The 57,671-nt window shown below is 65.9% G+C and carries 53 protein-coding genes and 1 riboswitch (2 of these 54 only partly in view); of the genes, 25 read left to right on the top strand and 28 right to left on the bottom strand.

The features are described from left to right. From OG326_RS27850 to OG326_RS27870, 5 genes are all read right to left on the bottom strand, one after another. On the bottom strand, window positions 1-373 hold the 5' end (the start) of the coding sequence (locus OG326_RS27850) for a polyketide synthase (protein WP_327140086.1). The gene continues 6,347 nt to the left of window position 1, outside the view; only the first 373 of its 6,720 coding nucleotides appear in the window; the start codon lies at window positions 371-373; its stop codon lies beyond the left edge, outside the window. 31 nt (window positions 374-404) lie between these two features. Beyond that, window positions 405-1,004, bottom strand: coding sequence for an SGNH/GDSL hydrolase family protein (locus OG326_RS27855; RefSeq protein ID WP_327140087.1), 600 nt, complete (start codon window positions 1,002-1,004; stop codon window positions 405-407). Continuing rightward, entirely contained in the window at window positions 1,001-2,257 is a 1,257-nt protein-coding gene (locus OG326_RS27860) for an NAD(P)/FAD-dependent oxidoreductase (protein ID WP_327140088.1), read from the bottom strand. The genes OG326_RS27855 and OG326_RS27860 overlap by 4 nt, the downstream gene beginning before the upstream one ends. Before the next feature lie 140 nt (window positions 2,258-2,397). After that, on the bottom strand, window positions 2,398-4,050 hold the full coding sequence (locus OG326_RS27865) for an AMP-dependent synthetase/ligase (protein ID WP_327140089.1): 1,653 nt from the start codon (window positions 4,048-4,050) through the stop codon (window positions 2,398-2,400). Between the two features lie 84 nt (window positions 4,051-4,134). After that, on the bottom strand, window positions 4,135-5,079 hold the full coding sequence (locus tag OG326_RS27870; protein WP_297621386.1) for a LysR family transcriptional regulator: 945 nt from the start codon (window positions 5,077-5,079) through the stop codon (window positions 4,135-4,137). A gap of 503 nt (window positions 5,080-5,582) precedes the next feature. Between OG326_RS27870 and OG326_RS27875 the strand changes: the two genes are divergently transcribed. From OG326_RS27875 to OG326_RS27900, 6 genes are all read left to right on the top strand, one after another. Further along, complete coding sequence (locus OG326_RS27875; RefSeq protein ID WP_327140090.1) at window positions 5,583-6,128, top strand: HNH endonuclease; 546 nt, start codon at window positions 5,583-5,585, stop codon at window positions 6,126-6,128. 43 nt (window positions 6,129-6,171) lie between these two features. Continuing rightward, on the top strand, window positions 6,172-6,438 hold the full coding sequence (locus tag OG326_RS27880; protein WP_327140091.1) for a WhiB family transcriptional regulator: 267 nt from the start codon (window positions 6,172-6,174) through the stop codon (window positions 6,436-6,438). A gap of 190 nt (window positions 6,439-6,628) precedes the next feature. Next, window positions 6,629-8,245 carry a VWA domain-containing protein gene (locus OG326_RS27885; protein ID WP_327140092.1) on the top strand — a complete coding sequence of 539 codons (1,617 nt, stop codon included), beginning with the start codon at window positions 6,629-6,631 and terminating at the stop codon, window positions 8,243-8,245. Between the two features lie 182 nt (window positions 8,246-8,427). Beyond that, on the top strand, window positions 8,428-8,841 hold the full coding sequence (locus OG326_RS27890; RefSeq protein ID WP_327140093.1) for a DUF7144 family membrane protein: 414 nt from the start codon (window positions 8,428-8,430) through the stop codon (window positions 8,839-8,841). A gap of 89 nt (window positions 8,842-8,930) precedes the next feature. Beyond that, a complete protein-coding gene (locus tag OG326_RS27895) occupies window positions 8,931-9,635 on the top strand; it encodes a helix-turn-helix transcriptional regulator (protein ID WP_327140094.1) in 705 nt (234 codons plus the stop codon). Between the two features lie 81 nt (window positions 9,636-9,716). Next, complete coding sequence (locus OG326_RS27900; protein WP_327140095.1) at window positions 9,717-10,094, top strand: VOC family protein; 378 nt, start codon at window positions 9,717-9,719, stop codon at window positions 10,092-10,094. Window positions 10,095-10,176: 82 nt separating this feature from the next. On the opposite strand, the gene OG326_RS27905 is transcribed toward OG326_RS27900, so the two are convergent. Beyond that, on the bottom strand, window positions 10,177-11,106 hold the full coding sequence (locus OG326_RS27905; protein WP_327140096.1) for an LLM class flavin-dependent oxidoreductase: 930 nt from the start codon (window positions 11,104-11,106) through the stop codon (window positions 10,177-10,179). Window positions 11,107-11,226: 120 nt separating this feature from the next. On the opposite strand from OG326_RS27905, the gene OG326_RS27910 reads away from it, so the two are divergent. Beyond that, complete coding sequence (locus tag OG326_RS27910) at window positions 11,227-11,778, top strand: PadR family transcriptional regulator (RefSeq protein ID WP_327140097.1); 552 nt, start codon at window positions 11,227-11,229, stop codon at window positions 11,776-11,778. Window positions 11,779-11,805: 27 nt separating this feature from the next. Further along, window positions 11,806-12,591 (top strand): siderophore-interacting protein, encoded by a 786-nt coding sequence (locus OG326_RS27915; protein WP_327140098.1) that lies wholly within the window; start codon window positions 11,806-11,808, stop codon window positions 12,589-12,591. Window positions 12,592-12,730: 139 nt separating this feature from the next. Here the strand turns inward: OG326_RS27915 and gcvP are convergent, their stop codons facing one another. From gcvP to OG326_RS27950, 7 genes are all read right to left on the bottom strand, one after another. After that, on the bottom strand, window positions 12,731-15,568 hold the full coding sequence (gcvP, locus tag OG326_RS27920) for an aminomethyl-transferring glycine dehydrogenase (protein WP_327140099.1): 2,838 nt from the start codon (window positions 15,566-15,568) through the stop codon (window positions 12,731-12,733). A 164-nt stretch (window positions 15,569-15,732) separates the two neighbouring features. After that, window positions 15,733-15,848, bottom strand: a riboswitch (glycine riboswitch). Between the two features lie 137 nt (window positions 15,849-15,985). Continuing rightward, window positions 15,986-16,555, bottom strand: coding sequence for a MerR family transcriptional regulator (locus OG326_RS27925; protein ID WP_327140100.1), 570 nt, complete (start codon window positions 16,553-16,555; stop codon window positions 15,986-15,988). 212 nt (window positions 16,556-16,767) lie between these two features. Beyond that, window positions 16,768-17,241, bottom strand: a complete 474-nt coding sequence (locus OG326_RS27930; RefSeq protein ID WP_067689422.1) for a bifunctional nuclease family protein — start codon at window positions 17,239-17,241, stop codon at window positions 16,768-16,770. A gap of 83 nt (window positions 17,242-17,324) precedes the next feature. Continuing rightward, window positions 17,325-18,110, bottom strand: coding sequence for a transcriptional regulator FtsR (gene ftsR / locus OG326_RS27935; protein WP_442790835.1), 786 nt, complete (start codon window positions 18,108-18,110; stop codon window positions 17,325-17,327). A 10-nt stretch (window positions 18,111-18,120) separates the two neighbouring features. Further along, entirely contained in the window at window positions 18,121-18,591 is a 471-nt protein-coding gene (gene garA, locus OG326_RS27940; protein ID WP_297621409.1) for a glycogen accumulation regulator GarA, read from the bottom strand. 123 nt (window positions 18,592-18,714) lie between these two features. Further along, window positions 18,715-19,113, bottom strand: a complete 399-nt coding sequence (gene gcvH / locus OG326_RS27945; RefSeq protein WP_297621411.1) for a glycine cleavage system protein GcvH — start codon at window positions 19,111-19,113, stop codon at window positions 18,715-18,717. A 70-nt stretch (window positions 19,114-19,183) separates the two neighbouring features. Next, window positions 19,184-19,795 carry a CDP-alcohol phosphatidyltransferase family protein gene (locus tag OG326_RS27950; protein WP_327140102.1) on the bottom strand — a complete coding sequence of 204 codons (612 nt, stop codon included), beginning with the start codon at window positions 19,793-19,795 and terminating at the stop codon, window positions 19,184-19,186. 155 nt (window positions 19,796-19,950) lie between these two features. Here OG326_RS27950 and OG326_RS27955 point away from each other — a divergent pair, with 155 nt between their 5' ends. Beyond that, window positions 19,951-21,633, top strand: coding sequence for a GMC family oxidoreductase (locus tag OG326_RS27955; protein ID WP_327140103.1), 1,683 nt, complete (start codon window positions 19,951-19,953; stop codon window positions 21,631-21,633). Between the two features lie 223 nt (window positions 21,634-21,856). After that, window positions 21,857-22,753 (top strand): nuclease-related domain-containing protein, encoded by an 897-nt coding sequence (locus tag OG326_RS27960; protein ID WP_327140104.1) that lies wholly within the window; start codon window positions 21,857-21,859, stop codon window positions 22,751-22,753. Here OG326_RS27960 and OG326_RS27965 read toward each other — a convergent pair. From OG326_RS27965 to OG326_RS27975, 3 genes are all read right to left on the bottom strand, one after another. Further along, window positions 22,725-23,375, bottom strand: coding sequence for a phosphatase PAP2 family protein (locus tag OG326_RS27965; RefSeq protein WP_327140105.1), 651 nt, complete (start codon window positions 23,373-23,375; stop codon window positions 22,725-22,727). The two genes, OG326_RS27960 and OG326_RS27965, sit on opposite strands and share 29 nt — an antisense overlap. Window positions 23,376-23,423: 48 nt before the next feature. Beyond that, window positions 23,424-25,595: an MMPL family transporter gene (locus OG326_RS27970; protein ID WP_327140106.1), complete on the bottom strand. Its 2,172-nt coding sequence runs from the start codon at window positions 25,593-25,595 to the stop codon at window positions 23,424-23,426. Window positions 25,596-25,698: 103 nt separating this feature from the next. Beyond that, entirely contained in the window at window positions 25,699-27,633 is a 1,935-nt protein-coding gene (locus OG326_RS27975) for an acyl-CoA dehydrogenase family protein (protein WP_327140107.1), read from the bottom strand. A 68-nt stretch (window positions 27,634-27,701) separates the two neighbouring features. Here OG326_RS27975 and OG326_RS27980 point away from each other — a divergent pair, with 68 nt between their 5' ends. After that, on the top strand, window positions 27,702-29,192 hold the full coding sequence (locus OG326_RS27980) for a threonine/serine ThrE exporter family protein (RefSeq protein WP_442790836.1): 1,491 nt from the start codon (window positions 27,702-27,704) through the stop codon (window positions 29,190-29,192). Here OG326_RS27980 and OG326_RS27985 read toward each other — a convergent pair. Genes OG326_RS27985 through OG326_RS27995 form a run of 3 tightly spaced genes read right to left on the bottom strand, consistent with a single transcriptional unit; the run spans window position 29,161 to window position 30,809 of the window. Further along, window positions 29,161-29,994, bottom strand: coding sequence for a helix-turn-helix domain-containing protein (locus tag OG326_RS27985; protein WP_327140108.1), 834 nt, complete (start codon window positions 29,992-29,994; stop codon window positions 29,161-29,163). The genes OG326_RS27980 and OG326_RS27985 overlap by 32 nt on opposite strands. Beyond that, window positions 29,981-30,499: a DUF6879 family protein gene (locus OG326_RS27990; RefSeq protein ID WP_327140109.1), complete on the bottom strand. Its 519-nt coding sequence runs from the start codon at window positions 30,497-30,499 to the stop codon at window positions 29,981-29,983. Before OG326_RS27990 ends, OG326_RS27985 begins: the two co-directional genes overlap by 14 nt. Beyond that, window positions 30,474-30,809 (bottom strand): hypothetical protein, encoded by a 336-nt coding sequence (locus OG326_RS27995; protein WP_327140110.1) that lies wholly within the window; start codon window positions 30,807-30,809, stop codon window positions 30,474-30,476. The genes OG326_RS27990 and OG326_RS27995 overlap by 26 nt, the downstream gene beginning before the upstream one ends. 161 nt (window positions 30,810-30,970) lie before the next feature. Between OG326_RS27995 and OG326_RS28000 the strand changes: the two genes are divergently transcribed. After that, a complete protein-coding gene (locus OG326_RS28000; protein WP_327140111.1) occupies window positions 30,971-31,306 on the top strand; it encodes a hypothetical protein in 336 nt (111 codons plus the stop codon). 62 nt (window positions 31,307-31,368) lie between these two features. Then, window positions 31,369-31,995 carry a Uma2 family endonuclease gene (locus tag OG326_RS28005; RefSeq protein ID WP_327140112.1) on the top strand — a complete coding sequence of 209 codons (627 nt, stop codon included), beginning with the start codon at window positions 31,369-31,371 and terminating at the stop codon, window positions 31,993-31,995. Between the two features lie 37 nt (window positions 31,996-32,032). Here the strand turns inward: OG326_RS28005 and OG326_RS28010 are convergent, their stop codons facing one another. Continuing rightward, a complete protein-coding gene (locus OG326_RS28010; RefSeq protein WP_327140113.1) occupies window positions 32,033-32,692 on the bottom strand; it encodes a TMEM175 family protein in 660 nt (219 codons plus the stop codon). 92 nt (window positions 32,693-32,784) lie between these two features. On the opposite strand from OG326_RS28010, the gene OG326_RS28015 reads away from it, so the two are divergent. From OG326_RS28015 to OG326_RS28025, 3 genes are all read left to right on the top strand, one after another. Next, window positions 32,785-33,762 carry a hypothetical protein gene (locus OG326_RS28015; RefSeq protein ID WP_327140114.1) on the top strand — a complete coding sequence of 326 codons (978 nt, stop codon included), beginning with the start codon at window positions 32,785-32,787 and terminating at the stop codon, window positions 33,760-33,762. Between the two features lie 102 nt (window positions 33,763-33,864). Beyond that, window positions 33,865-36,069 (top strand): MMPL family transporter, encoded by a 2,205-nt coding sequence (locus OG326_RS28020; RefSeq protein ID WP_327146605.1) that lies wholly within the window; start codon window positions 33,865-33,867, stop codon window positions 36,067-36,069. 97 nt (window positions 36,070-36,166) lie between these two features. Continuing rightward, the gene (locus tag OG326_RS28025) at window positions 36,167-39,199 is read left to right on the top strand and encodes an NACHT domain-containing protein (protein WP_327140115.1); all 3,033 of its coding nucleotides are present in this window, start codon (window positions 36,167-36,169) and stop codon (window positions 39,197-39,199) included. A 50-nt stretch (window positions 39,200-39,249) separates the two neighbouring features. Here OG326_RS28025 and OG326_RS28030 read toward each other — a convergent pair whose 3' ends face one another. The 3 genes from OG326_RS28030 to OG326_RS28040 form a co-directional block, all read right to left on the bottom strand. After that, window positions 39,250-39,948 (bottom strand): TetR/AcrR family transcriptional regulator, encoded by a 699-nt coding sequence (locus tag OG326_RS28030; protein ID WP_327140116.1) that lies wholly within the window; start codon window positions 39,946-39,948, stop codon window positions 39,250-39,252. A 23-nt stretch (window positions 39,949-39,971) separates the two neighbouring features. Then, window positions 39,972-41,207, bottom strand: coding sequence for a cytochrome P450 (locus OG326_RS28035; protein ID WP_327140117.1), 1,236 nt, complete (start codon window positions 41,205-41,207; stop codon window positions 39,972-39,974). A 101-nt stretch (window positions 41,208-41,308) separates the two neighbouring features. Beyond that, the gene (locus OG326_RS28040; RefSeq protein WP_327140119.1) at window positions 41,309-42,787 is read right to left on the bottom strand and encodes a sugar transferase; all 1,479 of its coding nucleotides are present in this window, start codon (window positions 42,785-42,787) and stop codon (window positions 41,309-41,311) included. A 549-nt stretch (window positions 42,788-43,336) separates the two neighbouring features. Here OG326_RS28040 and OG326_RS28045 point away from each other — a divergent pair. From OG326_RS28045 to OG326_RS28060, 4 genes are read left to right on the top strand one after another with little or no spacing between them, the layout of a single operon-like run. Next, complete coding sequence (locus tag OG326_RS28045; protein ID WP_327140120.1) at window positions 43,337-44,614, top strand: class I SAM-dependent methyltransferase; 1,278 nt, start codon at window positions 43,337-43,339, stop codon at window positions 44,612-44,614. Then, complete coding sequence (locus tag OG326_RS28050; RefSeq protein WP_327140121.1) at window positions 44,611-45,393, top strand: sugar phosphate nucleotidyltransferase; 783 nt, start codon at window positions 44,611-44,613, stop codon at window positions 45,391-45,393. Before OG326_RS28045 ends, OG326_RS28050 begins: the two co-directional genes overlap by 4 nt. Then, window positions 45,390-46,040, top strand: coding sequence for a PIG-L deacetylase family protein (locus OG326_RS28055; protein ID WP_327140122.1), 651 nt, complete (start codon window positions 45,390-45,392; stop codon window positions 46,038-46,040). Before OG326_RS28050 ends, OG326_RS28055 begins: the two co-directional genes overlap by 4 nt. 2 nt (window positions 46,041-46,042) lie before the next feature. Further along, entirely contained in the window at window positions 46,043-47,071 is a 1,029-nt protein-coding gene (locus tag OG326_RS28060; protein WP_327146606.1) for an NAD-dependent epimerase/dehydratase family protein, read from the top strand. Window positions 47,072-47,077: 6 nt separating this feature from the next. On the opposite strand, the gene rfbC is transcribed toward OG326_RS28060, so the two are convergent. Next, on the bottom strand, window positions 47,078-47,635 hold the full coding sequence (rfbC, locus tag OG326_RS28065) for a dTDP-4-dehydrorhamnose 3,5-epimerase (RefSeq protein ID WP_327140123.1): 558 nt from the start codon (window positions 47,633-47,635) through the stop codon (window positions 47,078-47,080). A 14-nt stretch (window positions 47,636-47,649) separates the two neighbouring features. Between rfbC and OG326_RS28070 the strand changes: the two genes are divergently transcribed. Further along, entirely contained in the window at window positions 47,650-48,771 is a 1,122-nt protein-coding gene (locus OG326_RS28070) for a methyltransferase domain-containing protein (RefSeq protein WP_327140124.1), read from the top strand. A gap of 114 nt (window positions 48,772-48,885) precedes the next feature. Then, the gene (locus OG326_RS28075; protein ID WP_327140125.1) at window positions 48,886-49,512 is read left to right on the top strand and encodes an MspA family porin; all 627 of its coding nucleotides are present in this window, start codon (window positions 48,886-48,888) and stop codon (window positions 49,510-49,512) included. A 33-nt stretch (window positions 49,513-49,545) separates the two neighbouring features. Here OG326_RS28075 and OG326_RS28080 read toward each other — a convergent pair whose 3' ends face one another. Further along, window positions 49,546-50,382 carry a glycosyltransferase family 2 protein gene (locus tag OG326_RS28080; RefSeq protein ID WP_327140126.1) on the bottom strand — a complete coding sequence of 279 codons (837 nt, stop codon included), beginning with the start codon at window positions 50,380-50,382 and terminating at the stop codon, window positions 49,546-49,548. Between the two features lie 29 nt (window positions 50,383-50,411). Further along, window positions 50,412-51,725: a polysaccharide pyruvyl transferase family protein gene (locus tag OG326_RS28085; protein ID WP_327140127.1), complete on the bottom strand. Its 1,314-nt coding sequence runs from the start codon at window positions 51,723-51,725 to the stop codon at window positions 50,412-50,414. Between the two features lie 208 nt (window positions 51,726-51,933). On the opposite strand from OG326_RS28085, the gene OG326_RS28090 reads away from it, so the two are divergent. Both OG326_RS28090 and OG326_RS28095 read left to right on the top strand, forming a co-directional pair. After that, window positions 51,934-52,068 (top strand): hypothetical protein, encoded by a 135-nt coding sequence (locus tag OG326_RS28090; RefSeq protein ID WP_327140128.1) that lies wholly within the window; start codon window positions 51,934-51,936, stop codon window positions 52,066-52,068. 1,025 nt (window positions 52,069-53,093) lie between these two features. Continuing rightward, entirely contained in the window at window positions 53,094-53,315 is a 222-nt protein-coding gene (locus OG326_RS28095) for a hypothetical protein (protein ID WP_327140129.1), read from the top strand. A gap of 738 nt (window positions 53,316-54,053) precedes the next feature. Here OG326_RS28095 and OG326_RS28100 read toward each other — a convergent pair. Both OG326_RS28100 and OG326_RS28105 read right to left on the bottom strand, forming a co-directional pair. Next, window positions 54,054-55,553: an HNH endonuclease signature motif containing protein gene (locus OG326_RS28100; protein ID WP_327140130.1), complete on the bottom strand. Its 1,500-nt coding sequence runs from the start codon at window positions 55,551-55,553 to the stop codon at window positions 54,054-54,056. Between the two features lie 145 nt (window positions 55,554-55,698). Further along, window positions 55,699-57,312: a serine/threonine-protein kinase gene (locus tag OG326_RS28105; RefSeq protein ID WP_327140131.1), complete on the bottom strand. Its 1,614-nt coding sequence runs from the start codon at window positions 57,310-57,312 to the stop codon at window positions 55,699-55,701. A 246-nt stretch (window positions 57,313-57,558) separates the two neighbouring features. Here OG326_RS28105 and OG326_RS28110 point away from each other — a divergent pair, with 246 nt between their 5' ends. Then, a protein-coding gene (locus OG326_RS28110) for a glycosyltransferase family 4 protein (RefSeq protein ID WP_327146607.1) crosses the window boundary here: on the top strand, window positions 57,559-57,671 show its beginning. Its footprint extends 931 nt past the window's final position; 113 of the gene's 1,044 nt are visible here — the first part of the coding sequence; its start codon is at window positions 57,559-57,561; its stop codon lies beyond the right edge, outside the window.

The raw sequence follows: 57,671 nt of genomic DNA on the forward strand, positions 1-57,671 counted from the left end.
CGGTGCGCGACGGGTCGTACCACTCGGAATCGGTGGCGCCCGCATCGACGAGCAGATCGCGGGCCACGCCGAGGCTCAGCGTCTGCATGGTGCTGGTGACCTCGAGCTGATTGGGCGGCAGCCCGAACTCGAGCGGATCGAATTCGACGTCGGGCAGGAAAGCCCCACGGCGCGAATAGGTCTTGTCGGGTGTCGCCCGGTCCTGGTCGTAGTAGTCGTCCAGGCTCCAGCGCGAGGCAGGCACCTCCTCGGTGCAGTCCACACCGTCGACGATGTTCTGCCAGTACTCGCGATGATTGCGTGCCTTGGGCAGCAGGCCCGACATCCCGACAATGGCGATCGGGTCGTGTGCCAGGCGTCTGTCGTCCGTCACGGAAATTCCTCTCGAACCGTCGTTGCGCCGATCAGGCGGCAACGGTGGTGGCGGTGGTCGACGAAATGAGTTCGGCCGCGGCGACGGCGAACAGGCGATGGCCCAGCGGGCTCGGGTGCAGACCGTCCTCGGTCCACATCTCCGGCCGCTCCCATTCGGGACGGGCGGCCAGATCCAGCAGCAGCGCGCCATGATTCGCGGCGACGCGAGCCAGGACCGTATTGGCGAAGTCGAAGCGTTCACGCAGCAGGCCGCGGAAGTTCTCCGGAACCGGCAGCCGCGCGGGGATATCCGGGTAGTCAGCGGTGACCACCGTTGCCCCACCGGCACACAGGGTGCCGAAGATCGTATTCATATTGGCCTCGAACACCTCCGGGGCGAAGGCGCTGACCAGGTCATTGACCCCGACCACCACGCCGTAGACCTCCGCACGCGCCGCCGCGGGCAGCTGCACGCGCACCACATCGGAGGTGGTGGCCCCGTGCGTGCCGTAATTGCGAATCGCGTTGGGCCGCAGCCCCAGCTGGCCGCCCAGCCGCGACACCCAGCCGCGGTAGCCGCCGGACGCGGCCGGGTCGCCGCGGCCTTCGACGAAGCTGTCGCCGAGGGCCGTCAGGCCTAGGCCGATCACCGCACGGCTCCGGCATCGCTCTTGCTGACGTGCCGGTCCGCGACGGGGAAGTCGACCAGCTCGTACAGATCGGCAAGTTCCTGCTCACCGAAGTACTTATCGGGCGAGTACAGGCCGGCGATCAGGCCGAAGAAGTGCTTGGTGTACTGCGGGTCCAGGCTCGTGGCGCGGAAGACCGAGTCGTAGTACGGCGTCAGCGACAGCTCGGAGATGGCCTGCGTCAACTCGTAGGTGCTGGCGCTCTGCGCATCGCGCTCGCGCTGGTACTCCGGCAGGGTCTCCTCGAAAGGCCGCACGCCGGAAAGGCTTTCGTCGACCAGATCCGAGAGCAGCTGCGAGTACTTGAACGAGTCGGTGATGCCCCAGCCGGTGAAGGGATCCTTGTGGTAGCCGGCATCGCCCACCAGCGCCCAGCCCGGGCCGAAGGACTGGCGGCGGTAGTTGTCCGGGTACAGCATGGGACGGAAGGGCTCCACGCGACGGCCCGTATCCGCAAGGCGCGCACCGATTTCCGGATCGATCTGGGACACGATCTCCTGCACGCCCGCATCCGGATCGGTGCGGAAGTCACGGAAGCGATCCCGCTTGCGCATCACTGCCACCAGGGCCAGGCCGTCATTGGTGGGCCAGGACGCGAACTGCTGCTCACCGAAACCGGTGCGGTGCTGCATGCCCCAGTCCACGCCCTCGTAGTACGAGTAGTAGACGAAGCACGCGGCGGGCGAACCGTCGTAGGTCTGCGCACCGACCGACTTGGCGACCGTGGAATTGGCGCCGTCCGCGCCGATGACCAGCTGCGCGCGGAACTCCTGCTCCGGGCCCTCGCCGACCCGGCCGCGAATACCCGCCACCCGGTCACCGTCGCGCACCAGCTCGGTGACGGTGAATCCCTCGATGACCTCCGCACCGGAATTGCCCGCCGCGTCGACCAGGATCTTGTCCAGGATGGTGCGGCGCGGGCAGTACACGGCGTCGATGCCGTCGTCGGCCGGATCGGCCATACCCGTGATGACGATGTCGGTGTAGGTGAAGTTCAACTGCCGGACCGGCGGGCAGCCGGTGGCGATCACCTCGTCGAGCAGGCCCCAGGACTTCAGGAAGCCCAGCCCGGCCTGGTGGATGTAGTGGGTGGAGGGGGTATCACTCGGGAACGTGGCGCGGTCCACCGCGAGCACCCGATATCCCCTGCGAGCCAACAGCATGGCCAGCGGCGCACCGGCCACGCGAGTACCTACAACGATGACGTCATACATGATGTGATCACTTTCGGTGGTCGAATTCCGATTCGAGTCTGTGGCCGCCGGGACACGAGAACGCCGATGAGTCAACGCAATTCATCGGCCGATCGGCCCCGGCTATCGCCGTACAGCAGGCACAGCTATTTCGCGGACGTTTACCCGCGCGACATGTAGAGCTGATCGATATCCGCCGAATACGTTTCCGCAATGGCGGCGCGGCGCAGTTTCAGTGAGGAAGTCAACAATCCATTGGCGGAGGTGAAATCTCCTGCCACAATGGCAAACTCACGAATCGATTCGGCCCGGGAAACCAGCGAATTCGCCTCGTCCACGGCCGACTGAATCGCGGTCGCCGGATCTTCGCCGGGATGTGCGCTCCGCCACTGCTCGGCCTGTGCGGCATCCAGGGTCACCAGCGCGGTCACGAAGGATCTGCCCTCGCCCACCACCATGCAATTGCTGACCAGCGGATGCAGCCGCACCCGATCCTCCAGCGGCGTCGGCGCGACATTCTTACCGCCCGAGGTCACCAGAATCTCCTTCTTGCGACCGGTGATTCGCAGGTGGCCGTCATCGAGCTCACCGATATCGCCGGTGTGCAGCCAGCCGTCCGCGTCCACCGGGCGGTTGTCCGCGGCCGCACCCCAGTAGCCGGGCGAGACGTGCGGACCGCGCACCAGCACTTCACCATCGGCGTCGGCAATGGCCACGGCCGTTCCCGGAATGGGCCGGCCGACAGTGCCGACCCGGTTGGTCTCCGGCGCGCTGACCGTCACCGCCGTCGCGGCCTCGGTCAGGCCGTAGCAATTGAGGATGGTCACACCGAATCCGGCGTAGAACCCGGCCGTCGACTCGTCCAGCGAGGCGCCGCCCGAGATGACGTAGCGCAGGTTGCCGCCCAGCGCGGCGCCGACCGGATGATCGGCGGCGAGCGTCTCACCGGCCGCGAGCGCGCGCAGGCCGTTGACCACGGCCTGGCGTTCGCCCTCCTCGGTCAGCATCGAACGGCAGTGCTTGCGAATCTTCTCCAGCGCATAGGGAATCAGCGCCAGGAACGTCGGCCGCACCCGCGCCAGCGCCGGCACCAACTCCGGAATGCCCGGCAGCAGTACGGTGCTCGCACCGCCCGCCAGGCAGGCGAACAGCATGGTCTGACCGAAGACGTGCGACAGGGGCAGCGCCAGCGCGGTGACGCCCTCGAACAGCGCACCGGTCTGCCGGACCGTATTCGCCGACGACACATACATATTGCGGTGGGTGATCATGCAGCCCTTGGACAATCCCGTGGTGCCGCTGGTGTAGACGATCATCGCCAGGTCATCGGCGGAGACCTGCGCGGTGCGCTCGTCCAGCGCCGCCGAAATCGCACCCTGCGACCACTCGGCGATATCGTCGAAACTCCACACCGCGTCCGCGCCCGCCTCTTTCAAACGGGTCGCGTCCTCGGCCGTTTCGGCGGCGAAATACGTGCTGCCACTATCGCGCAGCATGTGCTCGATCTGCGCGGCGGACGAGGTGGGATATACCGGCACCACCACGGCGCCGACCGCGAGCACGGCGCAATCGAGCAGCGCCCACTCGAGACCGGTCCGCCCGAGCACCACCACTCGGTCACCGGCGGTCACACCGTGCCCGAGCAGGGCCGAAGCCACCGCCCGCACGCGGGTGTCGAATTCCGAACAGGTCAGGGGCGCACCCTCGGCACCACCCAGCGAATCCCGCAGTGGATGGCTGCGGGCCGCATCGGAGATGATCGAATACAAACTCGCGTTCGCGGGCGGATCGAATCCGTTCCCAGTGATCGACACTGTGTTCACAATACGAATTCTGGTACGCAACAATGGTTCCCGTCGCGGCCTGTATCGCTGTTCCTACCGCGCGAAAGTCAACGCCTATCGAAACACCGGAACCGAAACCGGTCGGGCATCATCGAGCTGCGCAGGTTCCTCCAAATCGATGCAATCGAGAAATGCGGACACCGCCGGATTCGTTTCCGACGACCGCCACACCGCATACAAATCCAGAGTGGGAACCGGATCCGACAACTTCACCGCGACCGATTTACTGCCCGGCGTGCACATGCCCATGGATATGGCCCTGGGCAGGGAGGCGAACCCGACCAGCGGGCGCACCGAGACCATATGCGCGGTAGCACCGGGATCATCCGCATGCTGTGCCACCGACAGGGAGATCCGCGTCTGTGCGGCCGCCCGGAAAATGGTGTCGTACATGGACGGACACTGCTCCCGGGAGAACAGCACACACTCCTGATCCTGCAATTCCGCGAACGGCACCCCCGGGCGGTCGGCCCAGCGGTGCTGTCTCCCCACGACCGCGACCAGCGGCACCCGGTGGAGTAGTCGCCGGTATCGGAACTCGGCGGTGCTCGGATGGCCGTAGACGAGTGCGAGATCCAGCGATCCGTCCGAGAGCGCGGACAGCTGGGGGCCGGTCCGCTTCTCCCAGAGCGACACCACGATGTCGGGGTGCCGGTCGGTCATGCGCGCCAGCGCGTCCGGGAGGACATGACGGCTGGCGGGCAGGTTGTACCCGATATTGAGGGTGCCCGAACGCCCTTCGGCCGTGGCCCGCGCCGAGAGCGCCGCGCGCTCGAGTTGCGCCACGATCTGGCGTGCCTGCAGTTCGTACTCCCGGCCCGCGGGGGTGAGACGTACTTCGTGTGAATTCCGGGCAACCAGCTGAACACCCAGAGACTTCTCCAGCTTCTGCAGCTGGGCACTGAGACTTGGCTGCGTGAGGTGAAGGCGCTGCGCTGCGCGGCCGAAGTGCAACTCTTCGGCTATGGCGATGAACGAAAGCAAATGCCGGAACTCCATGACGCCGCTCCTTCTGGGTGCTCATTACGTTAGCCACGGCATATAACCGGCGATGAATCCCAACCACACAGCCGAAACCAACTCGGTTGCCAGCCTGTGAATCTCCTGTGCCGAACGGGTCGGCGTGGTAGGCGAAACCGCTGGCCACAGGGTAATTCGAGGATGCGCGACGGCTCATCCCTGTGATTCGTGTCTCGCAGGAACAATCCTGCGGTCCCGGTCGTTACCACACCAAGGGCGCAAGGGCGAAAAAATCAGCCGACAACGGTATGCACGTTGTGCCACCATAGGTTTCGACGATGATCAACCGGCCCAACCGGCCGCGGCACGCAGGAAGGAGGAGGCGGTAATGAATCCGGTGTTCCCCGAGCAGATTTCGTATCTGGCAGGACGGCGAGCTATGCAGATCGACCGCCTCCCGGTGCTCGCGTAAGCACCCCTTCTCACCTTCCTGTTCTGCTCTTCCCCACGCTGTGCCTTATTCACGAAACATGGTGACCCCCATGCTGTTGCGTCATTCCGAAGACCCGGAGATAACCACCGACAACTGGATACACACCGGTGTACTGCTGCTCAACGCCTCCTACGAGGCGCTGACCGAGATCCGCGCCGACCGCGCCGTGGTGCTGCTGCTCAGCGGCGCCGCCGAGGCCGTCATCGATCGGCAGCCGCACTTTCCGATCCGCTCGAAGCATGTCGAGATCGTGCTGCCGGAGACCATTCGGCTGCATCGCTACGTCTACCTCGAGCACAAGTTGCTGGTGCACGACGACAACAGCCGCGCCACCCTCCCCGCCATCCTGCGTCGTGACCAGTACAAGTGCGGTTACTGCGCCGGGTGGGCCCGCACCGTCGACCACATTCGCCCGCGCTCCCGGGGCGGCCCGAATACCTGGGCCAATCTGGTTGCCGCGTGCGGACCGTGCAATACCTCCAAGGCGGACCGGACTCCCGAGGAAGCGGGCATGCGCCTGCTGTGGGAGCCGAAAGCACCCAACGAACTACAGAAGCGACAGCGGCAGCTCTGGAAGGACCTCGCCGCCTCGTAAGAGCACCACCACGCGTGATCGGGAATGAAAGGAGCAAGATCCGATGACGAAAACAGCACTTCTGGAGCCGACCCTGGCGGATCTGCTCCCCATCTCCGATTCCAAGGACTACTGGCAGCACGCCGCCTGCAAGGGCGACCCGAACCATGAGGCGTGGTTCCCGTTCCCGTCGCAGGACTTCGACTACGCGCGGCAGATCTGCGCGGGCTGCCCGATCCGCCGTGAGTGCGGTGACTTCGCCACCCGAACCGGTCAGTCCGGTGTGTGGGGCGGGCACGAGTACGACCGCGGCAACCTGATTCGCGACTAGCGAATCCGAGTGACGGCCACTCGTTCCACTCAGGGACGAGTGGCCGTCCCCGTTTGTACCGGTGCCGATCGGCTTTGGCTCAACCGCCTGGTGAAAGTAGTTAAAGCCGCGTGAACATACACTGTGCGGCGTGGGTACTCATCGCGCCGATGGCGGGTCACGAGGTGTCAGCAGAGGACCAGTTCTCGCAGTGGTAGCGGTGATCGTGCTGGCCCTGGCCGTCGTCGGCTGGGTCTGGTTACAACAGCGGTCCAAGGATCGCGACAGTGCGGCCGCCTCGTCCTGCGCGGGCGGGTCCGTGACGCTCAATGTGACGGTCGATCCGGATATCGCGGCACCGGTCAAGGCCGCCGCCGACAAGTTCAATCAGGCCAAGCCTCGGGTGCGCGATCACTGCGCTCAGGTCGCGGTCAATCCGCAGGCGTCCGCGGCCATGGTGGCCGCCTTCACCTCGAACGCAGCGTGGAATCCGGCGCTCGGGCCGCAGCCCGCGCTGTGGATTCCGGACTCCTCCCGCTCGATCGAGCTGATGCGGGTGCCCGGGCTCATCGGCGGCACCCCCGCGTCAGTCGCGGAGAGTCCGATCGTGCTCGCGGTACCGGACGAATTGCGGCGTGCGCTCGAGACCGCGCAGGTGCACTGGGCGGATCTGGCCAAGCTGCAACAGGGTTCGCTGGGAGATGCCGGACTCGCGGCCTGGGGCAATCTGCGGCTGGCCATGCCGTCCGGTGATGCCTCGCTCGCCGTGGCGACCGCCGTCGGCTCGGGTGTCTCGGGGACCGATCCGCTCGATGACAAAGCGGTGCATTCGGGTCAGGTGACCTCGGCGATCTCGCTGCTGGCGGCAAATGCGCCCGCCGCGAAGGATCAGCAGAGCGCGCTCACCGATCTGGCGGCGGTGACCGATGCGGCGAAGGCAACTGTGCACGCGGTGCCGGCCAATGAGCAGCAGCTCAAGGCCTATCCCGGTCTGACCGCGTTCCGGCCCAGCGAGAACGGGCCCGTCGACGATTTCCCGGCAGCCACGATCACCGGATCCTGGGTGGATCAGACGCAGAATTCGGTGGCCGGGCTCTTCGCCGACTTCCTGCGCGCGCCCGATCAGGCGAAACTGTTCACCGACAATGGTTTCGGCGCCGCTCCCCCGGTCACCGTGCCGGTCGCCGCCCGCGCGGTGCTCGAGCAGGTGAACCAGGTGCTGGCGCATCCGGTGCTGGGCGTGAGTGCCACGGTGCTGCTCGATATCTCCTCGTCCATGACCACCGCGGACGGCAATACCACACGCCTCGCCAATTCCCTTGCGGCCCTGCAATCCACCATGGGTGTGATGCCGCCGGAGTTCGGGATGGGCGTCTGGGCGTATTCGAAGGATCTCGACGGCGCGAATCCGTATCGCGTCGTCGCCGCGACCGCGCCGCTCACCGACGCCCAGCGCGACAAGATCGGGCAGAACCTGGGCAATGTCACCGCGAGCACCTCGAAAACCGATCGCACCTATCCGACCGTCGAGGCGGCCTACCGCGCTGTACTGAGCAACTATGCTGCGGCACGCACCAACTCGATCCTGCTCATCACCGACGGGCCCGAGGACGATTCCACGGTGACCGGCGATCAACTGCTCGCCGATATCGCCGCGGTCACCGATCCGGCACATCCGGTGCGCGTGGACGTCATCGTCCTCGGCGGCGCCGGGACCCAGACGCTGCAAACCCTCGCGCAGCGCACCGGCGGGGCGTACACCAAGGTCGACACCGGCGGCAGCCTCGCCTTCGGCACCGCGGTCTCGCATGCGCTGACCACACCCTGATCGACGCCGGCTAGGCCCTGACCAGTACCGATCCCCCTCGGTGACGACTGCGCTCCGGCATGTCGTCACCGTATTGCCCGAACCCCGTGGGACATTCGAAACAGACGTGGTTCCGACCGGAAACGGCCGTGACCACGAGTTTCAAGTTTCGTGATGCTTCACCGACCATCGAAGGGGTTCTCATGGCTCACACCACGGACACCGAACATCCGGTCAAGCAGGGCTTCGCGGCAGGCACCTCGTTCGCAGCGGCGGTCATGCTCCTGGTCATCGGCGTGCTGTCGATCCTGCAGGGCATCTCCGCCGCCCGCTCGGACGATCTGCTGGTCGTCGGCACCAACGACTACATCTACAAATTCAACACCTCGGCCTGGGGCTGGATCCACATCGTCATCGGCATCATCGTGGTCCTCACCGCCCTCGGCCTGATGACCGGCGCCACCTGGGCCCGAGCCGCGGCCATCATCATCGCCGCCATCTCCATCGTCGAAAACTTCCTCTGGCTCCCCTACTACCCGGCCTGGTCCCTCCTGATCATCGCCCTCGACATCTTCGTCATCTGGGCAGTCGCCACCTGGAAACCCGTCACCGTCTAACCCCACCCCGAAGCGCCCCACCGGAGTTCCGGTGGGGCGCTTCGCTGTTGTCACCCTGACTTGTCGGTGGGTGGAACTACGGTGGGGCGGTGAATCGCACTGATCGGCTCTATGCGCTGGTGGAGGATTTGCGGGCGGTGGCGCCTCGGGTGCGGACGGCGCGGGAGTTGGCCGGGCGGTACGAGGTGAGTGTTCGGACCATCGAGCGGGATATCAGTGCGCTGCAGCAGTCGGGGGTGCCGATTTATGCGGATGTGGGGCGGCGGGGTGGGTATGCGCTGGATAAGCGGATGTCGTTGCCGCCGTTGAATTTCACTGCGGCGGAGTCGGTGGCGCTGGCCGTGGCGCTGGAGCGGAGTGTGGATACGCCGTTCGCGCATGCGGGGCGGAGTGCGCTGCGGAAGATTCTGGCGGCCATGTCGGACAGTGATGCGGCGTCGGCGCGGGAGCTGGTGGGGCGGGTCGGGCTGATCGAGCGGCATGATCCGGTTGTCGCGCAAGGGATTCCGGCACTTGTCGAGGAGGCGGTGCTGGGCCGCCGGGTGCTCGAGTTCGGGTATCGGGATCGGTTCGGGGCCGGCACGCGGCGGCGGGTCGAGCCGATGCTGCTGCTGCACGGGAAGAGCGGGTGGTGCCTGGTGAGCTGGTGCCGGCTGCGGGAGGCGCCGCGCTGCTTCCGGCTCGATCGGATGGTCGACATCGTGCTCACCGACGAGCCGATGCCGGTGCGCGCGCTGGAGGGCTGCGATCTCGATATTCCGGAGCACAAACTCCGCATTGTCGCCTTCGGATGAGTTCGGAAAGACCGACAGGGGGTTGTCGCCGGGGAGCGAGATCGTTGGTGCACACCGCACCACAACATCCCCGGAGGACGAATGACCGCGCCCGCGCACAACACCGTCGCTTGGTTCCAGATCGGCAGCAATGAGCCCGAGCAGGTTCAGCAGTTCTACGGCGACCTGTTCGGCTGGACCTTCACCTCGGATCCGCAATTCGGCGGAAATTACGACCTGGTCACCTACTCCGGCGGCGACCGCCCCCAGGGTGGCGTGGCCCGCACCCCCGACCCCTCGGCGAACCATGCCATCTTCAGCGTGATCGTCGCCGACGTCGCGGCCACCGTGGCCGCCGCCGAACGCCTCGGCGCCAAGGTCCAGGTCCCGGTGACCACCACGCCCGCAGGCCTGATCTTCGCCGAACTCCTCGACACCTCGGGCAATCACTTCGGCGTCTTCACCCCCGCGCCCGTCTAACCCGGGTCACACCCGATCATCGATCAGGACTGGTCGCGGCCACGCCGGAAAGCGGCCGCCACCAGTTCCTGTCGATGTCGGCCTACCGCGTTGCTCGCAATGCGGGCAGCGTTTCGGCGAGGGCGTCGAGTTGGCGGCGGGCGTCGAGGGAACCGACGCGCAGGATCAGGTGTTCGGCGCCCGCGTCGAGGTAGCGGCCCAGCCAGTCGGCGCACTGGGCGGGGGAACCACCGAAATAGGCTTGGACGGTGGACATTACGTCCAGCGGACGGCGGTAGTACTGGCGGACATAGCCGTCCAGCTCGGCATGCGCTTTCGCCGAATCAGGGTCGAGATTGATCGTCGCGTACATGGCGGCTGTCACCGGGCGGTCCGTGAGATCTCGGATGGTGGCCCAGGCCCGGGCATATGCGCCCGCATCGGGCAGGAACGGCAACCAGCCGTCGTAGTGCCGTGCCACGCGCCGCAATACCCGAGGGGTATCGCCACCGGCGAGCCAGAGGGGCGGCCCGGCGACGCTCGCGGCGGGCAGCGCACCCGAGAGATCCTCGAACTTCCAGTAGCGGCCGTCGAAACGGCCACCGCCGGACCAGCTCTCGCGCCAGATCGCCACCGTCTCGTCCAGTCGGCCTACCCGCTCATCGAACGGAACCCCGATGGCCGCGAATTCCTCCCGGCTCTCCGGCAGCGGGAATCCGGCGCCGACACCCAGTACCAGCCTGCCTGCGCTGAGCTGATCCACAGTGGCCGCGGTGTGCGCACCGAGCAGCGGATGGCGCAGGGTCGCGGTCAATGCGGCCGTACCCACCCGCACCCGGGATGTGGTGGCGGCGACCGCGGCGAGCAGCGGCAGCGGATCGACCCGGGTGCGCGCGAGCGGCGAGTCACCGATCCATACGGAGTCGAAGCCCGCGTCTTCGGCGGCCGCGGCGAATCTCACCAGCCCCGCGGCATCGTGACTACCGGTCATCGCGGTTTCACGGCTCGGTAGCAGTACCCCGATCTGAGTCATACAGATGATCCTCGGCGGCAACCGGCCGAGCGGCAATTACCTTGCAGGTAAAGGCAAGTGCGGCTCGATCCGCGAAAGTGACCCTTGCTTCAGCTATATCTTACGATATAGCTTCAGTACGTGGGACCACGACGTTTCGGCGGCTTCGAGCCGAGCAGCGGGCGCTTCTTCGGCGCCGGCGAATTGCGATGGGCGCTCTTGGCACTCATCGCCGAACAGCCCGGACATGGGTACGAACTGATGTCCCGGCTCGAAAAACGGTGCGGCGGCGCGTATCGCCCCAGCGCCGGTGCGGTGTACCCGACGCTCCAGCAATTGGAGGATGAGGGACTTACCACTCTCGAAATCGACAGTGGCCGTAAGGTTTTCCATATCAGCGCGACTGGGCGCGCCGAGGTGGACCAGCACCTCGGCGAGATCGATCGGATCTGGGCGCGCGCTGACGAACGCGGACAGTGGGGTTTGTTCCGCGATCCCGACGCAGCCGAAATCATCGGGCCCGCACTGCGTTTGTTCAAAACCGCGGTCTCGGCCGTGGTGCATTCGCACGGTGATCCCGCGGTGATCGATCAGGTCCGCGGCATCCTCGCCGATACCACACGCGAACTGCAGCAGGTGAAGATCGACAGCAAGCGAGAACACCGCCGGCGGCGCGGCCGGCAGACCGATTGAACGACTCTTCGAATCGAAGGTATTCCCATGGCGCACACCGACAATCCCGCCCAAGCCGCCGTCGCCGCCCCGCAATCGCGCGGACTGGGCGATCTGCTCCTGGACCAGTTCTTCACCAGCGGCCGCATCCTGGAAACCGAGCGCATCGCCGCCCGCATGACCCGCATCCGCATCGGCGGACCGGCACTGCAGAACCTGGACTGGCTACCCGGCCAGCACGTGCGGGTCGCCACCGGCGACAGCGCATCCGGCAATGTGCTCGCCCGCGTCGGCGATCTGCGCACCTACTCGGTGTGGCATTTCGACCGGGAGAACAGCGAACTGCACCTGTGCGTACTCGACCACGGTGACGGCCCGGGGGCCCGCTGGGGACGCCATGCCGCTGTCGGACAGCAGGTCCGATTCCGCGGCCCCGAGGGGTCGTTCACCCTGCGCACCGACGCGCCGTACCACCTGTTCGCCGGTGAGGAGACCGCCTCGGTCGCCCTCGGCGCCATGCTCCGCGCGGTCCCCGACGATATCCCGGTCCACGGCGCGATCGAAACGGCCACGGCCGAGGATCGTCTCGCGCTACCGCGCGCCGCCGAACTGTCCCATCCCCTGCGCGGCGACGCCTCCGCCGCCCGCTCCGAAATCCTGCTCGACGCGGTCCGCGGCCTCGACCTGCCGCCCACCCCGGGCGTGGCCTACCTCGCCGGTGAGGCCCGCACCATCCAGCAGATCATGAAATACCTGGTCCGCGAACGCCAGTGGCCCCGCCGCGCCATCCTGACCAAGCCCTTCTGGACACCGGGCAAGCGCGGTATGGACTAGTCCGCCCGGCCGGGGAGCCGGATCGGCCCACCATCCTCGGAAACGGCACGGTCGCCACAACCTCTCACATCGAGAGTGCTGCGGCGACCGTGTCGACCTCGGAACTCGCTGGGGCGCTGAGGTGTTCGGTTATCCCATATCAGTCGTTGTAGGAATCCATCGGCGGGCAGGAGCAGACCAGGTTGCGGTCGCCGTACGCGCCGTCGATGCGACGGACCGACGGCCACACCTTGGGCCGGGGGTTGTGCAGCCCCTGCGGGTAGACGGCGGTTTCGCGACTGTACGGGTGATCCCACTCGCCGACCAGGCACTGGGCGGTATGCGGGGCGCCGCGCAGCGGGTTGTCCTCCACCGGCCAGACACCGGCCTCGACCTGGTCGATCTCACCCTTGATGGCGATCATGGCCTCGATGAAGGCGTCGATCTCCTCGAGGTTCTCGCTCTCGGTGGGCTCCACCATGAGCGTGCCCGCGACCGGGAAACTCATGGTCGGCGCGTGGAAACCGTAGTCCGCCAGCCGCTTCGCCACATCGTCGACGGTGACGCCGGTGCGCTTGGTGATCTCCCGCAGATCCAGGATGCACTCGTGCGCGACCATGCCGTTCTCGCCGGTGAACAGCACCGGGAAGTGCGGATCGAGCCGTCGCGCAATGTAATTCGCCGACGCGATGGCCGTCAGCGTCGCGGCGCGCAGGCCGTCCGCACCCATCATGCGAATGTAGGACCAGGTGATCGGCAGAATGGACGCCGAACCGTACTTGGCCGCGGACACCGCATGTGAGCCCGCCTCCAGCGGATCACCCGGCAGGTACTGGGCGAGGTGCTCGCGCACCGCCACCGGACCCACACCCGGACCGCCGCCACCGTGCGGAATGCAGAAGGTCTTGTGCAGGTTCAGATGGCTGACATCACCACCGAACCGACCCGGACGAGCCAGTCCGACAAGGGCATTCAGATTCGCACCGTCCACGTACACCTGACCGCCCGCATCGTGCACCATGGCGCACAGCTCGGCCACCTCGTGCTCGTACACGCCGTGCGTGGACGGGTAGGTGATCATGATGCAGGCCAGTCGATCGGCATGATCGGCGATCTTGGCACGCAGATCGTCCAGATCCACATCGCCGTTTTCGCGGGTCTTCACCACCTCCACCCGCATACCGACCATGGCGGCCGAGGCGGCATTGGTGCCGTGCGCGCTGGAGGGGATCAGGCACGTATCCCGGTGCGTATCACCGCGATCCAGGTGGTAGCGGCGAATGGCCAGCAGTCCGGCGTACTCGCCCTGGCTGCCGGCATTGGGCTGCAGGGAAACCCGGTCGTATCCGGTGACCGCGGACAGCCAGCCCTCGAGATCCTCGACCAGGCGGATCAGGCCGGGCGCATCCTCGACGGGCGCGTACGGGTGCACCCGGTTGAAGCCCGGCCAGGTGATCGATTCCATCTCCGCCGCCGCATTGAGCTTCATGGTGCAGGAACCGAGCGGAATCATGCTGCGGTCCAGCGCAATATCCTTGTCCGACAGCGCGCGCAGGTAGCGCAGCATGGCGGTCTCGGTGCGGTACCGGGTGAAGGCCGGCGCGGTCAGGAACTCCGAGGTGCGGTTCTCGATATGCGGGCGCTGCTTGCCGTGGAAGAGCGCGCCCTCCGGGCCGACCGGAATCTCCGCGCCGAAGCAGTCGAGCACCGCCACCACATGCGCGTCGGTGGTCGCCTCATCGCAGGCGATGCCCACGTGATCGGCATCGACGAGGCGCAGGTTGATGCCCACGCCCTTCGCCTTGGCCACAATGGTCTCCGCGCCGCCCGGCACATTCACCAGCACGGTGTCGAAGAACGACTGGTGCACCACCGCATCGCCGAGCCCGGCGGCCAGCCACTGCGCGTGCCCGTGCACCCGCCGGGCGATCGACTTCAGCCCGTCCGCACCGTGGTACGAGGCGTACATGGCGGCCACAATGGCCAGCAGCACCTGCGCGGTACAGATATTGGAGGTCGCCTTCTCCCGGCGAATGTGCTGCTCACGCGTCTGCAGCGCGAGCCGGTAGGCGGTATTGCCGTCCGCGTCCACGGAGACGCCGACCAAACGGCCGGGCAGCTGCCGCGCATGGGCGGTATGCACCGCGAGATATCCGGCATGCGGCCCGCCGTAGCCGAGCGGTACGCCGAAACGCTGGGTGGTGCCGAAGCAGCAATCCGCGCCCTGCTCCCCCGGCGACGTAATCAGGGTCAGCGCAAGCAGATCCGCGCCCACCGCCACCAATGCCCCACGCGCATGGGCGGACTCGATCACCGGAGCCCAATCCACGATCCGGCCCGAGGCGCCCGGCTGCTGCAGCAGCACACCGAAGAACTCGCCCTCGGGCAGCTCGCCGCCGGACAGATCCGCCTCGACGATCTCGATGCCCAGCGGCTCGGCCCGGGTCAGCAGCACGGTCCGCGTCTGCGGGAACAGATCCGCGTCGATGAGCAGCCGCTGCGACCTACTGCGCCGATTGGCCCGCTGCAGCAGCGTCATGGCCTCAGCGGCCGCGGTCGCCTCGTCCAGCATGGAGGCATTGGCCACATCCATACCCGTCAATTCCGAGACCATGGTCTGGAAATTGAGCAGCGCCTCCAGCCGGCCCTGGCTGATCTCCGGCTGATACGGCGTGTACGCGGTGTACCAGGCCGGGTTCTCGATGAGATTGCGCACCAGCACCGGCGGGGTGAGGGTGTCGTAGTAGCCGAGCCCGATCATGGTGGTGGCCACCGTATTCGAGTTCGCCAGCGCGGCCAGCTCATCGAGCACCTCGTGCTCGGAGACGGCCGGCGGCAGGGCGTCGAGACCATTGGCGGCGGCGTCGAGAATGCTCGCGGGCACGGCTTTCGCGGCCAGTTCGTCCAGCGACTGGACGCCGACGGTCGCGAGAATGCGCTCGAGTTCGCCGCTGTCGGGTCCGATATGACGATCAGCGAAGGATCGAGTCCAGGTCACGGCTGCTCCAAGGGTGGGCGGGGGGCCGGCCACATGGCCGACGCGTCGTCTGCCCTCCCCCTCTGTCCTTGGCGCCTGAGAGATTCGGGTCCCGGCCAGCATGTGGCCGTGCCCCTTTCACCATGGGCGGGTGGCTCGGTGGCCACCACTTTCCAGAGGCGTCGAAACTCCGCGCGGTCCCTTGTGCCTGAGAGATTGACGGGGAGGTGCTGCTCCTTCGGCGCCCGGTCTGAGCCCTCGGGGAAGGGCATCAGGCTCGGGACTCTCCCGCACGGCTGCGACGCACTGCCAAGTCTAAGGGGCAGCAGGTTACGGGAATGTTGCCTGGGCTCGTTAGAGATCACTACCGCACAACAAAGCGAGCGCACCACCTGTGGGCGGCGCGCTCGCGTACGGGAGTGTTGCGTTCGAAATCGGCTAACCGGTCTTGGCGTTCAATCTGGCCTTGCGGCGATAGGACAGCTCGTCCTCCGGGCGCTCGGTGGCGGTCGCGGATTCGGCCCGCTCGGCCGGGAAATTGGCGATCGCACCGGTGAGCTCGCGCATGGCGCCGCCGACCGCGATACCGAAAACGCCCTGCCCACCCTGCAGTAAATCGACGACCTCCTCGGGCGAGGAGCATTCGTACACTGTGGCTCCGTCGGAGAAGAGCGTGATGCCGGCCAGATCCTCGACGCCTCTGCTGCGCAGATGATCCACGGCAATGCGGATGTTCTGCAGCGAGATACCGGCGTCGAGCAGCCGCTTGACGATCTTGAGGACCAGGATGTCCTTGAAGGAGTACAGCCGCTGGCTACCCGATCCGGTCGCGCTGCGAATGGACGGTACGACCAGCCCGGTGCGAGCCCAGTAGTCCAGTTGCCGGTAGGTGATACCGGCGACCTGACAGGCGCTGGGTACGCGGTACCCGACCAGGTCGCTTGGCACCGAGTCATCGGGGAACAGCCCTGGCTGCACCACATCCTGCGTGTGCGGTTGATCTCCCACTGACTACTCCCTACTGCTGGCCTATCAGGGCTCGTGTCTCTCATCAAGACGCACTGCCATCAAGACGCACTGCGTCAACTCCGGAGCGTGGCCTAACTGTCGAGGCTACTCCCCCGATTCTCCAGGCAGCATCGGCCTCGAACCAAGCCTGCCGAGCGGCGTGTTTCTATACCTGAAGTACAGGTCGAGGGATTGTTTCGACTACGCCCAGGTCAGCTGTCGGTGGCCTTGAAATCATCCGGCGAGACCGACTCGAGAAACTCCTTGAACTTCTCCACTTCGTCCTCGCGCTCGTCCGGCATCACCAGCCCGGCCTCCTCCAGCACCGGCTCCTCCGCGTAGATCGGACAACCCACGCGCAATGCGATGGCGACCGAATCGGACGGACGGGCGGAGATGCGCAGATCGTTCTCGAACACCAGATCGGCGTAGAAGGTGCCCTCCTGCAGATCCACGATCCGCACCTCTTTCAAGGTGTGGCCGAGATCCTTGATGAGGATCTTGATGAGATCGTGGGTCAGCGGCCGAATCGGCGTGACACCCTCTTGTTCCAGCACGATTGCGGTCGCCTCGGCCTGCCCGATCCAAATCGGTAGATACCTGTCACCCGACACCTCACGGAGCAACAGCACGGGCTGGTTCTGTGGCTGTTCGACACGTATGCCGATCACACGCATTTCGCTCATCGCACTGCCTCCCATACTCGCTCGGCCGCCCCCAGCACACGACGCAGCGGGGCGAGCCGTAACACCGAGTCTAGGCGAAGAATTCAGCCCCCGAGCGATGCACGCACCGAGGTCTTCACCAGGCATGTGTGCAGTGTCAGCGACAGCGCCGCCAACTCTCGCACGGTCTCCTCCGCGCGGGCGCGAGCATCCGCGTCCCGGCTCTTGGCGATGGGCGCGGCGATCTGCGCGACCATGGCCGCCTCCCGATCCGCGGCCAGTTTGAAGGCGCGCAGATGCCTTGCCTCCAAACCGAATTCGCTCAACGCCTTGGCGGTGCGCGCCAGCGTCACCGCATCGGCGTCGAAGTAGCCCGCGGCGCCGGGCGTAATGAGATTCGCGCGAATCAGTTCGGTGAGGAACTTCTCGTCGATTCCCGCCTGCTGCAACAGATCTGCCCGCGGAACCCGGATCTCGTGATCGAACAGGAATTCCTCGGGCGACACCTCACCTGGCACGACACCGAGCCGCCGCAGGCGACTCTCCCCATTGGGGCCTGCGGCGCCGGATCCGGCGCCGCCCGCTCGGGCACGGGCTTCCCGTACCCCGAGCGTCGCGGCGCCACTGTCGATCGCTTCCAGCTGTTCCTTGATCACCTTCAAGGGCAGGTACTGGTCCCGCTGTGCCGTGAGCACGAACCGCAGGCGTTCCACGTCGGCGACGTGGAACCTGCGGTAACCCGAGGGCGTGCGCTCCGGACTGATCAATCCCTCCGATTCGAGAAACCGAATCTTCGAGATCGTGATGTCCGGGAAGTCCGGACGCAGCAGATCCAACACGGAGCCGATCGACATTCCTCCGCGTGTCCATTGCTGCGCTGCGCCAGTCATTCCCGTCGGCCTACAGTGCGCCCGCGTCGCTGTTCTGCGGCCGCGGGCCGGTCAGGAACACGAGACGGAACTTGCCGATCTGCACCTCGTCGCCGTTCTGCAGCTCCGAGGAATCCACCGGCTCCCGGTTCACGTAGGTACCGTTCAAGCTGCCCACATCGACGACCTGGAAAGTGTCGTCATCCTGGCGGAACTCCGCGTGCCGACGACTGACGGTGACATCGTCGAGAAAGATGTCGCTGTCGGGGTGGCGACCCGCGGAGGTGGTGGGCTGATCGAGCAGGAAACGCGATCCGGCATTCGGGCCGCGCTTGACCACCAGCAGGGCTGCGCCCGCGGGCAGACCCTCGACCCCTTGCACCGGCTGCTCGCCGGTCTGCTCGGTGCGCGACGTGTCGACCTCGTTCAGGAAATCAGCGCGGAACACCGAAGTGGTCTCTGCTGCCGTCTCCTGGTAACCCGGGTCCTTGTTCTCGCTCACCCTTGCTCTCCTCCTCGAACCGAATTAATCCATGCAAGCAGTTGATGCCCTCAGCGTGTGCTTGTTGGCATTGACCGTACCCTGCCAGGGCGTACCCGTGCAGGTAGAACTGTGAAGGCTCCTTCAGCCTCCGATAACTCCTTGATAACCTGCGGCATCGAGCAGGTCACCATACGCGGAGTCGAGCGTTTCGGCGTCTTCGAGCTCGAGCTCGAAGATCCAGCCGTCACCGTAAGGGTCGGTATTGAGGGTCTCCGGCGCGGCAGTCAGAACCTCGTTCACCGCAACGATTTTCCCCGCCAGCGGAGCGTAGATGTCCGAAACACTCTTGGTGGACTCCACTTCGGCGATGCTGTCGCCATTGGCCACATCGGCATTCGCTTCGGGCAGCTGCACGAAAACGACGTCACCGAGCTGCGACTGGGCGTAGTCGGTGATTCCGACCCGCACGCGGGCCGGGCCGGCGATGCGCACCCATTCGTGTTCTTCGGTGTAGCGCAGGTCGTCGGGTAGGTCGCTCACAGGCGATGTCCTTTCGGGCGGGTGGTCCTCTCGGGATCGGCGTCGATCCGTGTGCAACACACCCTAATGGCTAGTGATCTGTCGTCGACGGGGCCGGTATGGCTCGGGCGACCGCAACGGCCTTGCCCACGTAGAGAATGCCGGTCCAGACGTAGGTCGCCACACCCCAGATCAGGAATGCCCCGCCGAAGGCCTTGCTGAAACCTGCTGCGGGCCAATCCATCTGACCTGCGAGTGTCCACGGAAAAGCGGACATGAGCGCGAAGGTGGCGGCTTTGCCGAGGTAGATGACCTCGGGCGGCGGCAGCCCGCGGCGCTTGTAGATGCCCAGCGTCAGCGTCAGGATGCCGTCGCGCGCAACAAGAACGATCACCACCCACCACGGCAGGATGCCGCGAATCAGGAAGCCCGCCAGGGTCGCCAGCAGAAAGAGCCGGTCGACCAGCGGATCCAGGATGGCGCCCAGTTTGGAGGACTGGTCCAGCAGCCGGGCCAGCTTGCCGTCCAGGAAGTCGGTAAAGGCGCTGGCGATCAGCAGCGCGAAGGCCCAGCCGTCGGCCTTGGGGACCAGCAGCAGCCAGAGGAAGACCGGGACGCCGATGAGCCGGATGACGCTCAGCACATTGGGCACGGTGAGGATGCGGTCGCTGTACACCGGTTCGGCGTTCCGCTCGGTTGTCACAACCCGGTCTTACCGTAATCACCGGCGAGTCTCCATACGGGCACGCCGCTGGCCGGTCCGGAGCGGAAACGATATCGTCTCCGCCATACAGGTGGATGACAGAATGAGTGGGGAAGCTTCTCATCTGTCATCCCCGGCATGCGAGAGGAAACACCATGCCAGACTTCGACTACGACGTCGTGGTGATCGGCTCCGGCTTCGGGGGAAGCGTCAGCGCACTGCGACTGACGGAAAAGGGCTATCGGGTGGCCGTGCTGGAGTCCGGCCGCCGCTGGAATGCCGAGGACATCCCGAATACCAACTGGAATGTGCGCAAGGCGATCTGGGCCCCGCGGCTGGGCCTGACCGGTACCCAGCGCATCAGCGTGCTCGGCAAATGCGCCGTCTTCTCCGCCTCGGGCGTGGGCGGCGGCTCCCTGATCTACGGCAATACCCTGTACGAGCCGCTGCCGGACTTCTACACCGATAAGCAGTGGTCGCACATCACCGACTGGAAATCCGAGCTCGCGCCCTACTACGACCAGGCGCAGCGCATGCTCGGCGTCACGCCCAATCCGCGCATGACGCCCGCCGACGACGTGATTCGCTCGGTCGCCGAGGACCTGGGCGTCGCGGACACCTTCCATGCCACCAATGTGGGTGTGTTCTTCAATGAGGAAGCCCCCGGCGAGGAGGTGGCGGACCCGTACTTCGGCGGCGCCGGACCGGCCCGCAACGGCTGTATCCACTGTGCGCGCTGCTTCACCGGCTGCCCGCACAATGCCAAGAACACCACCCCGAAGAACTACCTGTACCTGGCCGAGCAGGCCGGCGCCACGGTGTTCGCACTGACCACCGTGACCAAGGTGCGACCCATGACCGGCGGCGGTTACGCCCTGGACACGGTGCGCTCGGATCGCTGGGTTCGCAAGGACCGCAAGATCTTTACCGCCGAGCAGGTGGTCTTCGCCGCCGCCGCGCTGGGCACCCAGAAGCTGCTGCACAAGATGCGCGACGAGGCGGTGCTGCCGAATCTGTCACCCCGCCTGGGCGAGCTGACCCGCTCCAATTCCGAGGCCATCCTCAATGTGGTGAGCCGCGAGCGCGACGATTTCGCGCAGGGCATCGCCATCACCTCCTCGATTCATCCGGAGCCGAACACCCATATCGAGGTGTGCCACTACGGCGCGGGGCAGAACGGGTTGTTCCCGCTGTCGGTGCCGATCGTGGACGGCGGCGCGTTCCGCTTCCTGCGCTTCCTGCTGGCGATGGTGCTGCATCCGCTGGTGTTCGCGCGCAGTCTCAATGCCCGGCGGGCCTCGGACAAATCGGTGATCCTGCTGGTCATGCAGTCCCTGGACAATTCGCTGACCTCCTATCGGCGCTGGGGTCAGCTCAAGACCAGACAGGGCACCGGTAAGCCGAATCCGACGTGGATTCCGATGGCGCACGATGTCGGCCGCCGCTTCGGTGAGAAGGTCGACGGCGATGTGCAGAGCCTCATCATGGATGTGTTCAATATTCCGGCGACGGCCCACTACATCGGTGGCTGCGTGATCGGCGAGGGCCCGGAATCGGGTGTGGTCGATCCGTATCAGCGCGTGTTCGGCCATCCCGGGCTGCACATCGCCGACGGTTCGGCGGTCACCGCGAATCTCGGCGTGAACCCGTCCCTGACCATCACCGCACAGGCCGAGCGCGCAATGGCCTTCTGGCCCAACAGGAATGAGCCCGACCCCCGGCCGCGCCTGGGCAACCCCTACCGCCGTATCAGCCCCGTGCGGCCGCAGCAGCCGACGGTCCCGGACTTCGCCTCGGGCGCGCTGCGCCTGCCGATCTTCCCGGTGGATGCCAACTGACGGGAACCGCTGAGCCACTGCGGATTTCCCCCAGTCGAGCGCACGATTGCGCTCGACGGTAAGTTGAGTTCCGCCCGGCTACCCGACCGACACACGACAGGCGGCAAATCTGGGCGCTGGGCGCGGACCGTCCGTACCATTCTTGTGGAATGGCACAGCTGTGGAGTGGCACGGCCCGGAGTAGTTCAGCCGGTATCGATTCGACGAGAGAGGTGCAGCGCCGATGCTCGTTCGAGTACAGAACCCCGCTGGTACGCATGCCGAGAAGCTGCTGATCGACTGGCTCCGCACCTGGAAGGGCCGCGGCGACCCCAAGGGCGTCGCCACCGTCAATTGCAGCCTCTTCCACGGTGATCGGCTCTACCCCTTCGACGCGGTCGTCTGGACGCCGACGAGTTGTGTGGTGATCGAGGCCGAGTCGCTGGCGGAGAATCTGCAGGGCGAGCTGGAGGTGCCGCTCAACGGCCCGTGGCGGGTGGCCGAGAAGATCATCACCTTCGACGGCACCGATAAGCGCACCCCGCTGGACAAATCCCGCGATCACACCTTCGCACTGCAGAACTGGCTGGCCGAGCGCGGTCTCGGGCAGCGGGTGGTGCACGGCGCGGTACTGGTGGTGCCGCCGCCGGATTCGAATCTGCGGGTGCAGCAGCTGTGGAGCGATCCCAGCTTCGAGGTGCTGGTGGGCGATGACCCGCGCCGGCTGCACGACTACTTCATCGGCCTGTCCTCGCGCGGCCGCCCGCAGTGGTCGGCCAATGATGTGGCGTGGGCCTTCCGCGGGCTGGGCATTCTGCCGTATCTGCCCGCCCCGCAGGATCTGCTGAACGAGGGCTTCCTCGGCCCGGTGGACATCACGCTCTGGCACGGCGGACCGCAGCAGGCGCAGGCCGAGGCCTATGCCGAGGAGCAGGCGCGCCTGGAGCAGGAGGCCGCTGCGGCCGGCAGCCGACTGCGGGTGCCCGCACCCTGGTACAGCCCGTGGAAGCTCTATCCGCGCCGGACCGGTCAGATCGATTTCGGTCGCGGGTTCATGCGGGTCATGCTCTCGCTGGGCATGATCGTGGTGGTGCTGTGGGTGCTGTGGTTCATCATTGCCGCGGTCGTCGCGTACGGCTGAGCGCCACAGCGCGGAACGGTAGATAGGCCGCCGTCACCAGGGCGATGGCGGCCGTCGTACCCCCGAGGACATCGGTGGGGTGGTGATATCCCAGTCCCACCATGCCGACCAGCACTCCCGGCAGCAGCACCACCGTCACCACCACGATCGTCACCCGTGCCCGCACCGACTCGGTGACCAGCACCAGCGCCGTGACGACGGCGATCAACTGCACGGTGTGCCCACTCGGATACGCCAGGTAGTGATGCAGCTGCCGGTCCCAGAACGGTTTGAGCGCAAACGAATTCACCAGGATCGCGAACTCCGGCCCGAGGATCATGAACCCGGCGGACCACCACCGCCGCCGGTACGCGAACCACGCGGCCGCGAGCAGCTGCACCGGAATGATGATGCTGTTGTTGCTCGGCGCGACCAGCACGCGGTAGAGCCACCGATGCCCGTCGAGCGCGGAGTGGATATGCCCCTCCAGGGAGCTGTCCAGCCCGGTCGGCCCGCCGTCGGCCGGAAAGAACTGCGGCACAACCACAGTCACGACAATGGCCACCAGGATGAGCGCGGGCAGCGCGGCCCGGCGGATCAGGGTATCGGGCCGGGTCGGGGCGGGCGCGGGCGATCGGATCACCCGGCCACGATAGCCGCGACCGCAGGGCGGTCACCGTGAGCGCTGCGTTCACTCCCGCAGTGCGGCCCGCTCCAGCAGCGGCCGGGAAAGGGCGGGAGCCCACCAGTTCGCGGTGCCCAGCAGCCGCATGAAGGCCGGTACCAACACCATTCGCACCAGGGTGGCGTCCATGAGCACCGCCAGCGCCAGGCCGACGCCGAGCATGCGGTTCATGGTCACCCCGCTGCTGGCGATGCCCACGAAGATCACCGCCATGAGCAGCGCCGCCGCGGTGACGATCCGGCCCGACCGGGCAATGCCCAGCGCGACGGCATCGTCATTGTCGGCACGCGTCCGGCCGGAGCGCTTCCACTCCTCGGTGAAGCGGGCCAGCAGGAAGACCTCGTAATCCATCGAGAGCCCGAACGCCACGCAGAACAGCAGCACCGGCAGCGTGGCGATGGTGTATCCGGTGGCCAGTGTGCCGAGGCCGCCCAGGTGACCCTCCTGGAAGATCCACACCAGTGCGCCGAAGGTCGCCGACAGCGACAGCACATTGAGCACCAGCGCTTTCAAGGGCAGCACCACACTGCCGGTGAGCAGGAGCAGCAGGATGAAGGTGGTCACCGCGATCCAGACGACGGCCTTCGGGAACCCCTCCCTGATGCCCGCGGTGGAGTCCGCGGTCTGCTGGGCGAGCCCGCCGAACAGTACGTGCGTGCCCGCCGGTGCCGTCACGGCATGCAGCGCGCCGAGTTGCCGCTGCCCCTGTTCGGAATACGGATCGACCTTCGAGGAGACCGTCAGATGCGCGCTGTCGCCGTGTCTGGCGGTCGGATCGGCGGGACCGGCCGGTTGGCCGCCCGCGAAGGAACCCGCCGGACCGGTGACGCCCTCGACCTCCGGCACCGTCGACAAGGCGGCCGAATACGCGCCGAGATCACCCGGATCGGTGCCGCCGCCGGTGGGGCTCACCACGATTTGCACTGTGCCCGTGGCATTGTCGGCGAACCGGTCCCGCAGCAGATCACCCACCTGACGCGATTCCACCGCGGCGGGCAGCACCCGATCATCGGGCAGACCGAGTTTCAGCCCGAAGATCGGCGATCCGAACAGCACCAGCAGCGCCAGCACCGGCAGCGCGCACAGTACGGGCCGCCGCTGCACCGTGCGCGCCACCCGGTAGAGGAAGCCCTCCTGTACCGGCCGGGCCTCGCGCAGCGGTTTCCGATTGATCCGCTCGCCGAGCAGTGTCAGCAGCGCGGGGACCATGGTGAGCGTCAGCACGATCGAGAGCGCGACCACCGCCAGGCCCGCATAGGCGAGGGAGCGCAGAAAAGCCATGGGGAAGAACGACATTCCGATGAGCGCAATGCCCACCGTGGTCCCGGAGAAGGCCACCGCCCGCCCGCCGCGCCGCATGGCGAGCACCAGCGCAGCGTCACGATCCCGGCCGGCCGCTATCTCCTCCCGATAGCGGCCGATGATCAGCAGCGAATAGTCGATGGCCAGCGCCAATCCGATGGCGGTGGTGATGTTCAGCGCGAAGACCGACAGTTCCACCACGAAGGTCAGCAGGTACAGCACCGCGCTGGTGCCCGCGATGGCGGCGATCCCGGTGATGAACGGAATCGCCGCCGCCACCGCACTTCTCAGGAACCAGATGAGCAGCAGCACGGTCAGCGGCAGCGCGATGGCCTCGGCGATGGCGAGGTCCTTTTCCGTCTGCTGCCCGGTCTCGGCCCACACCATGGCCTGGCCACCGGCATGGATGGTGACTCCGTCCCGGCTGCCGGCAAAAGCGCCGGCCAGATCGTGCGCGGCCGCGGGTGCGGTGTTCTCGTCACCGCGCACGCTGGCGACAATGAGCCCGATCTTCTTGTCGCGGCTGACAAGCAGACCGCTCAGCTGCGGATCGGTCCACGGCGAAACAACTTTCGAGACACGGCTATCGCCCCGGAGCTGTTCGTCGATATCGCGGCCGCGGGCAGTGGAGGCCGCGCCCTGTACCCCGCCGTCGGATTCCACAGTCAGCACGAGTTGCATGCCGGACATGTTGTAGTCGCGCCCGAGAATGTCCGCGACGCGCGCGGATTCGGAGTCGGTGGCCACGAATCCGCCATTGGACAGCCGCGCGGAGGCCTGCGAACCCAGCGCACCGCAGACCAGGAATGCCACGCCCACCAGAACCAGGACGAGCTTCGGCGCGCGCATGGCCGGTCCGATCAGCGTCGTGATCATCGCGTCTCCCGTCACCGATCGGCCGATGCCCCATTGCATGAGCTCGCTACCTCGATAACGATGTACTGCCGCACCGGGGTTCAACCCGATGCGGCACTGCCGATCACGAGGGGACGGGTGCGTCTCCGGCGCCGTTCAACATGGCCGCGTGCAGCATCTTCTCCGGCACGCCCAGGCCCTCGATGAGGGTGAGAGCGTGCGGCCGCAGCCGGTCCACGAGTTCGTTCACACCGCGCCGCACCATTTTCGCCCGTTCCACGGACATGAAGCGGTGCATGATGAACCAGGCCTGGTTCTCCTCGATGGTCTTGTACACGTACAGATCACAGACGGAGCCGGCCAGTTCGCGAGCGGCCTCGTCCTCGATTCCGGCAATGCCTTCGATGAAGGCCTCCAGGACCAGACGATCGATATGCGCCGTGCCCGCGGCGAGAATGTGGTCCTGGGCATTGTTGAACGCCTCGAAGGGCCCGGTGTCCTTGGCGCGGGCCTGCAGTCGATGCCCGGCCGTGCGGACCAGATAGTCCTCGCGGTCGGCGAAGAGCTGCAGCTGGACCGACCGGCGGGACAGGTCCTGATCGTCGACGCCGTCGTCACCGCGATCACGCAGCCGCTGGATGAGCTGCCGCACACCCGAGGCCTCGCGCACCGCGTCCCGAGCCATGGTGGCGGCGAAGCGCACCCAGCCCATGGCGTCGAGATCGCGCACCTCATCGGAGTAGGCGGTCAGCAGATCCTTGGCCACGAGCTGGGTCAGGACCAGATTGTCGCCCTCGAACGTGGTGAAGACATCACTGTCGGCCTTCAGCGTGACCAGGCGGTTCTCGGTGAGATACCCTGCGCCGCCGCAGGCTTCGCGACATTCCTGAATCGCCTGGGTGGCGTGCCGGGTCTGCGCGACCTTGAAACCTGCCGCGCGCTTCTCCAGCGCCCGCTGTGCGGACTCCTCGGTCGCCTGTCCGGTCTGCACCAGATGCATGCGCTGCACCAGATCGTTCTGCGCGAATTGCAGTGCGTAGGCGCGGGCCACCAGCGGGAGCAGGCGGCGCTGATGACTGCGGTAGTCCATCAGCACGGTCTCGACACCCGTATCGGGATCAGCGAATTGGCGACGCTGCTCGGCGTAGCGGACGGCAATGCTCAGGGCCACCCGGGCCGCCGCGGCCGCCGCGCCGCCGACACTGACCCGGCCGCGCACCAGGGTGCCGAGCGTGGTGAAGAACCGCCGGCTCGGGTTGGCGATCTCGGATTTGTAGGTGCCGTCGGGTTCCACGTCGGCATAGCGATTGAGCAGGTTCTCGCGCGGAATTCGCACCTGGTCGAACAGGATTCGGCCATTGTCGACACCCGGCAGACCGCCCTTGAGACCGTCGTCGGAGGTGGTGACGCCGGGCAGATCCTTACCCTCCGCATCCCGGATCGGCACCAGGAAGCAGTGCACGCCCTGCGATTCGCCACCGGTCACCAGCTGCGCGAAAACCGCTGCCATGCGGGCATGTTCGGCTGCGCCGCCGATGTAATCCTTACGCGCGGAAGGCGTAGGGCTGTGCACGATGAACTCTTCTGTGGCAGGGTCGTAGGTGGCTGTGGTCTCCAGGTTGGCCACATCGCTTCCGTGACCGGTTTCGGTCATCGCGAAGCAGCCGAGCAGCTCCAGCGGGAGCAGCGCTTCGATGTACCGGCGGTGCCTCTCGGTACCGAGGTTTTCGACCGCACCGCCGAACAGACCCCACTGCACACCGCACTTCACCCACAGCGACAGATCGGTGTAGGCAAGCATTTCCAGTGCGGTGACAGCCCCGCCCGGGTCGCCGGTTCCGCCTTCGACCTCGCGGAAACCGCGTTCGGCCCACCCGAAGGAGGACACCAGATGCATTTGCTCCAGTACCCGCGTTCTCGCGGCCTTGTAATCGAGGTAGGGGTCGCCGTAGAGCCGGGCATCGTCGAGATGCACCCGGGCCTGTTCGCGCACGTCCCGCCAGGGTCCGTCGAGAGCCGCGCGTAGATGTTCCGCTATCGGATCGCCATCGTTCGCCATGCTCCAAAACACTACTGCTATCTCCCTGCTCAACCCGGTGATCTATCGCACCCGTGTACTTTTCTCCTGTGAGCAACGATCTGGCAATCGAGACCGGAGGTGCCCCCGAGGGCATTCTCGGGCGGTCGCGACGGCTACTGACCAGCGTGGTCGGGCATGCGGTCGCGGACCGCAATGCCGTGGCCGACGTCGTGACCGAGGCCCCCGCACCGCTGCAGCCCATCGACCTCACCGACGATGCCGCGGTGACCGAGGTTTTAGACCTGGTCGAGCGGGTAGGCGAAGTGGTGCTCTCGGCGGGTACGGCCGTCATGGACACCACCGCGCAGATCGAATTCATCGCCTCCACCTACGGCTTGTCGAAATGCGATATCGACGTCACGTACAACTCGATCCGCATCTCGGTCGACCGCGGCACCCGGATGCCGCCCGCCAGCACCATGCGGGTGGTCAAGTACCGATCCCTGGATTTCACCCGCCTGGCCGCCGTGGACCGCCTCACCCGGCGGATCCGCCGCGAACTGGTGTCGCCGGAGGAGGCTCTCGCGGCGCTCGAGGAGATCACCTCCGCGCCGCATCCCTATCACCGCTGGATCTCGACCTTCGGCTGGTCACTCATGGCAGCGGCGGTGGCGCTACTGCTCAATGGCGGTCTGCTGATCGCCGCACTGAGCTTCGCCACCACCGCGCTCATCGACCGCACCAATCGGCGGCTCAATCGACGCGGCCTGCCGTTCTTCTTCCAGCACATGGTCGGCGGCATGATCGCCGCGATACCGGCGGTGCTCGTCTCCACCTTCGCCAGCCATCTGCATCTGGATCCGGCGCTCATCATCGCGGCCGGAATCGCCGTGCTGCTGGCCGGTTTACAGCTGTTCGGCGCGGTCGAGGACGCCATTACCGGTGCGCCCATCACGGCGGCCGCGCGCATGCTCGAGGTGGTCATGATGACCGGCGGCATCATCGCGGGCATCGTGCTCACGCTGCGCGTGTCCGAAGTCCTGAACCTCACGACGCCGACCGTCGATATGGCCCCCGGCCGGGATCTCACCAATCTGCCGATGAAGGTGGCGGCCGGCGCGATCACCGCGTTGGCTTTCGCGCTGGCCTGCTACGCCGAACGCCGCGCGCTCACGACCGCGGCGTTCAGCGGCGCGGCGGCCATCGCGGTCTATCTCGTGGTGCAGAACGCCGGTTTCGGGCCGATCGTCTCCTCCGGTGTCGCCGCGATCGTGGTCGGCCTGGCCGGTGGTCTGCTCGCCCGGCGCGCATTGACGCCGCCGCTGGTGGTCGCGTTGGCGGGGATCACTCCCCTGCTTCCCGGCCTGCGCGTCTATCGCGGCCTGTATGCCCTGCTCAATGACGAACAGCTCATCGGCATCAACCAGCTCTTCAGCGCGTTCGCCGTAGGGTGTGCGCTGGCGGCCGGTGTGACGCTGGGCGAATGGTTTGCCCGGGATCTGCGGCGACCTCGAATAATCCCGCGCCTCACCACCATTCGAATCTCCCGGCGCACGGGATCGGTCATTACAACTCGCCCTCCGACAAAGCCCTCTTGATGAGCGTCTGGGCGGCGTCGCCGTAGGCGGCCTGTTCGGCCAGGGCGCGGAAGACCCGCTCGTACAGCACGAGTTCGCGCGGCTGCCGAATGGTCAGCTCGGCGGAGATTGTCTCCACCTGCACCAGGTGGGTATCGAAGAAGGTGAAATTTGTTGTCTCATAGATGAATTCAGCGGTGTTAGGGACGACGCCGACAACCACGCGCTCGGCGGCCAGCATTGTCTGCAGATGCTCGAGTTGCGCTCTGCGGACCGCGCCGTCGCCCACGGACGTGTACAGCGCGGCCTCGCCGATGAGGAAGTGGAAGCGGTGCCTGCCTTCGCGCAGCACGCGCTGCCGTTCCATCCGCGCGGCCACCGCATGTTCGAGATCGTCGGGGCTGCCGAGGAACCGAATGCACCGCCGCAGCACCGCTTCCGCGTAATCGCGGGTCTGCAGCAGTCCCGGCAGCAGCAGGCAGTCGTAGCCGCGCACCAGGCCGGTGGCGGCTTCGCGCTCGATGCTCTGCCGCTGCCTGCGGGCGTGACCGGTGGCCGCGATGCGGCGCCATTCGAGGTGGGCGGCATTCACATTGCGCACGGTCGCAACGAGATCCGGCAGGGCGAGTTCATTCCTGGTGATCCGGCACCACACGGCGAGATCCTCCTCGGACGGCAGCTGCCGGCCGTGCTCTATCTTCGATACCTTCGTCGGCCCCCAGCCCGCGCGCGCGGCCAGGTCCCGGCCGGATATGCGGGCGGACACCCGGAGTTCCCGCAACCGAACCCCGAGCGCCTGCCGCCCCTCGTCAACCCTGGTCACGGAGATAGACGTCGAACGGAACAGCCAACGGCCACAGCTGATCCCGGACCTGGGCGCAGCGGGCGAGCAGCACCGGATCCTCGGTGACCGCACCACCGGCCCATTCGCCCTCGGGCGAGAAGATCGAGAATGCCAGCGGGCCGTCGTCGAAGAGCCACCAGTCGTCGGCGGTGTAGTCGGCCGGATCGACGCGATGCCGGGGCAGGTACCGGACCTGTTCCCCGGCTTCGACATTGCGATCGGTGTGATGCAGCAGGAAGCGGGTGTAGTCGGTGTGCGGTTCGGTCACAATGCGTAATCGCTGGATCAGGGTGCCCTCCTCGGTCACCTCGCGCACAAGCGCATCCCACTCCTGCCAGTCGGCCGGATAGCTGGTCGGCTCCCCCGCCACGAAGTGTTCCAGTTGCTCGTTCTCGGCGGCCACACCGTAGGTGTCCTGCACCTCCAGGTGGAACGCGCGACGATGCGACCGGTACAGGTCATCGAATTCGGAGCGATAGAGCATGCGGGTAACTCGCTTTCAACGCACGAACTTCCACGGCCGTCTCGTGGTCGGGAATCTGCATGGCGGACAGCACGTGGGGGTCGTCGACCACCTCACCGCACAGGGTGAAGGTCCCGTTGCCGGTGTTGTGCAGCGCTGCACCCAGACAGGTTTCGAGTTCCAGAAAGCCGAGCAGTTGATGGGGTATCTCGACAGTGCCCGGAGTGTGGCCGGTGCGCCACCCCTGCACAATGATGCTGTCGCGGTCGGTTGCCCACAATCTGGGTGATCCGTTGCCGCCGGTGGGTCCGCCCAGAAGCCGTATCTCCATGATGCCGTGTCCTTGCTCGAGGCAACTACGAACACATCTCATTATCGCTGGTGCCAGGACGTTTCCAGCAGGAGATTCGAGCAACCTCGAGCAATCTGCTGCCGCCGGGGCACGGCGATCCATACCGTGGAATCCGGAAACCACCGACAGCAAGGGCAATGATGAGCGCACCATCGGCGATCGGCTATCTGCGGCACGACATCTCGAAGGCAAGGCAGGTGTGGGATGAGGCGCAGATCCGCAGCGTCGCCGCCCGCCTCGGCTACGACCTGCGCAAAACCGTTGTCTTCGGCCCCCACACCGACCGCCCCGACCTGCGCCTGCGCACGGTGGTGAGCCGCCTGGGCGTAGACGCCGTGGTAACCCCCAGCCTCGCGCACCTCGGCGGCGAGGTCCCCGACTTTCTGGCGAAAGTGTGCGATGTCATCACGGTCGACCCGGAGACTACCTATGCCCGCTCAGCGAACGACCTGCTGCCGGACTCGGGCGGAGCTTGACGTCCCAGCTCGGCTCGCCCGATAGGATCGATCGGTACCGTCGCCTGGACGAGGAGTGGATGGTGTCCGAACTGCTGGATTGGGCTCGCAAGGAGAACCTACAGCCTGCCCCGATCACCGTGGAGATCTGGAAGACCCTTCCGGAAGACTTCTGCCGACTTGTCGAGGTCGTCAACGGTGAGGCGGTTCGCGCCGAATCTCGCTCCCGCCCACATCAAAAAGCGGCCCGCCGCATTGCCGACTTCATCGAAACGGCAGCCGACGCACACATGAGCCGGTACAACGACGGCTGCCTGGATGTCGACACCGACTTCGATGTGTTGCTCTGGGAACTGCCGCGCGCGACGATCCGGCGGCCGGATGCCGCGCTGTTCGCGTGCGCTCCGCCGGATCTCCGTCCGCTGCACGCATCGATGGTCAAACTTGTGGTCGAAGTCGTCTCCCCCGGCACCGAACGAGTCGACACCGCCGACAAAATGGCGGAGTACGCGTTGGCAGGGATCCCTTGGTATTGGATCGTGCACCTTGCCGACAACGAGGTAGCCGTCATCGAAACCTTCGTACTCGACCACGTTTTGAACCAGTATCGACCGCACCGAACACTCGAGCACACCGACGGTGTGGCCGAGATCGATCTGCCGATCGCGGTCAAACTCGATTGGAGTCGCCTCATCGGACTTGCGCGATGAGCGGCAGAGGAACCTGTTACGCCCGTGAGGGATTCGTTCAGACGGATGATGCTCGCGGTTCGTCGACTACCGGCACCGGAATCTGATTGAGCGCGTAGTACACCGCCAATACCCCGTGCAGTGCCAGGGTCAGCGGGGCGGAGACGAAGGCCAGGGCGACGGTGGTCGGGTAGATGGCTATGCCCAGGCCGAAGCGCCAGCGGGTGGCGCGGGCGGCCTCGACGTCGACGCGCGGGTAGAAGAGGTTGCCGGTGCGGGTCAGGTGCAACCACACCGTTTGGAACAGAATGCCGTGGTAGACCATGAAACTGCCGTAGATGGCGACCGCGATACGCGCGGCATGGCTCCCGGTCCAGGCGCTCACCGACCCGCCCCCGTGACCTTCGGTCAGGTAGTCCGCGACCAGGGCCGCGGGCCAGGGCAGCGCGACAACGCCCATGAGCAGCAAGAGATTCAGGAACAGCAGCGTCCGATCCACCCGCTCGACAAACCCGAACACGGTGTGGTGGTTCACCCACATGATGCCGATATTCAGGAACGTCACCACATACGCCGCATACGAGGGCCACTGATGCCCCAGCTCCTGCCACAGATGATCGCCCGCATTCAGCGGAACCTTGATCTCCAGGATCAACAGGGTGATCGCCACCGCGAACACACCGTCACTGAAGGCCTGTGCCCGCCCCGAATCATTCACAGCCACCGAGACTACTGATGTACCGGTACCTCGGTTTGATCGAATCCACAGGGTCGGTTAGCGTCTGGCGCGCAACGCCGAGTCGGGGGAATATGTTCAACGAGCACGATGACCTCTCCGAGCATCCGGATTTCGCCGGGCCGGAGTGGGGTGAGCGCATTTCGCGCATCGAGAAGGAGTACTCCCGGCGGCAGAGCTGGGGAGTGCGAAAGCATAAGCTGCGCAGCAAATTGCCGATCATCGCTGTGATAGCGGTGGTGGTGGGGCTGCTGGCGATCTGGCACGAGACGTCGGGGGCGGTGGGGCTGCAGTCCTCGGCCACGCCCGCGACGACCGCCACCTCGCGGGCGCCGGAAACGGTGCGGGTGAATCTCAATATGCCGTTTCTCAATACGCCCGCGGCGGATTGGGCCGACGGCGCGGACGGGTTCCAGCCGCCGCCCGCCGCACCGGTGGCCGGGTACGACGCCGCTGCGGTGTCCGCGGCCTATGAGCAGGTGCGAGGGGCGATGATCGCCCAGCGGCTGGATCGGACGGCTATGGCCGCCGATGACCCCGGACCTGCCCTATCGCTGTTCGCACCGAAATTCCGCGCCGACGCACTGCAGCGGACGCGGGACAACCCCGATGACCACGGCAACTACTACGTGACCGCCCTCGCGCCCGGCACGCAGTTGCTGCCGTCCTCGCCGAAGGTCAAGGGCAGCATGACCGCCGGAGTCGATGAGGACGGCAACCTGGTGGTGCACACCAATTACATCGTCGCCTACGCCTTCGACCCGGGTAATCCGCAGCGCGTCCGGCGAGCGCTCGATCTGGTCGCCGTGGTGCGCTGGGAAGTGGACTACTCGGTGGTCACCGATCGCCGATACGCCGCGGACAGTCTCGGGCTGTGGCTCGACCACGGGCAGGGCGATATCTACTCGATGGATTGCGCCTGGTCCAGGAAAGGGTTCCTCGCCCCCACCATCGGCGCGGCACAGGGCGGCGGCGCCACCGGGTCCGGACACGACTCCGACTACTACTTCGACCCGAGCCATCCGCTGCCGCAGACCGACGGTTGCAAATAGACTCGTATTGCGCATAACAGCATGTAAATGACTGTGCCGCAATCGAAGAGCGAAACACGATAATGCCGATCGCGATCTTGCTTGTTACCGTGACATATGAACCTGTTCGCGCGATGGGGTGATCTGGCCTGCCGATGGCGGTTCGGGGTCATCGGAGTGATGGTGGCGGCGCTGCTGTCACTGGGTGGGTACGGCCTCGGTTTGGACGACCATCTGAGCTCCGGCGGACTGTTCGATCCGTCGGCGGAGTCGTCGAAGGAGGGTGCGCTCGCCGATAAGTCGTTCGGTCGCAATCACGATGGCGATGTGGTGGTGCTCTTCACCGCACCCGAGGGCAGGACCGTCGACGATCCCGACTTCAGCAGCACCGTTGTCGATCATCTCAACAGTCTGCCGCGCGATCACCCGGATCAGATCGCACGCATCGTGGGCACCTACTGGCCCACCGAGACCGGCGCGGTCTCCTCGATTTTCGTGACCAAGGACAAGACCCGCGCGACCGCCGCCATCGCGCTGCGCGGTGAGAACGACACCGATCTGCTTCTCAACTACCGGACGGTCAAGGACGACTTCACGATTCCGGGCATCAATGTTCAGGTGGGTGGGCTGCAGCCGATTTCGGGCACGCTCAACGACACCATCGCCGTCGATCTGCACCGTATGGAATTGATGGCCATTCCCCTCGTGGGATTGCTGCTGTTCTTCATTTTCGGCGGTGTTGTCGCCGCCGCGCTGCCGCTGATCATCGGTTTGCTCACCATCTTCGGCGCCTTCGGCATCGTCCGGTTCGTCGCCAATTTCACCGAGGTGAATTCCTTCGTCTCGCCCGTGGTTTCAATGATCGGGCTCGGATTGGCCATCGATTACGGGCTGTTCATCGTCAGCCGTTTCCGTGAGGAACTGGCCGCCGGGTACGACACCCGGACGGCGGTGCGGCGCACGGTGATGACGGCGGGGCGCACGGTGGTGTTCTCCGCGACCATGATCGTCGCGAGTCTCGGTGGCCTGCTGCTGTTCCCACAGGGCTTCCTGAAATCCATTGCGTACGGTGCGATTGCGACCGTGACCATCGCGGCGCTCACCGCTCTCACCGTGCTGCCGGCGGTGCTGGCCATTCTCGGGCCGCGCGTAGACATGCTGGGGCTGGACCGCTTTCGGCGAACCAAGTCGGCCGCACCGATGGAGAGCGGGTTCTGGGGCCGTACCACCGGGTGGGTGATGAAGCATCCGCGAAAGGTGGCCATCCCACTGCTGCTCGGCCTGGTGTTGCTCACCTTGCCGATCCGGAATCTGGTCTTCGGCGGCTTCGGCGAGAAGTATCTGCCGCCGGACAATCCGACCCGCATGGCGCAGGAGGAGATCGACAGGTACTTCCCGCTGCGGAAATCCGATCCGATCGAACTCATCTTCGTCACCGGCAGTTCCGGTGCCGTCGGACCGGTCTGGAATCAGGCCAACAACGCGCCGGGGCTGATCGCGAAGTTCGAGATTCCGTCTCGCTCGGTGTCCAATCCCGACGTCTACCGAACCACCGCACCGGTGGGCGATATCAACCATGCCGGCGCCACTATCGAATATCTCCGGAAACTGAATCTGCCCGATGACATGACCGTGCTCGTCGGCGGCGTGCCCGCACTCCAAAAGGACAGCATCGACGCCCTTTTGAGCCGAATCCCGTGGATGATCGCCCTGGTTCTGCTGATCACGGGCCTGCTGATGTTCCTCACGTTCGGCTCGGTCGTGCTCCCCATCAAGGCCGCCTTGATGAGCGGCCTCGGGCTCGGTTCCACGCTCGGCATCCTGACCTGGATCTTCGTCGACGGCCATGGCGCAAGCCTGTTGAACTTCACCCCGCAGCCCGGCCAGGCGGTCATGCTGGTGTTGATCATCGCGATCGTCTACGGCTTGTCCACCGACTACGAGGTGTTCCTGGTATCGCGCATGGTCGAGGCCCGAACCCGGGGCGCGACCACCGACGAAGCCATCCGCACCGGCACCGCCCAGACCGGCGGCATCATCACCGCGGCGGCCTTGATCCTGCTGGTGGTCACCGGCGCCTTCGCCTTCTCCGATCTTGTACTCATGCAGTACATCGCCTACGGCATGATCGCCGCCCTCTTCATCGACGCCACCCTGCTCCGCATGCTCCTGGTCCCCGCCACTATGAAACTGCTCGGCGACCGAGTCTGGTGGGCTCCGGCCTGGATGAAGCGCATCCAGCAGCGCATCGGCCTGGGTGAACCGGTCTTGGACGACGAGCAGCCGCCGCCGCCCCCGGTCTCCGAACTCGTCGGGGCCGCGCGCTGACCCCCGGCCGGACGAGGAGCGCGGACCGATCCCCCAATCTCCCCTGTAGCCAGGCGATTACCCGGCAGACTCCTGGAATGCGGCCTAGCATCTGATCGTGGCCGAGCAGGATTCGATCACCGAGGGCCTCACCGCGGTGTTCGGTGGGGTCGCCGCTGGGGCGATCATCGTGGGGATCGCCGCCGCCGCGCTGAAAAAATTCGGGGACAAGCTCGGCGAGGGCCTGTACGCGTCGCTCACTACGCTGCTCCGCCGGGGCTACGAGCGAATCGCGATCCGCTTCAGCGAGGACCGGCGAATCACCCATTACCGGGCCAAGATTCCCGATGAGTACGGACGACATGTCCTGACTCTGCAGCGGCAGATCGCCGTCGAGTCGGTCTACGTGCACCTCCAGTACGAGAGGGGTGGGCGGCGGCACGACCTGCGGCGGCAGGTGCTCCAGGAGAAGGCCGTGCTCCTGCTCGGCGAGGCCGGCGCCGGAAAGTCCTTACTGTCGAAGCACTTTCTCCTGCATTGGGCAGCGCAACCGCGCAAAGCCAAGCAGCGGCAGAAGATTCCGGTACTGGTGGAGTTGCACCGCTGTGACGGATCGGTGGATCTGCCCGGACTGATCGCGGCGCACTTCCGACTACCGCACGACAAGAACGACAGTCGCGCAGTGGAATTCGTCGCTCAGCGCCTGAATGAAGGCTCTATGCGACTGCTGTTCGACGGCCTCGACGAGGTGAGTGCCGACGAACACGCCGGTGTGGTCGCGGCGATCGAATCCTTCCGGCGAGACCATGCCAGCGGCGACAAGGCGAACTCCGTCGTGGTCACGGGCCGTGGCTCGGCGTACAACGGCAGTCTGAGCGCCTTCGAGGTCATCAAGATCGCCGGTTTCGACGACTCCTCGATCCTTCGATTCCTCGGCCGCTGGCTGGTACTGGAACGTTCCGCCGCCGGCGGGCTGACCGCGGCCGATATTGCCGAATTAGGCACAGCCGACCGCATATTCGAGCAGATCCGGCAGAATCCGCAGCTGCTCCAACTGGCCCGCACCCCCCTGCTGCTGAGCCTGCTCGCCGACCTGTACACCGGCAGCCTGGTGCACAAGGGGCGTTCGTTGCCGTCCTCCCGAGCCGACTTCTACGCACGGGTCACCGACCATATGGTCATGCGCGATCTGCTGCTGGATCGCGGCGAACGCGCCTCCCCGTACCAGCCACGCGACAAACTCGCGGTATTGAAACGAATCGCCGTGTTCATGACCGAGACTCCGGCCGACCAGGGCGACCGGCTCATTCTGTCTCAGGAAAGGCTCCGGGAGGTCCTCACCACCACCCTCGCAGCACTGGACCTGCGCCCCGAGCACGGGCGGGAGCTGGTGCGCGATCTCACCGATCGAAGTCAGATGCTGGTCGGCTCCGATACCGGGGAACGATTCTGGTTCCCGCACAGGAGCTTTCAGGAGTACTTCACGGCGCGAGCACTCGAGGGTCCGGTGGGGGCCGCTCGCCTGCTCGCCGGCTACTGGTCCGATCCGGCCTTCTGGCGCGATACCGTCCGCTTCTGGTGCGGAGACGGCAACAACAGCACCATCGTGGTCCAGCGGCTGTTCGAATCGAACGACCTCAAACATCGCGTGCTGGCGCTCGAATGCCTTTCCGAGGCAAGCGAAATCGACACTCTGCTCGCAGATCGCATTGTGACGCACTTCCTCACCGAACTGCCCCGGACTCCCGAGCCCGCGACGATCGGTGAAGCAGCAGGCATTGTCGAGGCGCTCGGCAGCGTGGCCTCCAGAGACACCGATCGCGGCCGCAGGGTGCGCAGGCACCTCGAAGCACAGGCCGAGGCGGGGGCCGAGCGTGCCATGCGCGCCCTGGCCCGGTCCGGTCGTGCCGATGCCGCACAGTTTCTGGTGAATCTGGCCGTCCGTAACGACGATGCGCTGACCAAGGAGTGCGCGGGGTCGATGGGCGAAGTCGCGGTATCCGCCCTCGCCGATGCGGTGGCGGCTGATCGGCTCTGGCCGGTGGACACGCTCGGCGGTATCGGTACACCCAGTGCGGCAATGGAACTCGCACGCATGGTGTGGTCCGACGATGTGCGCGCGACCTCGTCGGCCTGGTGGCTGTGTGCATTGATTCGAGAACCGAATATCGAAGCGGCACTGGAGGATCACACGCCGCTCGGCTCCGAGGCGACCACCTACGCCGGACTCGACGGCGCCTGGGATCCCTTCACACCCGACCCGCAGGGGCGATTCGCACGGCTCATGCGGAGGGTCGCCCACCTGACGAATACCTCGAGCCCACCGGACTTCCTCATCGAACGGCTGGACCCACGGATCGTGGTACTGCTGTCGAGCCTGACTCTGTTACGCCGTCGACCGCCCGGAAGCGAAGCCCTCACCATCGCGATGAGCGATCAACAGCTCAACCAGGAGTTGTTCATCCGCAGCGACAGACTCGGATACGGCCCGAACTCGCGGCGGCTCCTACACACATACCTGCAACGGTTCTCGTACACCGCGTCCGAGATCGCAATGCTGGACACGCTGCCGCCACCGGTTCAGCGCGCACTCATCAGGTACATGCTGGTGTTCCAATTCACCGCAAACGATGCGGCTCGAGCCGAACTGTGGTCGCGAGCAACACAAGACGTCGAGCACAGTACGGCGGGACTGACACTGTGGTGGCGAGGGATGGCCGGGGTCGCCACCCTGATATTTACCGGCGCCGGGATATATCGTGCGGTCGCGACCATCGCGCACACCTGGGCATGGGGGCCGATATGGCTCGCCTGGCCGATGCTGATCGTATTCGCCGTATTCGCCGTCTCGGCCTCGATCGCCTGGTATCTGGAGGAAGTCGTCATCGTAACGGCCGATCTCGAAACCCTGTGGCGGTCGACCGCGATCGTCACAGGCTGCGCGGCGGCCGCATTGGCGGTGCCCGGTATGTCGACGATCGCCGATTGGATCGGCTGGCCGGCCGTCGCGGTCGGCGCAGTTGTCGTGGCACTGATTCTGATCCAGGTGGACCGGGTGATCAGGAAACGAGACCAGGCCAACACCAACCACTTCCGGCTGATTCTGCAGGAATTGCAAGCAGCCGAGGCGAATCGGCAACAGCGCGCCTGACCAGCTCACCGTAAGGCGGCGGTTGCCGAACGCCCCGTGCTCAGGACGTCTCAGACGACCATGCCGATACTGCGGCCGATATCGACGAGGGTGGCGTCGAAGAGGACGTCGGGGTGGGTGATCGGGATCGGGTAGTTGCCGAAGACCTCGAGGGTGACGTGGCCGTAGAGGCGCGCCCAGAATTGGATCATCACGTAGCTCACGCCGAGGTCCAGCTTCTCGGCGGGGAACTTCTGGCCGGATTCGGCGAGCACGCGCAGCAGGTCGGTCTGGAAGCGGACGAGGTCGTCGCGCAGTTCCGGCGGGATCAGTTCCGTTGCGGGGGTGACGATCTCGTATTCGGTGAGCAGTCGACCGGCGGCGCCGAGGAAGAGCCGCCCGACCGGTTCGCCGAATTGCTGCATGGCGCTGCCGATTCCGGCGACGGTCGGCGAGGCGAAGACCAGGGTGAACTCGCGCGCGTGGGCGAGGGACCAGCTGCGGAAGCCGCGGCAGACGGCGAAGAATCGGATACCGGCGTCGTCGGGCAGCCCGGCGACCGCCGCCTCGAGGTCCGCGGCGAGATCGCCGCAGACATCGGTGCGCACCGCCGCGACCAATTGGTCGCGGGATTCGTAGTACCGGTAGAGCGCGGGGGCGGTGACGCCCAGCTCCCGCGCGATGGCCCGCAGCGTGATTGCGTCGGGGCCCTGCTCCACCAGCAGTGACCGCGCGACGCGGCGGATGTCTGCGTCGCTTACCGCAGGCATCCGGCCGCGTCGACGGGGTTCACTCATTCGTACTTGACCTGCCAGCTCTTGATGCCGTTCAGCCAACCCGAGCGCAGCCGGACCGGATCGGAGACCTGGCTCAGGTTCGGCATCACATCGGCGATGGCGTTGAACATGAGGTCGATCTCCAGGCGTGCGAGGTTGGCGCCCACGCAGAAGTGGGTTCCGGTGCCGCCGAAGCCTACATGCGGATTCGGATTCCGGAGGACGTTGAACTCGAAAGGCTTCTCGAAGACTTCTTCGTCGAAGTTGGCGGCGGAGTAGAACATTCCGACGCGCTGGCCCTTCTTCATCTCCTGGCCGCTGAGCACGGTGTCCTGCAGCAGGGTGCGCTGGAAGGCGATGACGGGGGTGGCCCAGCGGACGATCTCGTCCGGAGCGGTGCGCGGACGCTGCTCGCGGTAGAGCTCCCACTGTTCCGGATTGTCGACGAACGCCTTCATACCGTGCGTGATGGCATTCCGCGTGGTCTCGTTGCCGGCGACGGCGAGCAGGATGACGAACCAGGCGAATTCGTCCGAGCCCATGGCTTCACCATCGACGTCGGCATTGAGCAGCGTGGACATGATGTCCGCGTGGCCGTCGAGGTCGATCGGGCACTTGCGCTTCTCTTCGGCGAGGTTCCACGAGTAGCCCATGACCTCGGCGGTGGCGACCTTGTGGTCACCCTCGAAGTCGGGATCGTCGTAGGAGATCATCTGGTTGGTCCAGTCGAAGATCTTGCCGCGATCTTCCTGCGGAATACCGATGAGCTCGGCAATGGCCTGCAGCGGCAGCTCGCAGGCGACCTGGGTGACGAAGTCGCCGGAGCCGGTCTTCTTGGCCTCGTGCACGATTCGCTCGGCGCGGTCGCGCAGCGCATTGCGCAGCGATTCGACGGCGCGCGGGGTGAAGCCCTTGGACACGATGCGGCGCAGCTTGGTGTGCCGCGGCGGATCCTGGTTCAGCAGCAGATAGCGCTGGACCTCGATCTCTTCACGCATGATGTCGTCGTAGAAGCGGATGACAGCGGTGTTCTCCTCGGAGGAGTACACCTCCGGAGTCTTCGAGATCTCCTTGATGTCATCCATTTTGGTGACGGCCCAGTAGCCGTCGTCTTTGAAGCCACTGCCGGCCTGAGGCACCCAGGCGATGGACTGGGTACGGCGGAGTTCGGCGAACTCCTCGACGGGCAGACGCTGTGCGAGCAGGTCGGGATCGGTGAAATCGAACCCGGAGGGAATGGACGGCGCGGACACGGTACCTCCTTTGGAACACGTTCCGGAGAAGTGAATCACACCACAGCCCCGTTTGTGAACACCTATTACTAAATCATGTTCACTTGAGTGTAGAGGCGATCTCAGTACGCGCCATCTCCCCTGGTCACCGCTCCTATCGTCTTGCAGATCAGCAGGAGGTCCAAGACCATCGACCAGTTCTCGACGTAGGACAGATCCAGCCGCATGGCGTCATCGGGCGCCAGATCCGAGCGCCCGCTGACCTGCCACAGCCCGGTCACGCCGGGCTTGACCAGCAGCCGCCGCCGCATCATCCCGTCATAGGAATCGACCTCGCGGCGCACCTGCGGGCGCGGGCCGACAATGCTCATCTCCCCGCGCAGCACATTCAAGAACTGGGGTAGCTCGTCGAGGCTGTACTTGCGGATGATCCGGCCCACCCGCGTCACCCGGGGATCGTCGCGCATCTTGAAGAAGAGCGGGTTGCCGCCGTTGCCGGCGATGAGCGCGGTGATGTGCGCATCGGCGTCGGCGTACATACTGCGGAACTTGATCATGTGGAACGGGTGCCCGTCGCGCCCGATCCGCTCGGAGAGATAGAACACCGGCCCCCGGCTGCTCACCTTGACCGCGAGGGCGATGCCGATGAGCGCCGGCGCGATGGCCAGCAGCGCGCACAGTGCGAAGCCGAAGTCGAAGAGCGCCTTGCGAATCGATTTGGCGCGGTCGTATTGCGGCTTCTCCACGTGCAGCATGGGCATATCGGCGACCAGGCGGTGGGTCAGCCGGGCCCCGGAGATGTCCACCAGACCCGGTGTGACGATCAGTTCCACGCCCAGCGGATCCAATTCCCATGCCATGCGCCGGAAGTCGGCCGGGCCGAGATTGTCGGTGGCGGTGACGGCAACCGTATCGGCCCCTGTACGGCGGACCGCGTCGATGACGGTGCGGTCGGTGCCGACAATGGGAATCTCCCGGCCGCCGACCTCCAGCCCGCGCTCGACGAGGTCGCCCTCGTCGCGGGTGCAGACACCGATGACCTGATAGCCCGATTCCTGATCGCGCGAGAAGGCCGCGACCATGGCCCGCGCCGCATCCGGGCTGCCGACTACGAGCATGGAGGTGCGATATTCGCCACGGGCGCGCCGCCTGGCTACCCAGCCGCGCCACAGCCGCCGCTCCACCATGAGCCCGAACATGCCCAGCGGCAACGCAATGGCCAGATAACCGCGGGCGACATCCACGCGCAACAGCAGCGAAACAATGGCTACGCCACCGAACAGCTGCAGGGTGGCAGAGACGACCCGTCGGTATTCCTCTGTGCCACTGCCGATTACCCGCAGCGAGCGGGTGCCGCTGAGCGAGAGTGCCAGGTACCAGACCAGCACCAGCACCGCCGAGACCACCGTGTAGCGCACCTCCAGCGGCAGGTTGGTAGCCAGCGTCGGATCCGCCGGCCCGCCGAAGCGGATGAGTTGGGCCATTCCGACGGCCAGGCATACGACCAACAGGTCGCTACCGGCCAGACGGCGTGCGTAATCGCCTTGCCAGCGTTCGCGATCCGAGCGTGGCAACGGTCGGGGCAGCCGATTTACGCGCACTGCTCGACGAGAAGAAACTTCGAAACTCATGAAACGAACGCACCTCCCCCACGGGAGAACTCGGTTCCGATCCCCACTGATCAGTTCCACAGAAGACAGAACAATGTCGGCTCCCCAAGGGTTTTCGCAAGGCGCCAACCTGGGGGACCGCCGACTCTTTCGGTGGCCAGATGCCGAATGTTACACAACTGCGCCACCGACGTCGGTGAAACTTGTGTGCTACCAATGTTTCCACGAGGTTGCCGGAAGCATCGCAACCGGTTTCCCGGTCGTTTCCCCGGATTTCCCCTAATCACGAAAGCACTGGTTGCGCCGGGTGCCACACCCCGTGTGAGGTGGGAGTAACCCTTGAATTGCAAGACTCGGGCGGTTGCCGACCGCCTGCCCCGTTCTGCGACCCGCAGAAAATTGCCGCCCCAGCGCTCACCTGTCACCGGCCGAGCCCAGCGAAGTTGGCGAATCCTGTTGTAACGTAAGGCCGGATCGAGCCGACCACAGTGCAGCCGGCCTTGCGCCGGTGCCGGTCTCGGTGAAAGGTGGGGATTCTGCGTGCAATGCCGTCTATGCGCGTCCGAACGTTTGGTCAGCGTGCTCGATCTGGGGGCTACTCCGCCGTGTGAAAAATTCCTCACCGCGGCGGAACTCGACCAACCGGAACCCACGTTTCCGCTGCATCTGCGGGTCTGCGAAAACTGTCTGCTGCTCCAGATTCCGGCGCTCATCACGCCCGCGGAGACATTTACGGAATACGCGTATTTCAGTTCTTATTCGGACAGTTGGGTACAGCACGCAAAACTCTTCGTCGAGGACGCGACCGCACGTCTGGGGCTCGACAGTGAATCGCTGATGATCGAAGTCGCCAGCAATGACGGCTATCTGCTGCAGCACGCGGTCGCCGCGGGCATCCCCTGCGTGGGCATCGAACCGTCGGTGAACGTCGGCGCCGCGGCCCGCGAGAAGGGCGTGCCGACCGTGACGGCCTTCCTCGACGAGGCCCTCGCCGCGCAGGTTCGCGCCGAGCACGGCGCCGCGAATCTTGTTGTGGCCAACAATGTTTACGCCCACATACCGGATCTGCTGGGGTTCACCCGGTCGCTGCGCGCACTGCTCGCGGACGACGGCTGGCTCTCCATCGAGGTGCATCACGCGCTCAATCTGGTGGCGCTGGGCCAGTTCGACACCATCTATCACGAGCATTTCCAGTACTACACCGTGCTGTCCGCGCAGCGAGCGCTCGCGACCGCGGGCCTCACCGTGGTCGATGTGGAACTGCTTGGCACGCACGGCGGTTCACTGCGCCTGTGGGCCCGGCCGGATGCCGTGGCCGAGCCCTCCGAGCGCGTGGCCGAGGTGCTGCGCCAGGAGGCCGAGGCCGGGCTGCACGACGTCTCCGGCTATCTCGCGCTGCGGCCACGCACCGAGCTGGTCCGCCAGCAACTTCTGCGCTTCCTGCTCGAGGCCAAGGCCGCCGGCAAACGAGTGGTCGGCTACGGCGCACCCGGTAAGGGCAATACCCTGCTCAACTACTGCGGCATCCGCCCGGATCTGCTCGAGTACACCGTGGACCGGAACCCGTACAAGCACGGCAGATTCACACCCGGCACCCGCATTCCGATCCACGAGCCCGAGCGCATCGACGCCGACAAACCGGATGTGGTGCTGGTGCTCCCGTGGAATCTGGAATCCGAGATCACCGCGCAACTGCGCCCGGTGATCGACCGGGGCGGCGAGCTGGTCTACCCGCTCCCCGCCCTGCATCACGCACAACCCTTTGCGACGCTCGATGACGCCGCCGCATCGAATCATGCAGAGAGGCAAGCGAAGTGAAAGTTGTACTGTTCTGCGGCGGCTACGGCATGCGCATGCGCAACGGCACCGAGGACATGATCCCGAAGCCCATGCAGATGGTGGGCCCACGCCCGCTCATCTGGCACGTCATGCGCTATTACGCGCACTTCGGGCACAAGGATTTCATTCTGTGCCTGGGCTACGGGGCCGCCCATATCAAGAACTTCTTCCTGACCTACCAGGAGTCGGTGTCCAACGATTTCGTCATTCGCGGCGGCCAGGTCGAACTGCTGCAATCGGATATCAGCGACTGGACGATCACCTTCGTCGACACCGGCGTGGAATCGCCTATCGGGGAACGACTGCGGCGGGTGCGCGACCATCTCGACGGCGAGCGCTACTTCCTGGCCAACTACGCCGATGTGCTCACCGACGCCCCGCTGGACGAGGTGGTCAGGGACTTCCGCAAATCCGGGGCCGCGGCCTCCATGATGATCGTGCCGCCGCAGTCCTCCTTCCACTGCGTGGATGTGAACTCGGCCGGCGAGGTCAAGAACATCACTCCGGTATCGCGCCTGCCCATCTGGGAGAACGGCGGCTACTTCGTGCTCACCCAGGAGATCTTCGATCATCTGCCCCCCGGTGGTGATCTGGTGGAGGACGCCTGCGGTGCGCTGGCCGCGCAGGGCCGGCTCTTCGGCTATCAGCATCACGGCTTCTGGAAGCCCGCCGACACCTTCAAGGAGCGCGCCGAACTCGACGCGGGATATATGACGGGCGATCGCCCCTGGATGGTGTGGGAGCAGCCCACACCATGATTCGACTCGGCACGGGCGCGGTCCGTGAGATCGCCCTGGTGGCGGCGCACTGCGACGATCTGGCCATCGGCCTCGGCGGCACCCTGCTGGCGCTGGCGAATACGGTTCCCGGCCTGCGCATCCGAGCCCTCGTGCTCTCCGGGGCCGGCACGGAGCGGGCCAGGGAGGAGCAGGACGCGCTCGCCGCCTTCTGCCCCGGCGCGGATCTGGACCTGCGCATTCTCGATGTCCCGGACGGTTATGCCCCGGCGCACTGGGAGCGGGTCAAGGATGCGGTCGCGGCGCTGCGGCGCGGCAGCAGTCCCGAGGTGGTGTTCGCCCCGCAGCGCGGTGATGCCCACCAGGATCACCGCCTGCTGGCCGAGCTGACACCCACCGAGTTCCGCGATCATCTGGTGCTGGGCTACGAGATCCTCAAGTGGGAGAACGACACTCCGCAGCCGGCCCTCTTCCATCCGCTGCCCCCCGGCATTGCCGAGCTCAAGGCCGAGCTGCTGTTGAAACACTATCCCTCACAACGCAATCGGGACTGGTTCGACGAGCAGTCCTTCCTCGCCCTCTCCCGCCTGCGCGGCGTCCAGTGCCGCGCGCAGCACGCCGAGGCATTCCTGCTCGACAAGGCCACCATCACATTCGGAGGTGCATGACCATGCGCGTACTCGTCACCGGACATCAGGGATATCTGGGGACGGTCATGGTGCCCGAGCTGCAGCGGGCCGGTCACGAGGTGACCGGCCTGGATATCGGGTACTTCGCCGACTGCGTGCTCGGGGAAACGCCGCCCGCACCACCGACTCTCACCGTGGACCTGCGCGAGGTGACCGCCGATCAGCTCGCCGGGTTCGATGCCGTCGTGCACCTGGCGGCGCTGTCGAATGATCCGCTGGGCGCGCTGGCGCCGCAGATCACCTACGACATCAACCATCATGCCTCGGTGCGCCTGGCCCGGCTGGCCAAAGATGCGGGCGTGCAGCGCTTCCTCTACGCCTCCACCTGCTCGGTGTACGGGGCGGCCGGTGCGGATCTGGTCACCGAGGACGCACCGCTGCGGCCGCTCACGCCCTACGCCGAATCCAAGGTGCGGGTCGAGGACGATGTGGCCGCGCTCGCCGACTCCGGCTTCGCTCCGGTATTCCTGCGCAATGCCACCGCTTTCGGCTTCTCGCCGCGGCTGCGCGCCGATATCGTGCTCAATAATCTGGTCGGGTACGCGGTGCTCACCGGTGAGGTGAAGGTGCTCTCCGACGGCACCCCGTGGCGGCCGCTGGTGCATGCGCAAGATATTGCCCGCGCGTTCGCCACCTGCCTCGAGGCCCCCGCCGAGGCCATCTACTGCCGGGCCTACAACGTGGGCACCGAGACCAATAACCTCACCGTCGCCGAGATCGCGCAGTCCGTGGTCGAGGCGGTCCCGGGTTCCACGCTGGCCATCACCGGTGAGAACGGCGCGGACCCGCGTTCCTATCGGGTCGATTTCTCCTACGCGCGCAAGGAACTCGGCTTCGACGCGATCTGGAGCATTCCGGACGGCGCGGCCGAGCTCTACCGGGAGTATGTGGCACGCGGACTGACCTCCGACGCCTTCTTCCAGCGCTACACCCGGCTCGCGCACCTGACCTCGCTCAAGGATGCGGGTGTGCTCGACGACGAACTACGCCGCATCCGGATCGGCGCCTGAATGCCCTCAGCGCCCGAAGGCCGCGAGCAGCTGCTGCCACGAATTGGCGGCGGCGTCGCGGTCGGAGACCACCGTGACCGGTTGCGGCCAGGCGATGGCCAGATCCGGATCGTCGTAGGCGATGCCGATGTCCTCGGCCGGATCGTGCGGCCGGTCGATGCGGTAGCAGACGTCGGCCACCGGGCTCAGCGCCTGGAAGCCGTGCAGAAATCCGGCCGGCACGAACAGGTTCCGGAAATCGGTGTCATCCAGCAGGAAGGCCTGCTGCTGCCCGAAGGTCGGCGAGTTCGGGCGAATATCCACCAGCACGTCGTGCACCGAACCGTGCGAGCAGCGCACCAGCTTCGCCTCACCGCGCCCGGCCCGCCCGTGCATGCCGCGCACCACGCCGCGATAGGAGCGCGACTGCGAATCCTGCAGGAAGGTCGCCGAGTAGCCGGGCGCCTGCAGGAAGCTGTCGAACTCCTCGGCGTCGAAGGTCCGGGTGAACAGGCCGCGGCCGTCGCGGAAGGGCTGCGGCGAGAGCACCAGGACGTCGGCGAGCTCGGTGGTTTCGATACGCACCAGGTCATCGTGCCATGAGCGCCGATTCGACGCGGGGATGTTGCGGTTGTGGTGCCGTATCACTGATCCGGGTACTGGACCTGGGCAAAATGCCTGCCGCAGACCATTTTCCGCCTGTCGGCGCGCCTGCCGAGGCGGTCGACAGCACCCATCCGCTGGCCATGGATCTGTGCACCGAATGCGGTCTGGCGCAGCTCGCCGAGGACGACACCGTCACGGCCGAACCCCGCGGGGTGGAGCCGCAGGCTCTTCGTGATCAAGCCGCCGACGCCCTGGCCCGGGTCTCGGCCGCCGGGTGGTTGACCGGCCGCACCACCAGGGAATTCGGCAGTCCGCACGGCGGGAGTTGGCTGCCGCTGCTGACCGGCTTCACCGAGACCGAGGATCCGGCCGATGTGGTGATCGACTGCTTCGGCATCATGCACGAACCGGATCAGCGGGGCGCCTTCGCGCGGCGGGCGGCGGCCACCGCACCGGACGGGGTGCTGCTGCTGCAGTTCCACTCGCTGCATGCCATCGTCGAGCAGGGCCAGTGGAATGCCCTGCGGCACGGCCACTTCGCCTACTACTCGCTGACCGCGCTGCGGCGACTGCTCGCGGATGCGGGGATGCGGATCGCGGCGGCCTGGGGGTTCGACCTGTACGGCGGAACGGTTCTCGTGGCCGCCGTGCACGCCCCGGCCGAAAGCTCGGAGGCGACCGGCGATGCGCAGGTCGCCCGGATACTGGAGGCGGAGATCAGCCTCTTCGGCGCCGAGCCCGATACCGCCGCCGAGGCCGTGCGAAGTCTTCAGCACGCCGCTGACCAGCAGGCCGCCGCTCTGCGCCGCTGGCTCGAGTATGAAACACTTTCAGGTAGCCGAATCTTCGCCTACGGCGCCGCATCCCGAGCCGTCGCACTACTGCATCTGGCCGGAGCACACCGTGGGCTGCTGGCGGCGGTCGCCGACGCCTCGCCCGCCAAACAGGGCCGGCGCATGCCCGGTACCGATATTCCGATCATCGATCCGGCGGAACTGCTTGCCGCTCAACCGGATCGAGTACTTCTCACGCTGCCGGACCTACTGCAGGAGGTGCGGTCGCGATGGCCCGGGCTGGAGGGAAGGTGGGTGGTCGACATCCCCGAGACAATCTGAGCGGCAACAGGATCAACCCGCAGGCGATGTGGAGTCTGTGGTGTATCAATAGTGGGGAATCTATTGCACGCGTAGGGATTACGCAGTTCAATCTGATGAGGGAACGGAACAACCATGGGGAACACACAGCGCGTGGTGGTCACGCGCGCCGCGGCGACCGCAGTCGCCGCCACTGCCTTTCTGACACTGGGCGGCGGAATGTCCACCGCCGCAGTCGATGCCGATAATTCGATCGTCGATCAGCAGGGTCGCACCGTCGAAGCCATCTCCGCCGATACCCGTATCGATTTTGTCGCACCGCTGGACGGCAACCCGCTCACCCGCGAGTGGTTCCACAGCGGCAAGGCCTGCTTCAGGGTCACCTCGCCCGACGATGACAAGTGGTCCGGCCACGTCACCATCGGCTATCAGGTCGGCTATCCGGCCACCTTGACCGGGAAGATCTCTTTCCAGTACCAGACGCCCAGCCTCGAATTCCAGATCACCCAGCCGCCCGCGCTCAACTTCTTCAATCTCATTCCGACGGTGGGCGGCGAGCTGGATGTGGGCTTCGGGCCGGGTATTCAGTCGGTGGACGCCGCCGGCGGCGATGTGTCCGGCAAGGACGGCTGCCTCACCATGTCGGGCTTCCACGGCACGGTGACCGGCGTTCTCGGTCAGACCACCATCCGCCCGTTCGTCCGGCTCACCAGCAGCGGCGGCGATACCGTCGTCGCCTACGGGCCGCTGTCGCACAGCTAGTCGGCCTGCCGCCGGTACAGTCCGAAAACCGGTTCAGTGCAGCAGCTCCGGGCGGCGCAACAGTGTTGCCGTCGCCCGGATACGCGCTCGATCGGCGGCCGCGCGGGCCAGGCGCAGATCGCCGCCGAGCACCGCGCCCCGGCCGATCAGCTGTGGGTACTCCTGGCCCAGCCGATGATGGAAGCGCAGCATCTCGCTGAGCTTGCTCACGGTCGAGGTATTGCTGCACAGGTTGAAACTCGAATTGCGCCAGGCCGCCAGGACCTGCTGCATACCGTAGAACATGCCGAAGGCGCTGACGCGCGCGAACAGGTCCACATCCATGGGGAAGACCAGGTCGCCGCGGAAGCCGCCGACGCGCTCGAAATCCTTGCGCCGGAACATGGCCGCGGCGGTAGGCCCGAAATCGGCGGGGCCGCGGCGCACGATGGTGCGCATGAGCGCCTGCGCATTGCGCGGGCCGAGCAGATCGGGCAGACCGAGATCGGTCTCCTCGATATTGCCGCCCTCGTCGATGACCTGGAACTTCGAGGCGCAGATGGCGATTCCATTGTCGCCCATGACCTCCAGCTGCGCCTCCAGCGAGCCGGGCAGCAGGATATCGTCGGCGCAGACCACCTTCACCAGGCGGCCCTTGGCCAGCGAGACGGCCTTGTTCCAGTTCTCGCCGATCGGCAGCGTCTCTTCGTTGCGGACGATGCGCATGCGCGGATCATCGAAGGATCTCGCCACCGCGCCGGTATCGTCGGTGCTGGCATTGTCGAGGACGATCACCTCGAATGCGGTGTCCTGGTCGAGAATCGAGCGCAGTGTTGCGCCCAGTGTGCGTCCGGAATTGTAGGCCGGAACGCACACCGACAGGTTGACCATCGTTCCCCCTGAGCTGGTGCGGCGGTGGGTTAGCCGGACAGGCCCCCCGGCCCCTCCTCCACGAGACGGAACACTCGGTCCAGGCCCGTGCGGCCGGTATCGATCTGCTCGACTGCCTTCTGCTGCAGCGTATCTCGCAATTCGGGCGCCGATTCCCACAATTCCCGGACAGCACGTGTCAATTCGGTCTCGAGGTTGTCGGCGTCGAGATGAACGACCCGTAATCCGGCGCCGAACATATCTGCCAATCCATAGAACTTGTCGTCGTAGTACTGGCTCGCCGTTACAGCGACCGCCGGAATACCTTGTGACAGCGCGAAAACCGCCAGGTGGTAGGCGCTGGTGACCAGCACCCGGCAGCGCGAGACCTGACGCGCCACATCCTGGGCGGTGCCGGCGCGGCCGATCACGGCGCGCACCTTGGCGGCGCCGGTCAGCAGCGGCAGGGTGTGGGTGCGATCCTCATCGTCGTACTCGGAGATGATGAGCGGGGCCAGGGCCGTGCCGAATTCGGCGGCCCGGGCGCGCACGACCGCGCCCAGGGTGTCGCGCGCGGAGTCGCTGACCTTCGAATAGTCGGCGATGCGCAGGCAGAGGCCGAGGTCGCCGCCGATCTCGGGACGTCGCATACGGTAGGAGAATTCGACGGCGTCGTCGCCGGTGACCAGTATCCGGTCCGCCGGAACACCGAGCTCCGCCAGGAGTTTCGGACCGCGCACGCCTTCGCGCAGGCCGATGAAGTCCACCTTGGGCAGCACCTCCGCCGCCCGCCGCAACAGCTCCGGATCGCGCATCGGGCCCATGCCCTGGCCGATCATCACATTCGGAATGCCCAGGCCCTGAGCGTATTCCAGCAGGTTGAGGGTGCGGTGCGCCTGGTAGAGGTCGACATCGGTCATATAGCCGCCGCCCTGCGCGATGACCAGGGAGGCGTCGCTGACCGCAGCCGGAACCGGGGGCAGCGGCGGCATCCCCGAGGACTCGGACGCCTGCTCCCCGCCGATCAGTGCACTCGCCTCGGTGCGCACCCAATCGCGCACCCCGCGCAGATGATGCTTCGGCACCTCCGTGGCGGCGCGCCAGTGCAGCGCCGCCGGACCGAGGAACCGGGTGCCGGTGACCTGATCGAGCTGACCGCCCAAACCGCTTCTGCCCCAATGGCCTCCGCCGCCCGCGAAGACCGGTTCGGCCTCCGGCAGCACCGCGCGCATCACCCGTGGTTCGTCGGTGAGCATTCCGATGCGGGCCTGTGGCCAGTGCTCGCGCAGCCGGTCCACCGTCATGACCATCATGGCGATATCGCCGCGATTACGCAGCCAATACTCTCCGTTGTCGACCAGCACCCTCAATCCCCCGGCACTGTTTTTCCCGGCACTGTCCCCCGCGCCAGACGTCCCCACTCTGAATTTCCTTCCGGAGCCCCGGTAAATACCGGTTGTTCTGTTCGGAGGGGCAGCACTGCCGCAGTAGCCCAACCACCGGAGTAGACGGACCCCCTCGTGCCGAGCACGAATCCGCAGCGAATCTATCGCACTGCGTCCCGTTCGCGCTATGGCCTCATCGAGGAGCACACAGGGCGGCATCGCCCACATCGTCCAGGTCGATATCGTGCACCTTCGCTGCGACGAATCCGGCAGCCCGTTCATGCTCACGGTGACAGAACGGCCGGCCGTCGCGCCCCCGTAGACGAAGGTGCCATGCACGGTGCCACCGTGACCCAGTCCTCGACACCGCAGGAGGTCGTCCAGTGGAACAGGCCCAGCCCGAAATCCTCTGAGCGACGCAGATCTCCACTGGGAACGCTCCGTTCCACCTCGGTCAGTTCCGCGGCGCCCAACACCCGCCCAGCCAGCACCGCCATAAGCGATTCATATCCGCATCGGTGGAGTCCATGGCCCCGTCGGCCAGACCCCCAGCCGGGGTCGATATCGGTGACGTCGATGAGGTTGACTTTCCCCGCGATCAGATAGTTCGTATTCGAGCACTCGGAGCGATCCCCCGGTGCGAACTCCGCAGTCGTGGCCAGAGCAAGCCAATCAGTTCGTCCAACGACCGCGACTCCCCCAGGGCTACCACCGATTACAGGTCGAGACCCAGGACGTAATCCGGAATCCCACTGGTGTGCTGCAACATCACCGCAGAGACAAAGGACTTGGCATTACTCGCGATCCGATCCGCCGCGCCAATCCCCACTCCCCCAGACCGATAAGCGCCGTCGCCACCAGGATTCCAAGAGATTGGAGTACTGCAGGACAGCGACACATCTGGCCTCCCTCAGAAGAGCGAGTAGCAATCAACCGGAAAGCCACGTGAACTGCGCCGGGGGTAGGTTCGCCCCACGTCTCTCCGTGTTTTGTTCTCGAGAACGGGACCACAGCCAGTCGACCCAGCTGGTACCGCAGGTATCCCTCCCAACGGCGGAAGGTAAACCGGGTACCTATGCCGACGTGCCCAGCACGGCCATCTCGGGCTTTGCCCGCACCCCCTGCCAGACCAACCCTGCCCGGGAGGCAAGAAACCCAGGTGCACCGACCATTTCGGCATAGAAACCGTCGGCCACCGGGGATGGAACAGCGGGTCTCTCAGCGGCACAACGGTTATCGGGTCTGTGACCTACGGACGCCTGCTGTGCGGCCGAGTTGAGGCCGGTGCACCTGGGTTGTGTGCGCCGAGAGGCGGTGTTGGGTCCCTGGGTGCGGGCAGGGCCCGAGATGGCTGTGCTGGTGGCGTCGGGTGGGGTACCCGATTTACCTTCCGCAGTACGGAGATACCTGCGGTACCAGCCGGAAGACCGGCTGTGGTCCGGTTTCAGAGACAAATACGAAAAGACGAAGACCCGAAAGATCAAGGACGCCTGGAGACAAGGGATCGAGACCACGAGCTTGAAAGACTTCGGCTGGCAAATGCTTGTGGTGTTCGAAGATCGGCGCTGATGGCCGCGGCGGGACTGGGCGGGTGCGGGTGGGCGATGGCAGTGGACAGTGCAGGGCCGGGGTGGCCGGGGACTGGGGCATTTGGGTATGTGCGGGATTCGGACCGGCTGTCGCGTCGGCGGATCCACCTGAGGGTGTGTGTGCGGGGTGGCCTGCTATTCGCGGGCGTGGATACCGGGCCCTCTCATCGATGCCGATGAGCTGTGGGAGTGGGTTTGTGGCATCGAGTCACGTCTGCTGCAGGTCTACTCGGTCTTGACCCGTTCTGATCGTTCACTTCAGCGGCCAGCGCCTGCGGGCACTTGGTGAGCGATGGCTTGTAGCACCGCCAGGACCGGCCTGACGGTGCCTATGCGGGGCGAGTCGATATTCGCGGGTTGGGGTGGGGGTGGTGCGGGCATCGAGCCACACCTGCCATCGCCGCTGCTGTCGGTCCGCTCGGTCTGGGCACATTCTGGTCGTTCGACCTCGGCGGCCCATGCCTGCGGAAGCCTTGGTGGGCACGGTCTTTGACACCGCTGGGAGATATCGCTGCGCTGTCCTGTTATCGAGTCGGTGATGAGGGAGACAGTCAGCCGTCGGCCGCTGTTGTCGCCGTTCCCTGGTCCGGGCCGGATCTGGTTGATCGGGGGTCGATGGCCACGTTGATCGGTGTCGATAGCCACGAACACCTTGGTGGGCAACGGCTTGTAGCACCGCCAGGACCAGCCTGACGGTGTCTACAAAGGGGTGGGCCGCCTATTCGAGGACGGGGGTGGGGGTGGGGGTGGTTTTGCGGTCATCGAGCCATGCTTGTCGCCGTTCGCGTTGTGCCCGTTCGCGGGTGCGGATCTGGGTCAGGGCACCGGCCATCACCTCACCGGTGTGGTGCGGGTGATTGACCTGCGGAGTCCCGGTCGGGTCGATATGCGGTGGGGCGATCCACCCGGTCCGGCCCGGAAACGGTGTGTCTTCGCCCATGACAATGGTTTTCCAGCCGCCGGGGCCGTCGTGGATCATCGCGTGGCACCCATCGCAGGCGAGGGTGAGGTTGTCGATATCGGTGCGCCCGCCCTCGGCCCACCCGGTGACATGATGGGCCGCCGCTATCGAGGCGGGGGCACTGCACCCGGGGCGGGTGCAGCCCTTGTCGGAGGCGATCAACGCCAGTCGTTGTGCGGGACTGGCCAACCGATCCCGACCCCGCCCCAAATACAGGGGCAGCCCGGCCTTGTTCAACACCACCAACAACGGGCGGGTTCCGGCGGCCAGTTCCAGGGCTTGCGCGATGGTCAGGGTGCCCCCGGTCGCGGTGGTCGCGATCCCGGCACCCCGCTCCACATCCTCCAGGCGCATGGTGATGATCGCCTCCACGGGCAGACCGCGGTGGGAGCCGAGTTTGGGGCGGTCGAGCTGAAACCGCAGCACCGCCAGCAACGCATCATGGTTGCGTTGCGCCGCACTGCGGGTATCACGCTCGGCAGCGGCCTTGAGCTTGTCCCGGTCGAGGGTGCGGTCGGCGACCTTCGGGCTGTCCGGATCAGCGGGGTTGCACATACCGGGCCGGGCGAACTTGGCCAGCAAGGGTTCCAGGACTTCGCGCAGCGGTTCGGTGATCTCCCCGATCAGCGGGGACATGGCGTCGGCGCGCTTACGTCCGAGGGTGAGTCCGCGCATGCGGTCGCGGTCCTTGTCCTGGGTCAGGGTGCCGTCCGGGTCGATGTGGGCGAGGATGATCTCCCCGAGGTCGATCAGTTTGTCGGGGCTGCCGGTACGTGCGTAGGTGGTCAAAACGTCTTGGGCGAGGTCCTTCTGCCCGGGGTCGGCGGCGCAGGGGATGCGCTTGAGGACCTGCGTGATCCGGCGCACGTGATCGACCGAGATCTGGCCCTCGCGTTGGGCTTCGGCGACATACGCCAACTCCGGTTCCAGGTCCCCACCCAGGGCGGGTTGCGGGCTCAACTGCTTCGCCGCGTTGACCCGCGAAGCGGCGTCGGCGTGGGACAGGCGCAGGGTTTGTTCGAGGAATTTGATCGGGGAGGTTGATCCGGCGCGGGCGGCCAGGGAGCGGGTGCAGGTTTCGGTGACGAAGCGGTGTTTGACGGCTTCGAGTTTGCGCATGCTGGTCTCGACCTCGCCCATGAGCGCGATGAATTGCTCGTCGCACAGTGGGGTGAGGGAGGCGTTCAGGAGGGATTCCACGGCCGTGTCCAGTGCGTGTGCACTGGTGACGATTGTGGTTTCTCCCCCCGGATTCATGCCTCTATTCTACCGCCGGGAAACAGACTCCGAAAGGCGAAATGCGTTGTGATATCAAGCTATTCAGATTCCCGATTTGTTCTTTTTTGGTTTCTCTTCTTCTTGTCCAGGCGTCTTTTATCTTTTTGTTCTTTTACCGCAAGCATCAGGACGGGAAGAGTGGGCTGACCCACTTGCTGCACAACCACTTACCGTCTACGTAGTCCATGGACATGGTGACGTTTTGGTGGTCGGTTGTGTCGGCCTTGCCCTTTGTGGAGTTCACCTGAGTGATATCCACTGCGAGTTCGTAGTGTGTGGTGTTACCGGAAGTGACAGTGCATTTCGAATCTGTTCCGCGGGTGTGCTCGGAGTCTGACTCGAGAAGCAGTCGGATGGCGGGGAGTAGTTGCTGTGCCTGGGATTTCCATGTTCCTGTGGCACCGTTTTCGACTTTCGCCTGCCATCCGTCGCCGTCGGTGTAGTCGTAGGTCGTCATCAAAATGCCGTAGTCGCAGGCAGCCTTGGTCGCAGCGTCGCGGGAGGCATCGGTCTGGGTGACGCCGGGAACGAGCGCGCCGGGGCCGGCCCCCGCACCTGCGCCGATCGTGAATCGCAAGGCTCCACTGCCGAATCCGACACCGATACCCGCGACCACGATCGCGGCGAGCAAACCTGCGACGATGAGTCGCTTTCGTCCCTTGCGACGGGGCCGAGGAGTGGAGGGCACCTCGTGCACAGCGGGCGACGGACCTGAACCGTCTTGACGGAAGCCTCCCGGCGCTAACTGGGTCACCGCCGGTCCGTACTGCAACGGCGCGGCATTGTGCTGAGTCGTTTGCCCGTAAGCCGTTCGCGGATGCTGCGTTGTCCCGGCACCCTCGACAACGGCCAGCCTCGGCGCTGATACCGGCGGAGTCCACGGCGCACCACCGCGATTCGTCGCGGTCAGCGCGTGAGCAGCTGCGGCCGCCAATTCCCCGCAGGTGCCGTACCGCTGCGTGCGATCCTTGGCCAGCGCGCAGGCGATCACCTCGTCGAACGCGGTGGGTACCGCCGGATTCAGTTCGCTCGGTCGCGGTATCTGCCCGTTGAGATGCCCGTTGATCAGCTGGGCGGTGGTCGGTCCGGGGTACGGCAGTGCGCCGGTGAGCATGTGGAACAGCGTGCAGCCGAGTGCGTATACGTCGGCGCGCTGGTCCATATCCGTGCGCAGTTCGAACTGTTCGGGTGAGGCGTATTGGAAGCTGGCGTACATCTCACCGGTGCGGGTGAGCGCGCTGGTCTGGTCGAGGGCTTTCGCTATTCCGAAGTCTGCCAGGAATACCCGCTGTTCAGGGCCCCACGCCAGCAGGATGTTGGCGGGTTTCACGTCACGGTGCAGGACGCCGGCGCGATGGGCGTGGTCCAGCGCTCGTGCGGTTTCGCCGAGGATGCGCACCGCGTGGTCGGGGCGCATCGGTCCGTCGCGCAGGGCCGCGGCGACGTCTGTGCCCTCGATGTACTGCATGGCCATCCACAGCCGGTCCTCGTCGCGACCGCGGGCGTAGACGGCCACGATATTCGGATGTGCCAGTCGCGCCGCGGTATCGGCTTCGCGGAGGAATCGGGCGCGGACCTCGGCGTCGTCGGCTACGGCAGGGCTGAGCAGCTTCAGTGCTACCGAGCGCGGCAGGTCTCGATCGCGGGCCAGATAGACCTCGCCCATTCCGCCGACGCCGAGCAGACGCTCGATCACATAGCCCGCGAATGTCTGTCCCTGCGCGAGTGTCCTCGCCACGACCTCACTACCTCCGACTGCTACATGCTGCCGATCACCGTAACGCACACGGGGAACAGGTGAGGGTGCGGCAGCGGCTCCCGGGCGGCGGAAACCGAGGGGTCCAGTTGGTTGCCAATCGATAGCTCGCCGGGTCGAGCCTCTTGACATACACTTGCGCTGCAAGGGCGTTCGGGCCGCAACCGCGGTCCGGGTGGGTGACAAACCCGGGGGTGAGGGTTGTTGGCTGAGCCGCTTCGGGTGCATATGCACGGGTCCGAGTGGTTTTCCGCAGCACCTGGTGGGCTCAATCGGTACTTCACCGATCTCTATTCCGCATTGGCGCGGATTCCGGAAATATCGGTTACCGCAAGAGCTTT

Source organism: Nocardia sp. NBC_01327 (assembly GCF_035958815.1).
GTDB lineage: Bacteria > Actinomycetota > Actinomycetes > Mycobacteriales > Mycobacteriaceae > Nocardia.

Coding starts and splice junctions, on each gene's coding strand:
- OG326_RS27860 (WP_327140088.1), bottom strand. CDS start 2,257: ATGTATGACGTCATCGTTGTAGGTACTCGCGTGGCCGGTGCGCCGCTG.
- OG326_RS27870 (WP_297621386.1), bottom strand. CDS start 5,079: ATGGAGTTCCGGCATTTGCTTTCGTTCATCGCCATAGCCGAAGAGTTG.
- OG326_RS27875 (WP_327140090.1), top strand. CDS start 5,583: ATGCTGTTGCGTCATTCCGAAGACCCGGAGATAACCACCGACAACTGG.
- OG326_RS27880 (WP_327140091.1), top strand. CDS start 6,172: ATGACGAAAACAGCACTTCTGGAGCCGACCCTGGCGGATCTGCTCCCC.
- OG326_RS27890 (WP_327140093.1), top strand. CDS start 8,428: ATGGCTCACACCACGGACACCGAACATCCGGTCAAGCAGGGCTTCGCG.
- OG326_RS27900 (WP_327140095.1), top strand. CDS start 9,717: ATGACCGCGCCCGCGCACAACACCGTCGCTTGGTTCCAGATCGGCAGC.
- OG326_RS27905 (WP_327140096.1), bottom strand. CDS start 11,106: ATGACTCAGATCGGGGTACTGCTACCGAGCCGTGAAACCGCGATGACC.
- OG326_RS27915 (WP_327140098.1), top strand. CDS start 11,806: ATGGCGCACACCGACAATCCCGCCCAAGCCGCCGTCGCCGCCCCGCAA.
- OG326_RS27930 (WP_067689422.1), bottom strand. CDS start 17,241: ATGAGCGAAATGCGTGTGATCGGCATACGTGTCGAACAGCCACAGAAC.
- ftsR (WP_442790835.1), bottom strand. CDS start 18,110: ATGACTGGCGCAGCGCAGCAATGGACACGCGGAGGAATGTCGATCGGC.
- OG326_RS27955 (WP_327140103.1), top strand. CDS start 19,951: ATGCCAGACTTCGACTACGACGTCGTGGTGATCGGCTCCGGCTTCGGG.
- OG326_RS27960 (WP_327140104.1), top strand. CDS start 21,857: ATGCTCGTTCGAGTACAGAACCCCGCTGGTACGCATGCCGAGAAGCTG.
- OG326_RS27970 (WP_327140106.1), bottom strand. CDS start 25,595: ATGATCACGACGCTGATCGGACCGGCCATGCGCGCGCCGAAGCTCGTC.
- OG326_RS27975 (WP_327140107.1), bottom strand. CDS start 27,633: ATGGCGAACGATGGCGATCCGATAGCGGAACATCTACGCGCGGCTCTC.
- OG326_RS27990 (WP_327140109.1), bottom strand. CDS start 30,499: ATGCTCTATCGCTCCGAATTCGATGACCTGTACCGGTCGCATCGTCGC.
- OG326_RS27995 (WP_327140110.1), bottom strand. CDS start 30,809: ATGGAGATACGGCTTCTGGGCGGACCCACCGGCGGCAACGGATCACCC.
- OG326_RS28000 (WP_327140111.1), top strand. CDS start 30,971: ATGAGCGCACCATCGGCGATCGGCTATCTGCGGCACGACATCTCGAAG.
- OG326_RS28015 (WP_327140114.1), top strand. CDS start 32,785: ATGTTCAACGAGCACGATGACCTCTCCGAGCATCCGGATTTCGCCGGG.
- OG326_RS28030 (WP_327140116.1), bottom strand. CDS start 39,948: ATGCCTGCGGTAAGCGACGCAGACATCCGCCGCGTCGCGCGGTCACTG.
- OG326_RS28055 (WP_327140122.1), top strand. CDS start 45,390: ATGATTCGACTCGGCACGGGCGCGGTCCGTGAGATCGCCCTGGTGGCG.
- OG326_RS28060 (WP_327146606.1), top strand. CDS start 46,043: ATGCGCGTACTCGTCACCGGACATCAGGGATATCTGGGGACGGTCATG.
- OG326_RS28070 (WP_327140124.1), top strand. CDS start 47,650: ATGAGCGCCGATTCGACGCGGGGATGTTGCGGTTGTGGTGCCGTATCA.
- OG326_RS28075 (WP_327140125.1), top strand. CDS start 48,886: ATGGGGAACACACAGCGCGTGGTGGTCACGCGCGCCGCGGCGACCGCA.
- OG326_RS28080 (WP_327140126.1), bottom strand. CDS start 50,382: ATGGTCAACCTGTCGGTGTGCGTTCCGGCCTACAATTCCGGACGCACA.
- OG326_RS28090 (WP_327140128.1), top strand. CDS start 51,934: ATGGCCTCATCGAGGAGCACACAGGGCGGCATCGCCCACATCGTCCAG.
- OG326_RS28095 (WP_327140129.1), top strand. CDS start 53,094: ATGGCTGTGCTGGTGGCGTCGGGTGGGGTACCCGATTTACCTTCCGCA.
- OG326_RS28100 (WP_327140130.1), bottom strand. CDS start 55,553: ATGAATCCGGGGGGAGAAACCACAATCGTCACCAGTGCACACGCACTG.